The organism is Oceanobacillus bengalensis (genome assembly GCF_003628445.1).
Lineage (GTDB): Bacteria > Bacillota > Bacilli > Bacillales > Amphibacillaceae > Oceanobacillus > Oceanobacillus bengalensis.
The window spans coordinates 1-57,671 of sequence record NZ_RBZO01000007.1; the positions used below are offsets into that span (position 1 = coordinate 1).

Consider the following 57,671-nt stretch of genomic DNA (forward strand, 5'->3'; position numbering starts at 1 on the left):
TCCCATCACTTCGAGTGAGTAAGATCCCTCAGAGACGATGAGGTTGATAGGTTCGAGATGGAAGCGTGGTGACACGTGGAGTTGACGGATACTAATCGATCGAGGACTTAACTAAATTCTTATATGTATGTCGTACAGTTACTCTTATTTAGTTTTCAGGGTTCAATCCCTAGAAAATTACATATGTCTGGTAGTGATGGCGGAGAGGCCACACCTGTTCCCATACCGAACACAGAAGTTAAGCTCTCCAGCGCCGATGGTAGTTGGGGGTTCCCCTGCAAGAGTAGGACACCGCCAGGCAATATGAAGACAGGATACAATTTGTTTTGTATCCTGTCTTTTTTTGTATTGATTTTGTAAATAGAGGGAGAATAGAATGTCGATTCACATCTAACTACAAATAAAGCACCTAATATAGGTGCTTTATTTGCAATATAACTATTCATTTTCTATTGTTTCCTGATGTTTATCCTTATCCTTCTCGAATAGTACAATCAAACCTGGTAATAGCACTCCTCTAACTAAGAATGTATCGATAACAATTCCAATTGCAACGATAAAGCCAAATACGAATAATAATTGAACTGGCTGTGTCATAAGTACTGCAAATGTGGAAGCAAGTATAATCCCTGCTGATGAAATTACTCCACCTGTATGAGCAACAGCAATTTCAACAGCCTTCTTAACAGAATGTTGTTTCCTCTCCTCTTGGAACCTGGAAACAAGAATAATGTTGTAATCAATACCTAGTGCAACTAGAAAGATAAAGGCATATACTGGAACACGATTACTTATCGTTTCTATGTCAAAGAATAGATTTGTTAAAAATGTACCGAGTCCTAAAGCTGCGATAAAGGAAATCAAAATCGTTCCCATCATATAAATCGGCATCTTAAATGATTTTGTCAAAAACATTAACATAACTAGAATTAAAATCGTTTCTAAAAGAACAATAATCAATAAATCACGATTATTATAGGTACGGTCGTCAACTGATGTGGCTGTTTCGCCGGCAAAGAAAAGTTCCCCATCAAGATTGCTATCTTCAAGAATGATATTCTTTTCATTGCGGATCTCTTCTAATGCATCCAGGGTTTCCTGGTCATAGGGGTTTTTATCAAAAGTCATACTATAAGAAATTACTTTCTGGTCTTCCGTTATTCCGTCAATCCGTACATTATTAACGAGAGGTTGTTCAGAAAGTGTATTTAATAACGTTATTCGACTTTCTTCACTCACTTCAGTGTTAGATTCAAACAATACTGTCGTCGCAGCTAAATCTCCAGCATGAAACCCTTCCTCTAAGATTTCATAACCAACCCTTGAAGGCATATCCTCTGGAAATGATTTTAGCATATCGAATTCATATTCCACATTAAACACGTTTAATGCAGAGACCAATAGGAATAATCCTATGATGGTAACGGAAACGATTGGCTTTTTAGAAACGAAACGGCCAATTTTACTCCAAATGGAATTGGTTTTAACTTGCTCATCCCCGACACGAGGAATAATTGGCCAAAATGATTTTCTTCCAAACAATGTAAATAACGCAGGAACAAGTGTTATAGACGAAAGCATAATAACAACTAATGTTACTCCAAATATTGGTGCAAAGTTTTTGTAATCGCCTAATTGAGCAAAGATTAGAATAAGCATCGCAGCTAGAACCGTTCCACCTGAATAGAAAACTGGAAGTCCAGTACCTCTCATCGCTAATTTCATTGCTGTATACTTATCTTCATGATGTTTTAACTCTTCTCTATAGCGAGAGAAAACAAATAACGAGTAATCGATTACGGCGGCAAATAAGAGAATGGTCATAATAGAAACCGATTGCGTACTCATAAGAAGCCCTGATTGACCAAAGATACCTAATATTTGCATGACAATTTGATAGACAAATACGGCTGCTAACAAAGGAATTAAGGCAATTAAAGGTGATTTGTATATGACAACTAATAAAACAAGGATAATCCCAACCGTTGATAAAATGAGTACAAGGTCTGCTCTTAAAAATAAGTCCGTCGTATCAACAGCAATTCCTGCTGGACCAGTTACATGTACGGATAGATTCGTATTATTATCAATCAACTTATCAATTTGGTTGAGTGAGTCTTTTATATCTTCGGTTTCTAGATCAGGATTAAAGCTGAGTGGTAGTAAGGCAGTTGAACTGTCCTCTGAGAAAAAACCCTCTGCAGCTTGTGGTGGTAGTTGGTCTAATGGAATTACTTCATCTAGACCCTTAATATCCTCATCTTTAATTAGTGTGACGACATCTACAAGCTCTGATCGTGTGACTTCCTCATTTTCTGATTCGAATACCAAGATTGCTGGTAAACTTGAGGATGATTCAAAATATGTCTGGACCTTTTCCGAAGCAATGATGGATTCGGCATCCTCTGGAAGTGTTTCAATACTTGAAACCTGATAATCACGTGCACTAGGTGCGGCAAAAGTTAAAATTAGTAGTATGACTATCCAAATTCCTAAGGTGACCCACATACCTTGTTTTGTAGATACATAATTAGTTACTTTTTGCAATACGTTTTTCATTCACATATTCCTTTCTATTTGAGTAAGTGACAATAGTGTTACTTTAATTACAAAAGTACTCTGTTACTATTGCTATTATGATAAATAGTGACACATGTGTCAATTATGACCTTCAGGTAATTCCATTTCTTAAAATAGTTTTTATTGACCTTATCCATTTAGACTCAGGAACCTGATAATGATTCGGAATAGCAACCGTTTGAAAGATAAACCCCAGAATGAGACTATCAGGTAGATTGGGATTAAGGATGCCTTCCTTTCTTCCTTGTTGAATAAAGGACTGTAATTGAGAATACATATCCAAATGTAGTTTACCTAGCTGCTTCGTATTATTCTTTACTTTTTGATTTTGGCTTTCAGGAATATGTAGAGCAATTTCACGAATTTGAAGGGTTTCACTGTCCTTAAAAATAATATCAACCAGATAGTCAAATTGCTCATTAAAAGATGTACGCTCTTCAATCTTGCGTAGTTCTATGAGAAATCGATTCATTTCATATATCAGATATTCACTAATAAGCTCTTCTTTATTTTCGAAGTATTTATAAATGGCACCTCTTGATACCTTAATACGATTTGCTAGTAGGCTAAAGGTAAACCCCTCATAACCATGATTTAACAATAATTGCTTTGTTACTTGGAAAAGTTCTTCGCTTGAAAATTTACGTTCACGTGCCATGTGCTCACCTCATCCTCCATTATAAAGAAACGCAAACAAAAAACAAATGAACAAAGATAGCTGTTTTATTACGAATAATATTTTAGGACAAACGTTTGTTTTAAAAAAATACAAAAAGACTTCCTAGTTTGAGTGGGAATTTTTACTCATTGCTGGAAACCTTTTTTAAAGCGTTTAGAAAAATACTTTTAAATTTTTCCCTATCCTCATCAGTAAAAGGCTTAGGGCCTTTCGTTCGTTTTCCACCTTTTCTAGCCATTGCACTTAAGTAACGAGTTTGCAATAACTGATCAATATTTTCATTTGAATAGGCGAATCCTTTATGATGAAGGACATTACAACCCTTTGGTAACCCTAATGAGGCTAGACCATAATCTTGCGTAATGATAATATCTCCTTTTTCCGCAAGTTTCATAATACGATAATCTGCAGCATCTGCTCCTGTGTCAACATAAATTGTCTCCACACCTTCTGGTTGCTTTTCATTGGAATAATGAGAAAAGCTGGTGACGAGAATAACTGGAAGGCCTGCTTTTACTCCTTCTTTGACCACAATATCTTTAACTGGACAAGCATCTGCATCTACATATATTTTCATAACTCATTCTCCCTATATTTAACTTCAGGTTGCTAGTGATAATAATACTTGACTGCGCTTTTGTCAATTGTAATGCATTTTGTAGGGAACAATAATATAAAAATAATAACAATATGCACTTTACAATAGTGTGCGTCATACACTATAATGAAATCAGGAGTTGATTAGATGACTGATGCGAATGAACATCTAGATAAATTAATGCAGGAACTACGGCGGGGGACAATTACAATTGGTGTATTGAGTCAGCTGTCCGAACCTAGGTACGGGTACTCGCTTGTAACGATGCTTGGGGATAAAGGAATACATGTTGAACCAGGAACACTTTACCCTTTACTTCGAAGACTAGAAAAACAAGGCTTACTTGATAGCAAATGGGATACCAATGAATCGAGGCCACGTAAATATTATTTATTGAGTGAAACGGGGAAAGAAGTATTTGATCTTCTTGTAGTTGAGTGGAAAAACATCGTACAAAGTCTGAATCATGTGATTGAAGAGAAGGGGGATGAAAAGGATGGAAATGATTGAACGTTATATTTATGCAGTTACACAGAAATTACCCCAGTCGCAAAGGGAGGATATTGCGGTGGAACTTCGTGGGCTGATTGAGGATATGATAGAAGAACGTGTCCAAGATAAGGAAGCGATGGAGAAAGATGTAGAAGAGGTTTTAATGGAACTTGGTAATCCAAGAAATCTAGCGCAGAAATACCGAGGTACGAAAAAGTTTCTTATTGGACCCGAGTTATTTGATTCATATATTTTAGTATTAAAGATCGTACTAATTTCAGTTGCTTTTACAATGGCTATTAGTTTCCTAATACAAATAATTATTGAACCTATTTCTATTCTTGATCATTTTATTGATCTGATTGTATCAACTGTAACTGCAATACCTATGGCATTTGGCTGGACAACGTTTGGATTTGCGCTTGCAGAACGTTTTGGCGAAATTAATCAAGTAGATTTGCAAATGGATAAGGATTGGAAACCATCTGATTTAGCACCTATTCCTGACCCTAAAGGGAGAATTAAACGTGGGGATCCGATTGCAGGGATTATATTTTATGTTTTCTTTATCGTATTTTTTTCCTTTTCAACAAATTATTTTGGAATATGGATATTTAATGATGGATATAGAGGAACGATTCCATTTATAAACGAAGAAGTAAACAATATATATCTATTACTTATTATTCTTATTCTGTTGTTTGGTGTTTTAAAAGAAAGCTTAAAACTCATATATGGAAAATGGACTTCTCAACTTGTCCTTTTTTCAGCAATCGTTAACTTCATTTCATTTATAGCAGTAGTTCTATTAATTTCGGAACCCGGATTTTGGAATCCAGACCTTATGAATGGATTAGTTCAACAGGATGTTTTAATAGAAGGCAGCGAAGCATATGAAATAGTGACTACAATTTGGCAGGAAACGACAAAGTGGATGCCTATACTAGTAGCCATAGGATTAGTTTGGGATGTAATTGATGGTGTGATAAAGGTTAAGAGAAGTAAAGCGAAGTAAAGTGTTTTCAAAGATAGTGTTATCGATTATTATAAAATATAATCAATAGCACTTTTGTTTTAGGGGGAAGTTAAGATGAGATTGGTCGAACCAACGATGGAATGGAAAGAAGAACATGAGAATTATGTGAAAGAGTGGGGGAATACACGTCTGGTTCCAAGTAGTTTTAATCTAGAGGGGTTTGAAACATATGAATCCTTTTTAGAAGCATTACGAGTGCGTCAAAGCGGGCAAGGAAAATGGGTACCTGGTTCAGACTACTTTTTGGTGAATGATGATAATAGAATTGTTGGGATGGTTAACATCCGTCATGAGTTAAATGAGTTTTTGAGGCAAGTAGGTGGTCACATTGGATATGGAGTAAGACCATCAGAAAGAAGAAAAGGGTATGCAACCCTTATTCTTAAAGAAGCATTAGCTAAATGTAAGGAATTGAACATAAACCCTGTTTTGGTAACTTGTGATGAGGATAATATCGGTTCAGCGAAAGTAATTATAAAAAACGGTGGCATTGAGGATGAAAGTTTTCTTGATGAAGATGGCAGCATTAAACGTAGATTTTGGATTGAAAATTAGAGGTAATAGATACAGTTATTTATATGGGAGTTGGCACTTGCACATTTGCAAGTGCTTTCTATTTAGACTCTATTCAAACTGTTTGTTGTATAATAACGAAGCAAGTGCACGTTGATTTCCGCTGTGGGTAGTACGTTAGTCAAAAAAGGCCAGCAGTTTTGCTGTCCTTTTTACACTTTCATCAATCAATCTAAAAACCTAATCTACCAACATATTCTTCCGATTCCCAGTCTTGCTTGATTGTTTTCTTAAGGTTTTCTTGGAGCTCTTTAACAATTTTTTCTACATTTACTTGTTTTTCATAATGCCACTCGAGCGCGACTGACATATGGAGTTCGTTTAGTTGCGCGATAGATAATCCTTTCGTTTGAACAGCAAGATTGTCTAACGTTTCATCCGTTATAAATTGAAGCAGCCCTTTCTTAAATAGATATTCCTTTCTTAATCTTTCGTCTGGTTGTTTTATTTCATAAGCACGATCAAAACGGCCAGCACGGTTAATTAAGGCAGGATCGATTTTCGCAGGGTAATTGGTTGTACCAATTAAGAAGATTCCTTCTTTCGTTGTTGCACCATCCAGTGTATTAAGAAAGATGGACCTTGATTCTTCTGGCATCGAGTCAATATCCTCAATAATGAGGATCATTGGTGCCATCTTCGTAACGGTTGAGAAAACCTCCTTGATAGAGTAGCTATTTGTATATTCGGTGATTTGCCAATATACAACAGGTGCAGTAACGCTACCAGCGATTGATTTTACCAGCGTTGTTTTCCCATTTCCTGGACTTCCATAAAGAAGGATTCCACGTTTATAAGGAATGGCGTATTCCTTGTAAAAAGATCCTCCTTCTGAGAAGAACTCATCAATCGAGCGGAAGATATTCACCTTTACATCCTCATCCAATAGAACGTCTTCTCTATGGACTTGATGTGTTACTTGTTCTCTTGACCGTTCTAGGCCTTCCTCTGTATCTGTAAGCACGGTAATTCCATCCAGCATAAAACTGCGTTGTTTTTCAATGCAATAATTTAAGAAATCTAGTAGTAATCCGTCGTCATTGTTAAAAATAAAATCTTGTATGTAATCGGAATGACTTTGATAGATTGGTACACGAACAATTGCTACCTTGTACGCAGGAAAGTAAAAGATGTTATTGGTAAGGGAAGGTGTGACTTTGTACTTTTCATCATCTGTTTGATTGATTGTTGTCGTTCCAACTGTATCATATATATGAGCCAACACTTCTATATCTGGATCATTTCTTTCGAGAAGCTGTTCAATTGTTACGAATACTTCCTCTATCCCTACGTCAGTCGTGCAGAGTTTCAAGCCATTTCCAAGCCTTTGTATTAATAGCTCTTTTATCTTATTTAGTGCTACAGCATAATCATAATAATGCGAGATTGTATTACTATCTGTATCATGAAATTTAATTAGTGTTGGATTCTTTTTCATACTCCATTCCTCTCATTGTTTTTAGAGATATAGAATTTCTAATAATCAAAATCGTTATACCTATTTTAACCTTTTATCGAATAGATGTATAGCTAGTTCTATTTATTCGAAAGGGGTAAGTGAAACTGATAAAATGAGAGAAAATACACAAAAAGGAGTGGATAACATGGAACAGAAGGTTATTATTGATGATGTTGAGATAGATGCACTTACATTTAGCAATGAAGTGAGCACAGTCGAAGGAAAAAATCTCCATAAAATTACTTTTACTTTTAAAGTTACAAGTGAGGAGTACCATGATATTACATCCTTACTCTATAAAAATGATTTTTCTGTAAGTGTCCCTAAGGAAAACCTGGTATTTAACGGAACAATTCAAAACTATACAACGTCTGTAACGAACCTTTACGAGGAAAACAAAGTAGGAGATTTTCAGTTAACTTTAATAGAAAAAAGTTAATCTTCTCTGTTACATTAAAGTTCTTTAGTATATAATATAATGAAAATTATTAATATATACATAGAGACAGTGAAAATAGAAGGGAAGGTATGGCGATGACAACTACAAATCATATTAAACCAAGAAAGGCATTAGAGAAAATTAAACCTTATTCACCTGGAAAGCCAATATGGGAATTACAAAAGGAATTAAATTTGGACAAAGTTATTAAACTCGCATCAAATGAAAATCCACTTGGGCCATCACCAAAGGGTGTAGAAGCTATTTCTTCTGGTTTAGCAGAACTGCATCGTTATCCAGATGCTGATACGGTTTCTTTAAAAGAGGCGATTGCAACGAAACTAGATGTAACGAAAGAACAGGTAATCGTAACAAATGGTGCTGATGAATTAATTACCTTATTATCCGAGGCTTTTTTGGACGAAGGTGACGAGATCATTGTTCCCTCCCCATCTTTTAGTGAATACGATTTTGGAGCGGATTTAATGGGTGCTACGGTTGTTCCTGTAGCATTTGACGATGGGTTTGAATTTAATGTTGACCAAATAATTGATGCGATTACTGATTGTACAAAATTACTTTATATTTGTTCTCCAAATAATCCAACAGGTACGTATTTGGAAAGGAATGAATTTGAAAGACTGCTGGGAGCAGTTCCAGAACGGGTTTTAGTTGTTTTTGACGGTGCATATAGTCATTATGCAACGGCTCGAGATTATACAGATGGAATTGAATTTGTTAGAGCAGGGTACAATGTATTAGTCTTACAAACCTTTTCAAAAGTATATGGGCTTGCTGGCTTACGTGTAGGATTTGGCGTTGCACCAGCATCTATAATACAAACGATCTTAAAGGTGAAGGAACCGTTTAATGTCAATAGTTTGGCACAGGCAGCGGCGACAGCAGCGATTACAGATGATGAGCATGTTAAGGCTTCTAAAGAAAGTAATGCTGCAGGTTGTAGGGATCTATACAAGGCCTTTTCAGAACTTGGATTAAACTATGTAGAAACGATGAGCAACTTTATTCTTGTAGAGCTTGGACCAGATGCAGAAGAATTGTATAATGCCCTTCTTTCTCAAGGTGTAATTGTACGTTATGGGAAAATTTGGGGTCTCCCTGAGTATGTTCGTATTACGGTTGGTACAAAAGAGGAAAATGACTTTTTAATCGAAGCATTACGTACGGTTTTAGGGAAGTAGTTTAAATACTTCAGCACAAAAAATGTGCTGGGGTATTTTTGTATTGAACTTAATCGGTATAATCTGTTTTTTTACTTTCATAATTCTTCATGCGATAATAAGGAAAAAACGACGAGGATGAAAACATGAAAACTGTTGAATTAAAAGTAGCCCCTAAATTTCTTAAACAATATAAAGGCAAGTACCCACTAATCTACAAGGATGCAATAATGAATGTAAATATGTTAAAAGAGGAAGGTACACTCGTTCATTTGGTTGATGAGTCTAATCAATTTATTGCAAAAGGTTATTATGGAAAGCAAAATAAAGGATTAGGTTGGGTGTTAAGTTACAATCAAGGTGAGAAGATTGATAAAATCTTTTTTAAAAATAAAATATCAAACGCCATAGGTAAGCGTAAGGCTTTTTACCAGAACCAAGATACCAATGCATTCCGTATTTTCAATGGTGAAGGAGACGGAATTGGCGGACTTTCGATTGATTATTTTGATGGATATTATCTAATTCAGTGGTATAGTGAAGGCATTTATTCCTTTAAAAATCAAGTATTGAGTGCCCTAGACGAAATAGGAGGATATAAAGCCATCTATGAAAAGAAACGTTTTGATACAAAAGGAAAATATATTGATGATGACGACTTTGTAAAAGGTGAGCGTGGGGAATTCCCAATCATTGTGAAGGAAAATGGGATGAACTATGCCGTTTACCTAAATGACGGTGCGATGGTTGGTATTTTCCTTGACCAACGTGATGTCCGTCTTGCCATTCGTGAAAAATATGCAAAAGGGAAGAATGTACTGAATACATTTTCATATACTGGTGCATTTTCCGTAGCGGCTGCAATTGGTGGAGCTAAGAAAACAACAAGTGTCGACCTTGCTAAACGCAGTAAAAGCAAAACAATTGAACAATTTAGTGTGAATGGCATTGATGCTGAGCAACAAGATATTATTGTAATGGATGTTTTTGACTACTTTAAATATGCGAAGCGGAAGGATTTGAAATTTGATCTAGTTGTTCTTGACCCGCCAAGCTTTGCTCGCTCGAAGAAAAGAACCTTTAGTACAGCAAAGGATTATCCAGCTCTAATGATGGATGCAATCGAGATAACAGAAAAAGGTGGCATTATTGTTGCATCAACAAATAATGCATCGTTTAGTATGAAAAAATTCAAAGGATTTATTGATAAAGGTTTTGTAGAGATGAATACAAAATATACAATACTTGAGGAGTTTAGCTTACCAGCAGATTTCCAGGCAAATAAACATTATCTACCAAGCAACTATTTGAAGGTACTTGTTATCAAGAAAGTTAATTAAGAAGGACATGCGCTTTGATATAATAATCAGGGCGCATGTTTTTTTGGTGATGCTGTTTTCATGTTGCTTTTTACTTTTCTCAGTTGAGTAAACTCTGAAGTATATGCATGTGCAAAGACTATCTAGTTAATAATATATCTCCTTGGCTTTTGAAGGTAACTTGATAAGAATAAGCACTCTCAAGATGGAAAATGAGTGAAATCCCCTTGAAATGAACTTGATAATAAGCTCTCTCGAGACTGCCCGATTCTTTCGGTGAATCCCCTAAAGTACATCTACTCCGTACCGTATATTAATAATGTAATTAACAATAGTCTCATAGAAAACAGCCTTATGTTAATTCATTTATATTAGAAATTATTATTGTATAATTATTCTATATAGTGCATAATAATTCATAAGTGAATATGTAAAGGGGAGAACTTATATGATAGTGGGGGAAAAGCCAGTCAATCTTTATAATAAAGAATTACAAGGGCGTGATTTTTTAACGCTTATTGATTATACACAAGATGAGTTAAGCTATTTGTTAGACTTAGCTGATTACATAAAAAAACAAAAGAAAAAGGGAGTAGCATTTGAACCGCTTAAAGGAAAAACGTTAGGGATGATTTTTGAGAAATCATCTACTAGGACGCGTGTTTCTTTTGAAGCTGGAATATATCAGCTTGGTGGGTTGGGTATTTTTCTCAGTTCAAAAGATATCCAGATTGGTAGAGGGGAATCGATCTCTGATACAGCTCAAGTACTATCAGGCTATTTGGACGGGATCATGATTCGAACGTTTTCTCAAGAATCAGTGGAGGAACTCGCAAAATATGCTAGTGTTCCGGTGATTAATGGTTTAACAGATATGTATCATCCGTGCCAAGTACTAGCTGATCTTCAAACAATAAAGGAAAACAAAGGCGTACTTAAGGGTGTAAAGGTTGTTTATATTGGAGATGGAAACAATATGGCCCATTCTTTGATGCTTGGGGCAGCTATTATGGGGATGGAATTAACGGTTGCTTCACCAAAAGGCTACCAACCAGATGTAGCTGTTGTGGAAAAAGCTAAGACATTAGCGGCTAAACACGGAGCAAAGATTAATGTTTTAGATAATCCTGAAGAAGCTGTACAAGACGCAGATGTAATTTATACGGACGTTTGGGCAAGTATGGGGCAAGAGGCTGAACAGGCGAAAAGAGAAGTAGCATTTAAAGGCTGGCAGGTAGGTTCGAAGTTGCTATCACAATCAAAGTCAGATGTAAGCTTCATGCATTGTTTACCAGCCCATCGCGGGGAGGAAGTGGCTACAGAAGTAATTGACGGTAAGCACTCCGTAGTCTTCCAGCAAGCAGAGAACCGTCTGCACGCACAAAAAGCATTAATGACAGCCTTAATGGGATAGAAAGTTCCATAGACAGTGCCTGTCACTTTTCGCTTTTCGACAAAATTCGAGGAGTGACAGGCACCATATTAAGGCACCGCATTAACCGAATACTTGACCGCCGTTGACGTGGAGTGTCTGTCCGGTAACGAATCTGGAATCATCGGAGGCAAGGTATACAAAAGTCGGGGCAACTTCGAAGGGTTGGCCTTGGCGATCCATTGGGTTACCAGCGAGTGGTATTTGATCAGCCGAGAAGCTTGCTGGTATTAATGGTGTCCATATTCGTCCAGGAGCAACCGCATTTACCCGAATACCTTTCTGTACTAGGCTATTGGCTAATGCGCGTGTAAAACCAATGTTTGCACCTTTTGTAGCGGTATAATCGATTAATTGATCATTTCCATCAAAGGTAACCACAGAAGATGTATTTATAATTGAACTACCAGATTTTAAGTAAGGTAAAGCAGCACGTGTTGTATAAAAATGAGAGTAGATATTCACTTTAAATGTATCATCAAACTGCTCATCGGTAATATCAATTAAACTTAATTGTTGAAATTGAATACCGACATGGTTACAAAGGATATCAAGCTTTTCAAACGCTTCAACGGTTTTCTCAACTATACCTGAGCATTGCTGTTTTTTCCTCAAATCTCCTGGAAGTAATAAACAACGCTGTCCTAGTTCCTCAATTCGGGCCTTCGTTCGATTTGCATCATCATGTTCATCTAGGTAAGAGATTGCTACATTAGCACCTTCTTTGGCAAACGCTATAGCTGCAGCAGCACCTATTCCGCTATCTCCACCAGTTATTAGTGCGACTTTCCCTTTTAGTTTGCCACTTCCTTTGTAATTTGGGTTTTCTATAATTGGCTTTGGAACCATTAAACTTTCCACTCCTGGCTGGCGGAGCTGACGCTGTTCAGGTACGGTAAGTGCAACATCCTCATATTGTGTTATTTTTCCGTAATTCGGATATAACGGATAGTCGCTTCTATTCCCATTTTCAGACATGGTAATCCTCCCTATAATTGACTCTTTAGTTACTGTATGAGAAATAGGCAATTGTGGTGCATGGAAAATCTGTATTATCTGAAGGCAGGGACGTGCTCATCACGTCTACATTTGAATAGTCTAAAGGTAAGCACATAGGAGGTTATCGTATGAACTATTATTACAACCCTGAAGTAAGGTTGCTGTTGATTAATCATTCGAATGAAACAGTGGAGATGCTATACAATGCCAATCCATCCACATGGACAATGCCTAAGATAGGGCCAAGACCCCCTTATTATACTAATCCAAGGTATGAAGCCTATTATCCTATTATTTAAGATGAAAAAAGTGACGAGATAATTAATCACGTCACTTTACTTTTACATATTGGCTGACTAATAGGCAATCTATTCTACCGTCATACCTGTTGGATCAATCGCTAATGCCTTTACTTGATAATATGGAAGTACTTCTTGCATTTTACTTGCAATAGCTTGTCCTTCTCCTGATGGTACAATCGATAACATTGTGGGGCCAGCTCCGCTAATGATTGTTCCGTAGGCAGAAAGTTCCTTTGCCTGTTTCCGTATCTTTTCATAGTTTGGAATTAATGCTGCACGGTATGGTTCATGGAAAAGGTCATGTTCCATCATTTTACCTGCTCGTTTATAATCACCTTTTAAAAGAGATGCAACTACAACATTGCTTACTGCGCTTGCAGCAGCAGCGAGGCTTCTAGGATAAGAGCTTGGTAAAATCTTTCTAGAAGCTTCCGTCTTTAATTCAACTTCAGGTATGTAAACGACAATATCTATATCTAACGCATGTAATTCGATTCGCTCAATTACATCCTCAATAGTAGCAGAAATAACCAATCCTCCAAATAAAGCTGGTGCGATATTATCAGGATGGCCCTCTATTTCAGTACCATAACGTAGCTTATCCTCAGAGCTTAACCCTAACCTACATGCTTGATTCGCAATTTCAATTCCGGCTAAAATTGCTGAAGCACTACTCCCTAATCCGCGAGCTAAAGGAATATTGCTTTTCTCAACAACTCTACAAGCAGGTAGCTCTTTATGATGTCGATCAGCAACTTGTTTAGAAATTTTATAGATAAAGTGATCCTCGTAATAGATGGTAGGTACGGTTGAATCTAGCTGCTCAAATACCCATTCATCTGATTCTGTTACCTCTAACGTTAGGTGAAGACCTAAAGCCAGGCCCATTGAGTCAAAACCAGGGCCAAAGTTTGCAGAGCTTGCAGGTACATTTATCCAGAATGGTTTCATACCCGCACCATTTTATCGATGTATTCCATGACAGCAGCTTCATCATTTGGTAGGGTTACAGGATTAATTTCCATTTGGTCAATTGCGGTTTGAGGATCTTTTAATCCATTACCTGTCAGTATTGCTACAACCTTGCTCCCTTTTTCAATCAACCCTTTTTCGCATTGTCTGAGAATACCAGCAATAGAAGCACAAGAACCAGGTTCAGCAAAAACGCCTTCCGTGCGTGCAATTAATTTAAATGCATCTATAATCTCCTCATCGGTGACGGATTCAATTTTTCCATCGGATTCATCCCTAGCGTTCACTGCAAGGCTCCAACTTGCAGGATTTCCAATGCGGATGGCAGTAGCAAGTGTTTCTGGGTTTTCAATAACCTCGTTTTTCACAATGGCTGCGGCACCTTCTGCTTCAAATCCAAACATTCTTGGAAGGCCAGTTTGTTTATGCTCGTTGTATTCTTTAAATCCTTTCCAGTAGGCACTAATGTTACCAGCGTTACCGACAGGAATTGCAAGAATATCAGGGGCACTCCCAAGTGTGTCACAGATTTCAAATGCAGCAGTTTTTTGTCCTTCTAAGCGATATGGGTTAACAGAATTCACGAGTGTGACAGGGGCTTTCTCACTTATTTCCCGCACCATTTTCAATGCCTCATCGAAGTTTCCATCAATCTCTACAATCTCTGCTCCATACATAACAGCTTGTGCAAGTTTCCCAAGAGAAACCTTGCCCTTAGGGATAACAATAATTGCTCTGATGCCAGCACGGGCAGCATAAGCAGCTGCTGAAGCGGAAGTATTCCCAGTTGAGGCGCATATGATTGACTTACTTCCTTCTTCAATTGCTTTTGCAACCGCAACGACCATTCCTCTATCTTTAAAAGAACCAGTTGGATTGAGTCCCTCGTATTTCCCATACAGTTCAATACCGAGCTTCTTTGATAAATTCGCGAAATGGAAAAGTGATGTATTTCCTTCATGTAGTGTTAAATCTGGCGTCATCTCTGTTACAGGTAAAAATTCCTTATATTCTTTTAGCAACCCTTGCCAGCTCATTCTGCTGCATCTCCTTCAACTTTATAATGGCTCTTGATTTCATACACTACCTCTAATTCATGGAGCTGATTCATTGCGTTATGAAAGCTCTCCAGTGAAGTTTGATGCGTTACTACAACTATCTCTGCTTTTTTATTTTCTTTCATTGGATTTTGTAAAATTCGTTTGAAACTAATATTTGATTCGTTAAATAGGGTAGAGATTTTGGAAAGTACTCCAGCCTCATCTTTAACATGGAGTCTTACATAATACTGAGCAAATTTCTCAGCTGATCCCTTTAATTTTTTTGTGAAATGAGGTTCTAAATATTGATTACCAGTTACCCCAAGTTGCATATTTTTAATCACAGTAACTACATCAGATAAAATTGCTGTAGCGGTAGGGAGACTTCCAGCACCTGGACCATAGAACATAGTCTCTCCAACAGCTTCACCATATACGTAAACTGCATTGTATTCATTGTTTACACTTGCTAATGGATGGCTGTCGGATAGAAATGTTGGCTTGACATTGACGTCCAATTTGCGGTTACTAAAATCAGCATAGCCAATCAACTTCATCGTAAGGCCAAGCTGTTTACCGTAATTTAAATCTTCTAAACTGATATTCGATATTCCTTTAACTTCCACATCATTCAACTCAACATCCATTGAAAAGGCGAGACGACACAAAATCGCCATTTTTCGTGCAGCATCTAATCCTTCTACATCAGATGTAGGATCAGCCTCAGCAAAACCAAGTTCTTGGGCCTGCTTTAATGCCGTTTCATAACTGATTCCTTCATTATTCATCTTTGTTAAAATATAGTTCGTTGTTCCGTTAACGATCCCCATTATTTTCCTAATGTGATCAGAAGACAGTCCATCTGTTATTCCCCTAAGAATTGGGATTCCTCCAGCAACGCTTGCTTCGTAATAGAAATCACAATTGTTTCTACTGGCGGCTTCTTGGAGCTCTGGTCCATGGAGTGCAACAAGGTCTTTATTCGCGGACACAACATGTTTCTTTGCGGCAAATGCTTTTAGAATATATTCACGTGCTTCCTCTACTCCGCCCATTACTTCTACAATAATATCAATCTCTGGATTATGAAGCACATCTTCAGGATTAGTTGTGAGAAACGTCGGGTCTACATCAATTCCACGGTTCTTTTCTAAATTACGTACCAAAATTCCTTTCACATCAACATCAAGCCCGAGCTGATGTGTTAACTTCTCTTGATGGTCTTCAATCAGCTTAACTACACCTGAACCAACTACCCCTAAACCAAGTAGACCAACAGATACATTGTTTCCCATTTAATCACCTCATGTTTTTTAGTAGAAAATTTTATTTAATACATTGTAACCATGAATGGGGGATTATAGCAATAGCGAATTTTTGAATTATTCCTTGCATTTTAAAATCAGAACCATTTTTGCCTAGAAGAATAAACTATTAATAGTAGGTAGCTATGGAGGTGGAATGATGAATGATGCACTGTTAGGGATTTTGTTTCTCGCTTGCTTAGTGCTTGGTATGGTATGTGGAATGGTATTCCAATCTATAGAAATTGGTGGAGCAGTCGGTTTAGGGGTTGGATTAATCATACTTATCTTATTCAGAAGAAAAGACAATAGGAGATTATAGAAAAATTAAATCAAATACAATTTTGTTCTTCTAAAAATATGTATAAAGCTTTATCCTGCGATTTGTTAAATGAAGGTAGAATAATAAAGTGTTACATTTCGTATAATTAATACTAAATTAAATATTGATTCGAATGTAGACACGCCAGAGCTTTGGGTGTGTCTATTCTTTTCTAAAAGGGAGTAAGTGCTATTGGAATAGGTCACTATTTTACGAATTTGTGAACATTTATGGTAATATACAGGAGTTCAGCGAATTTGATAATTCAAATAAAGGGGGATTAATAAATGAATAGAGAGAAAAACAAATTAATGCTCTATATGGCGGGAGGAGTTGTACTACTAGCTATTATAGTTAATGTATTAGGAAGAGTATATCATCTATTTAATTTTTCACATGGTGGGGGAAGCATCGTTACATCCTTTGAGATTGAACAACAGTATGGCCTTATTCTACATATAATATTGCTGATACCTATTCTGTTATTTATTTGGAGTCTTCTATTGTACCAGAAGAATAAAAATCACATGTACATACCTTATCTACTGACACTTACTCTTACGTTTGCAAGTATAGCATTAATTTCTGGCGGAAATGGAAGAGTAGAGTTTCATTTTAGTATTTTTATGGTAGTTGCTGCTTTAGGGTTTTATCAAGAAATTAAGTTAATTATGATGATGACGTGTATCTTTGCCATACAGCATATTCTAGGGCTACTGTTCTACCCTGAAATCGTTTTTGGTGTGAATCATTATATGTTTTCAATGTTTATATGGCATGCAATTTTCTTGGTATTAACTTCACTTGCGGTTAGCTGGCAGGTTTTTAGTGGTAAAAGGATTGAAGCTTATTATCAATTTAATCAGGAGAAAGAGAGACAAGATATTATAGATAATATTGTCGGGCGTCTATCATTAACCTCAAATCAAATTTTAAATGTTTCTCAAACTATTTCGGATAATGCAAATCAATCATTTGAATTTAGTGGTCAGTTATCTGCCTCTATGGAAGATGTCGCAAGTAATACAGAAAAACAATTAGATATTATTCAAGAAAGTAGAAATATCATTTCATATATTAATGAAGGAATACAATCTATTAATCAAACGGCGCAGACTGCTAAACATCAAACAAATGATTCGGCGATAGAAGCACAAGAAAGTAGTAAAGAAATTAAAACATTAGTGGAAGAAATGGAAGAAATACATAAGGATGTTAATCGTACATATATCACAATTAATGAATTAAATGAGCGTTCGAAAGCAATTGAGAACATCACAGAAATCATTTCAGGAATTGCCGACCAAACCAATTTATTAGCACTAAATGCAGCAATCGAATCAGCTCGAGCTGGAGAGTTGGGTAAAGGTTTTACAGTTGTTGCCAATGAAGTGAAAAAGTTAGCTGAGCAATCTCAAGTGTCTTCTAAGCATATTTCTGAAATTATTAAGCAAATGTTAGAGCAATCTGAACCATCTGTTGTAGCAATTGCAAATGTTAAAGGTTCTATTAATAGAGGGCTAGAAATTGCAAAAAATTCTATGGTGTACTTCATCATATATCTCAAACATCAAGTGAAGTAGCAAGTCAAATCCAAGATATCTCTACATTAACGAATGATTTAACTTCTTCTTCAAATAAAATAAATAATTCAATGGAAAATATATCCAATTCTGTTAAGCAAGCAGTTTTAGGAACAAAGGATAATATGCTTGCTACGAATGAGCAGTTTCAAAATATAGAAACTACAGTATCTGTCGCTAATAAATTGAATGATTTAACATTAGAATTAGATGGAGTTATGACAAAATTAAAAAATAATGATTAGGCGATGTTATTTAGATAGTGGTAAATAAAGGATAAGCAGAGGCTTTGTAGGTTACTACAAGCCTTTATTATTAAAAATAGGAGTTGGAAAAATGAATGTTCTATGGAATAAACAGGATGGTGCAGATTATTATTTAGATGATGATTGAAATTCTTTCAGGTGGTATTTATAAAGTTAAAGGAGGATTTGACGATGCGTGTGAAAGTGAAATTGGGTGACATAATTGAAGATATGGCATTTCAATCAGTTGAACATACTTCTTTTCTCAATGTTAAAACAGGAGAAGTAGTATTCGTGTCTCATGACAATATAAGAAAAGCAGATGATGGTGATTTTGATGACTTAGAAGGTTTGGATGATGAAGAAAAGGTTGCCATAGATGTCGTTGAAAATTGGGAAAACTATACGGAACTTCCGACATCCTTTGATATTAATGAATATCAGATGATAGAAGATTTTTGTTATCGGGTGAAAGATGGGAAAAAGAGAAATATACTTTTTCGAGCAATAAAAGGTAAAGGTGCATTTAGACGATTTAAAGATAATGCCTTTGATTTAGGTTTGATAGAAGATTGGTATACATATCGTGATGAATGTTATAAACAGATTGCAATAGATTTTTGTGAGGGATTAGGACTGGATTATGTTGAATAATTGTTGAAGGAAGGGTGATATCATTGCCGAAAAAGAAAATGGAACAATCCATTTATCGATATGCTACAGAGTTAATCAAGGAAAAGGGATACGTTAGCCCTGTAGATCTTTTTGTTAAAATGGAACGGCTCACACAAAAACAAGCAGAAGATTGGAGATTTAAAAGGATCCCTTATTTGGAGCGTGTCGTAATTGGAAATCTATCAAAGCTAAATAACATCCTAAAAATATTAGAGAAATATGCAAGGGAGAAAAACTTAAAACCTTCGATTACTGTATACAAATCTTGGGGAAAAGGCCCAAAAAAGCTACTACGTTTTTCAAAAACTGCAAATCCCCATCTGGAGGAATTATATTCTACCCACTATGTACTAGTAAAAGATAAAAAGGAGTCCATTGACTAAGTTGGACTATATACAATGAGAAGATTTATAAAGAAATATTAAACAAAGGAGTTCCGAGGATATGACAAAGGTTACAAAACTAAAAATTCCTGAATTAAAGAAGTGGTTAAAAGAGAATGACCAAAAAGAACTGATTAGTATAATAACGGAGTTGTATAAATTAAATGATGAAGTACAACAGTATTTGTCTGTAAAATATATCGGTGAAAGTACAGTGAATGATTTGTTTGATAAAGCAAAAAAGGAGATAAAGGATGAGTTCTTTCCAGAAAAAGGCTTTGGAAAAATGCGTTTACTCGAAGCAAAAAAGTCTATTAATCTTTTTAAGAAACTAACAAATGATTCGGCAAGAACAGTAGAGTTAATGTTGTTTTATGTTGAAATAGGAACGTTATTTACAAGTACTTATGGGGATATCGATTCAAAGTTTTACAATAGTATGCTCTCTATGTATAACAAAGTAGTTGTTGAGTGTGAAAAGGATGAGAAGTTATTTACTAAACTAGATGATCGATTATATACCATTGTTGTTAAGTCAGATGGTATTGGTTGGGGATATCACGATGGATTAGAGGAACTATATTTTTCAATTAGTTGGTTGGAAGACGAAGAACTTTAATAGAAGTTTTAAAACAAACGTTTGAACTATTTTTAATCGACAAATACTAACAAAATCCGACAAGTGACAGGCACCTCAAAAATAAAGGATTATTCTCCTCTATGTCGAATATGTATTTATAATACTAAATAAGGTATGTGGGGGAGGAAGTAGGGTGAAGGTAGGTCGAAATGATTCCTGCCCTTGTGGGAGTGGGAGAAAATTCAAGAAATGTTGTCTGCTTAACAATGGGAATATCGAAGTAAATAAGGAGAAACCTTCTATAGAAAAGTGGAGCACCACACGTGTAGAAAAACTAGAGACAGAGCAAATTATTGAAAGGCTTGCTTCCTACAATATTCCAATAAATATTGAAAGTACGGTTACTGATATAAAAAATGTTTCTTCTGCAAGTGATTTAGTTAGAAAGTGGTTGGAAAAGGCATCTTTTGATAATGAGGATAGGATAGTTGATTTTCTTTTACCAGCTATAAAAGTATTAGCAAAAAGATTAGTACCAAACCACTTTTTTCTAGAAACATTGGAAGATTGGCTCCAAATTGGTTATGAATTGGAACGGTATGATAAGAGTCATACTGTTATGATATGGTGGAAGGCTTGGAAAGCGTTAGACAAATGGGTTGCTACTACTGAAATTTCCTCTATTCAGGACTTAGATAATAGAAACAATGGTTTGATGAAACTAGTTCTTGCAAATTGGATAGAAGACTTTGACCATGTTTTATATGATGAAGGTTTAAAAGATAAACTTTCTGTAACGATAAGAAAATTCGTTGCTGAGGATTTCCTTGTTCGATTTCCTAATTCCGACAAAACCCTACTAGACCGTATGATAGTAGCTAAAGGTGAATCCTCCTTTTTATTAGGTGAGCACAACCAAACGGATCAGACATTTCAAGATTATGCAAATGAACACCCAAACAATGCTTGGATTTATATACATTGGGGAGATTTGTATAATCCTGAAATGAATTCAATAGCACGGGAAAAAGATAAGGCGATTTATCTTTATAAAAAGGCGATAAAAAAAACAAAGGTAGGCTCAATTTTTGAACTTGCAGAGGACAGGCTTAAAGAGTTAGGTGTAGGAATGAAGAGTGTTTAATAAGAATATTAACTAATAGGGAAACCCGCTTCAAATCACATGAAGCGGGTTTCCCTATTTATATTTAAACAAATGTTTGTTCATAAAATATTTGACAATAACCGACAAAATTCGAGGAGTGACAGGCACCTAATCTTCTGTTTCTTCTAGTTGATATGCTCCAGCATCATCGCCATAGTACCTGTTATATCTTTTCTTGAATTTCCCAAAGAGATACGTAACTAGTACTTTTAGTATAGCGTATCCAGGAATTCCGAGTATCACACCAATAATGCCAAATAAATTTCCGGCAACTAAGAGTACGATAATTATCGTTAGCGGATGAACCTTCATCGTTCTCCCCATAATATTAGGTGAGATTAAGTTTCCTTCTAATAATTGAACTGCTGCCCACACAATTGCTAATTTTATTAGCATAAATGGTGAATCAACTAATGCAATAATTGCTGCAGGGATAATTGCTATAGTTGGCCCCAAATAAGGGATTACACTAGTAACGGCAGCAACGATTGCCAATGTAATAGCATAAGGTAGGCCGATGATTAAGTATCCAATGAACAATAAAATTCCGATACAAGACGCAACAATAATCTGCCCTTGAATATACGAACCAACTTGGGTATCCATGTTGGTCAGGATTTGATTTGTATCACCTCTAAATTTTGGAGGTAATAGCTTTAAACAAAACGCTTTAAATCTCTTACCGTCTTTAAGAAGGAAGAATAAGATAAAAGGAAATGTAATAATAGCAATTGCCACATTGGTTAGTGCATTTGCAACATTCCTCACACCCTGAAATGCATCTACTAAATAGGATCCAATCATAGCAGGTAAATCACTAAAATTTGATATAAGCCAATTGTACCCTTCATCATAGTAAGGACCGAGGAAAGAATTCTGTAGCCATACAGTGATTCCTTCTCCCATTTGTGTCATATATTTAGGGAAATTGTTCACTAATTCGGTAATTTGCGTTTCAATAGCTGGGGCAACTAATAGAATGATTCCAGTTAATAAGCCACTTATTCCCAAGATTAAAATGAGAATACCCCAAATTCGTTTAATCCGGAATCGTTCTAAGAAATCTACTATAGGGTTCAGTAGATAGTATGCAACGAAAGCGAGAATAATTGGTGGAGTTACGGTTGATAAAAGAACGACCAATGGATAAAACACAAATGACACTTGATTGTAAACGAAGATCATCATTCCGACTAGAATTAATAGACCGAGTAGGTAGTACAAATTTTTACCGCCTAAAAATTTCATGAACTTACTTGATTCCCACATTTGCGTGCTCCTTTTTTTGACTTTGCTCTAATTATAGTAGAAAAAGGATGAATATTCCAATTTAGAAAGCAAACAGTGCCTGCCACTGCTCGTTTTTGACATCATTTGACAAAAACCGACAAGTGACAGGCACCTCAGGTTAGCTTGTTGCTCTAAGTTTACTTTCTTTCATAGAGATTAATATGGTACCAAAGGATACGATGGCGAGAATTCCACCGATAGTTGCATTAAGTTCTACTGATGCTTGTTCAATTACAAATCCACCTATCGTTGATCCGAATGCAATCCCTAAATGTAAGGAAGAGTTGTTTAAGCTAATTTGAATATTTGATGAAGCTGGAGCAGAATCCATTAAGTAACTTTGCATTGGTGGTGTAATCGTCCAACTCATCATTCCCCAAATGACCATTACAACTAAAAATAGCGGCAATGAAAAAGTCGTATATGGTATGGCGAAGATAGCACAAGCAAATAAAATAATAATTCCATAAATAGACGGTTTCGTACCAATACGGTCTGCTAAATTCCCACCAACTGCTCCACCACTAACTGCGGCAATTCCAAATATAAGGTAGATGATACTTACCCATGTTCCATCTAGCCCCATTGTCGTTTTTACAAAGGGTGTTAAATAAGTATATAAGGTAGCATGCCCTGCAATAAGAATGAATGTCGTTAAGTGTGCAAATAATATTTTTCGTTCCTTAAGTGTAGCGAATTGCTCTGAAAGGGATAGTTGCTTTGTTGGTGCAACTCTTCCCATAAAGAAGTAAATCCCAGTAATGGAGAATAGTGTTAAAATCGAAATAAAAATAAATGGCGCTCTCCATCCAAATGCATTTCCTAACATGAGTCCAATTGGAACTCCAAGTACCAATGAACCGCTAACACCCATGTTTACTATTCCAATTGCTCTACCACGATATCGAGGTTCAACGATGTTTGCCGCCATGACAACACATAATACGATGAGTAAAGAACTGCTCGCAGCAGAAATAATACGGCCAATAAATAATACGGTATAGTTTGGACTGAAAACAGCTACAATATTTCCAAGTAAAAATACAAGTAATGTAATAATTGTTAAACGTTTTCTCTCAAACCTTGCAGTAATTACAGATAGAATTGGGGCAGATATAGCAAAGGTCAAAGAAAAAATAGTTATTAATAGTCCTGCTAGTCCAACACTAACTCCTAAATCGGTGGCTACTAAGTCAATAATCCCACCAATAATCAATTCAACCATCCCAACAACAAAGGAAACGATTGTTAGTAAATAAACTCTTTTATCCATTAAATAACGCCTTTCTATGTTGAAGATTCCTATTATATAGTATGTCTAATTATAAAATTATACAAGCTGTTAAAAATTACTGAAAATAATCTGCTTGAAAAGGGTTTATATTTAATAAAAGTGGGTATAAAAAAGGTAGAAATAGTTTACAAAGAAGAAATTAATTGGGATGTTTGTTATACTTGAGTTACCTCTTGGAAGGAGAAAGACCGATGAGTAAAGAAAAAAAGCTACAAAAAGATGCAATGCGTGTACTTAAAGAGACAAGCAGAACATTTTTTATTCCAATTAATTTATTAAATCCAACGCTAAAAATGACAGTAGGATCAGCATATTTATGCATGCGTGCAATTGATGAAATTGAAGATCATGAAATGCTTGACCCCGATACAAAGCAATATTTATTGCGCTCTACAAGGGAGCTCCTAAATGAAAGTGACTTCAATGAAGTTGCTTACCAGAAGCTAGTTAAACCTTATGAAGCCCAGTTACCAGAGGTTACACTCAGACTTGGTGATTGGATTAATGTCTGTCCAATAGAGATACTTGACAAAGTAAAAGAGTCTACTGGTATAATGGCAGATGGCATGGCTAAATGGGTTCAAAGAAATTGGGTAGTAAAGACAAAAGAAGATTTAGATGAATATACATACTATGTAGCGGGCTTGGTAGGCGTTATGCTTTCAGACATATGGGAATGGTACAATAATACCCAAACAGATCGTGAGTTAGCAATTGGCTATGGTAGAGGATTACAGGCTGTCAATATGTTGAGAAATCAATATGAAGACGCTGATCGAGGGGTAAACTTCTTACCAGAAGATTGGTCACGAGAAGATATGTTTCAATATGCAAAAGCCAATTTACAATTAGCAGATGAGTACATAAAGTCAATCGAAACGAAAACAATTTTGCACTTTTGTAAAATTCCACTAGCCTTGGCGAAGAGAACGTTAAAGGCGTTAGATAGTGGTGAAGAAAAAATGTCTCGTAAAGATGTTGAGACAACCGTTAAAGAAATCATAGGCGAATAATAAAAAATAAAATAGCACGATTAGAAAAAACTAATCGTGCTATTTTGTGCGAAATTATAGTATTTTTAATATTCCGAATAAAATTAAGGAGGTGTTGGATTCCAGATGATTCTTGGAAAAGTCCCTTAGCGAAGAAAAATTAATATCCAAAGAAAAGTTGGGAAATTTTCGGTTTAATGAATGTAAAGCTTAAATTCATTTTTCTGGGGAATAAATAATTGATAATAAGAAAAAACTGGAGATATCTTTAGAAAATAGAGCAAGTAAATGGTTGCCATTGATTATAATAATGATTGTATTTATAAATTAATCTCTATTCAGGTGGTCTATAATGGGCAGAAATCTCTATCCTACCCGCACTTGTTCCTAATAAAATTAGGAGGAAAAACGTGAATTCAAAAAAGAAAGCAAAATTAGATTGGCCCGTATTTCTGATAAGTGGTGGTTTCTTAATTCTATTTATCATATTGTCGTTTATTAGTAATGATATGGTTGGAAATACTATTTCAACATTATTTGACTTATCAGCAGATTTATTTGGAGCCTATTGGCAAGTGCTATTATTGTTAAACTTTTTAATCGGATTAGGATTAGCTTTTTCTAAATATGGAAGGGTTCGATTGGGAAATCAGGATAAACCAAAGTATAGTTTCTTTGGCTGGGTTTCCATGATATTAGTTACCCTACTTGCAAGTGGTGGTGTGTTTTGGGCGGCTTCTGAGCCAATGGAACACTTTATGAGTACCCCACCATTATTTGGAGGAGGCGAGTTTAACAATATTCCAGCTGCATTTGCCCAATCATTCATGCATTGGGGATTTACTGCATGGGCAATACTTGGAACGTTAGCTACCATTGTAATGATGTATGTCCATTACAATAAAAAATTACCATTACGTCCAAGAGGGCTATTATATCCAATATTTGGTGAGAAAATTTACCACAAAAGTGTTATTGGTTCTGCAGCAGATATCTTTTCAATAATAGCTACAGTTGCTGGTACGCTGGGGCCACTTGGATTCCTAGGCTTACAAATTTCTTATGGTCTTAACCATTTATTCGATGTTCCTAATACGTTAACGGTTAGTATTATCGTCGTTTTAGTATTAGTTACGATCGCAGCAATTTCAGCGGCGACAGGGGTAGACCGTGGGATATACATTTTAAGTAATTACAATGTATATTTTACAATCTTCCTAGCAGCCGTGATTTTAATTATTGGTCCAACAATGTTTATAATTGATGCTTTTGTTGGGGGGACAGGTTTCCATCTTCAGCACTTCTTTGAAATGAGTTTATATCGTGGTGATGAAAGTTGGCTAGGATGGTGGACAATCTTCTTCTGGGGATGGTTTATCGGATATGCCCCGATGCTTATCGTATTTATTAGTAGAATATCACGAGGCAGAACGATAAGAGAGTTAATTATCGCTGTGTCGGTTGTAGCACCACTGGTAAATAATTTTTGGTTTTCAGTTGTTGGTGGAACAGGCGTGTTTTATGAAACGCAAAACCCTGGCTCTGTTTCAGGCGCGCTTAGTGAAGGTGGCATGCCAGCTGCGGTAATGGCAATTACGGATCAACTGCCTGCTGGAACGTTAATGGGCTTAGGTTTCTTGCTTGTTTCAATCATTTTTGTTGCAACAACAACAGATACAATGGCGTATACAGTAGCAGCAACATTAACAGGTAATGACCATCCAAAGAAATGGTTACGCGTATTTTGGGCATTTATCTTTGGGTTGACAACCGTAATGATATTAACAATTGGAGAAGATAGTATTTCATCTATTCAAAATTCAATTGTAATAACTGCAGTTCCAGTATCGTTACTATTACTGCCGCCACTATGGAATGCACCGAGAATTGCTAAAAAGATGGCGATAGAACAAGGACTCATGTGGCAAAGAGAAATGCGGAAGAAAGTTGATAAATAACATACGAAGAGCCTTCATTATCCTGTAAGGGATTGATGAAGGCTCTTTGCTTAGCAAATTTCCATATAAGTTAGTGATACCTTAAGATTAGCATTTTTTTCACGAATTCGATCTAACATCTCTTTGTCCTTTGTATCGTGTTTGCAGCGTACTGCATACGTGTATAAAATCATTGTACCTAAGTTTGTTGTTTCAACCTGGCGAAGAGAACTGCTTATCGTAAAGGCCTCAAATACATCATCTAAGAGATTTTCGTGGTTTAGATTTTCTGGGACGGTTACTTTTAATATTTGCGTATCTTTCCCTATACCATATTTAAATTTGTAAAGTAAATAAAATAATAAACTTGCAAATATCGTTAATAATATTGCTAGCTGAAATTGATAGAGTCCACAGGTCATCCCTACGCATAATCCGAAAAAGATGTATGCAATATCTTTAGCATCAGTCACTGCACTTCGAAAGCGAATTAATGAAAATACAGCAAATAATCCAAAGGCAACTCCAGCATTATCACTTACTACTGTCATTACGACGGAAACAATTACACTCATCATAATGATCGTGTGGACGAAATTCTGGGAGTATCTTTCTCCTGTGAACGTTAATTGGTAGACAAAAGTAATAATAAAACTAAGAATTGTCACTACGGCCATCGCTAATATACTCATCATAATTGTTGGTTCTAACTCATTATTTACAAAAAGACTATTGATGAAATCCATTTTACATTGCTCCTAACTCTATATTTTCTGTAGTAATTTGATTCGGAAGTTTATTCTGTTTCAATAATTCTAAACTCGTGCAAAATTTGGATGCACTTCTTTGTTTGCAATTGATTTGTTGTAAAATACGTGTTAGCCATAAAGGGACACTATCGTTTACTTTTACTTCTAATACGATAAGATTTTTATCAATAAAGTTTATACCGTGAGGCCCTTTTTCCACTTGCAGGTCGTCATTTCTACAACGAAGGTTATGGTCAAAAGTTATTCTTAAATCAGGGTCGTAGATACAATGAAGTGCATGACGGTCATAACTTACAACCATCGCAGGCTCTAATCGGTATAGTGAGCGAAAATAATCAATTTCACGTAATACTTGTAGATTTGAAGTTTCATAGCTATCTAATGAGCAGTTCTCTAACCTTTCTAGATAACGGTATGCTTCCTTTAATGGAAGAAGCATTCGCCGTTTATTTACTACATCCTTGTGTTTCTGTTTTACCTCAAAAAAAGCTGTACTATTGATATCCGTGTCATTGTAAATTCTTAAGCGAAGTTTCTGCCTGTACCTTAGTTTGTTTTTAGTTTCAAAGTAAATTTTGTAGTCTGAGCTTTCAAAATATAGACTTGTGACTGTGTACATACCATCTACGCCAAATTTATCTGGGCGCATATATGGTAACAACTGATAGACAAGCTCAGAGTATTGATCAGTTGTTATAAGATACTTCTGTTCTCTTCTTCTAAAAATCTCAATCGTCATCATTCCTCCTCCTCCCTAATATGTACTTTAATGCATCTATGTAAGATTCCAATGTGAAACAGATGAGGGTTTGATGATAAATAAATGTGAATTTATTAATTTATTGTAAAGGTTCCCTTATTAGCAAAAAAATGAATACAAACGTTTGTTTTAAATTTGTGGAAAAAAATTAAGAGACCACTAGTTGTGGTCTCTTATAGTCGGTTGAGGTTAGTTAAAATATTTCTTTAGTAATGCTCTTACTCCGAGGTAGATTAATACTAACGCAAAGACGATTACTGCAATAACTCCGATAGTCATTAATATCGTTTCAATAGTAATTAAGAAGGCAAGGCCTATTGCGGTAGCAAAGTATCCAACAAGTATCAACGCAAACCCTGAAAGCATTGCCGCTAAATATAACAATACGCATGGCATAGCAATTCCCTCCTTCCACTATATACAATATGAGGAAGTAAAGGGAATGCTTGTATGGTTGTCTAGCATTCTGCTAAATTCGTTAAATTAGAAGCACTGAAACGAATTAATTTGATTTAAGTCTATGCCGAAATAAACCCATCTCCAACCATTCCATCTCCAACCAGCAATGGAGTTTCTTCCAACAAAAGTAGGATAGTACCAGAAGGAATCTCTTCTTAACCAAACATAAGTGAAACGGCGTAAACATCCACGGATTCCACCTGGGTCAACTGCGAAAGTTTGGAATTGTGATTGCTCTGGAGTGAAATTTGGTGGTGCAGATGCTGGTGGTCCATCTTGGCCGCCTCCTGTTCCAGGTCCGCCGCCAGGAAAACCTCCAGGTCCTCCACCTGGGAACCCGCCAGGTCCTCCGCCAGGAAAACCTCCAGGCCCTCCACCTGGGAACCCGCCAGGCCCTCCACCTGGGAACCCGCCAGGCCCACTACCAGGACCTCCTCCTGGTCCAAACATTTGATTTAATATATACCATGGAAGGTTAAATTGTCTGTTTTCCTCATTATCTTGATATGGTGGTTGATAATGTTGCGGATAATAATTATTCATGAAATATTTCCCCCTTTAAAATCGTTCTCTTCAATATATGGGGAAATGGTCTAGATGGGGAGTGATTTTCTAAAGAATAGGCATTTGCATAGGATTTATGAATAAAATGAGTGAATAGAAAAACCAACAAATAGGTTAGACGCCCATTTCCGTTGTTATATTTTTATTATTGTTTCTGTTTTCATTCGAGATACAAGAAGCCAACCAATGATTGACCCAGTTAGACTGCTTACGAGAAACGGTGGAATAAATGCGAATGCACCCACTGCATTGCCCATTAAAAGATAAGCAAATGGTATAGCAACGAATGCCCCAATAATTCCACTGCCTAAACCTTCACCAATTGCAGCCAAGGGCTTTTTGTTAGATTTCTTATAAAAGTATCCTGCTAAGAAGGCTCCAACCATGCTACCAGGAAATGCTAGTAATGTACCTAGTCCAAGCATATTCCGTAAGAGACTAATCATAAAGGCGATGATTACAGCAGGTCCAGGACCGAGTAAGACCCCAGCTGCGACATTTATGGCATGTTGCATTGGATATGCTCTAACAACGCCTGCGGGAAACCAGATTAATTGGGCAGTAATCGTTCCAATTGCAATGAACACGGCCATTGTAGTGATGAGTCGGGTTTTATTCATAATTTCCTCCTTTCCCTATTAAGAACAGCAAAAAAGCCAGATCCAATGATGATTGGACCTGGCTCATTAATTCTTGAGAATAATAGGTTGACAGTTTCGTCCCACTACTTCCCTCCGCTGGTATTAACCAGATCAGGTCCATAAGGGTCGGAAACCTATCCTCTCAGCCCATCATTTTGGGCACCCCTAGTAGTTAGATAATTTTTTTAATTTGTAGACAACAATAGGATAACAAATATTTTAAAAAATAACAATTCATAATTAAAAATAGTTAGCCTCCCTAAACAATACATGATATAAATAGATTAATTAAAACAAGGAGATTTTCAGAATGATAGTTAGATTAAGTCACAATGATAAGGAAACGGCTAAGCGAATTTTAGAAATTCAAATTCCAGCATACAGGGTGGAAGCAGAAATGATCGGGTTCCATGATATACCGCAGCTTAACGATACGGTGAAATCAATCATGGGGAGCGGGGAGACCTTTCTCGGTTATATGGATGGACCAAATTTACTTGGAGTACTGTCGTTTGTTGATAGGAATAATGATATTGAAATCTGTCGTCTAGTCGTTCATCCAACTTTTTTTAGAAAGGGAATTGCAAGAAAGTTATTGGCATACATTTTGTCCAAAAGTGAAACAGAAAAAAGAATAACTGTAAGTACAGGGGATAGGAATGAACCAGCGATGAATCTCTACCAATGTTCTGGTTTCAGTAAATTTGCTGAAACAGAAATTAATGACGGGGTTTATTTGGCTCACTTAGAAAGAAAGGGAAATGAAGGGGGAGGAGGAAGGCTGGCATGACATTCTTTAAAGTAGAAAACCTAGAAAAGCATGATAAAGATTCAATTTTGTTTCCAACTTTTAATTTAGAAATGGCTGAAAAGGAGATCGTAGCTATTTATTCCACATTAAATGTCAGGCATACGATATTGGGCATGATTACAGGCGAAATACCAATTTCATCAGGTAATATAATGATTAGTGGTAGTAGTCTCCGGAAAGATCGAATGACATATTTTAGAGAGATAGGTATATGTTTTTTTGAAGAAGGTTTATATGAACGATTAACGATAAAAGACTATTTAAGGTTCTTTGGTGATTTATATAATTTCAAACAAACGTTTGATCAAATTTTTCAACTAGTACAGTTACATACAAAGAAAAATGTAAAGATTAAGCACCTATCTGGTTCAGAAAAAAGAAGAGTTCAATTTGCTAGATTACTAATACAAAATCCAAAGCTATACATTTTGGAGGAAGCCGATTTACATGTAGATATGGAAACAAAACGGGTACTTATTAATATGATCCATCACATTAAGGAAGGAGGAAAAAGTGTCTTAATCCTAACAGGAAGTATGGAAAGTGCAATTACATTAGCAGATCAAGTCTTTCGTTTAGACGAGGATGGTTTACGTAAAATAGAAACCGAAACGGAAGAAGTGACTGGAAAGGCAGAGGAAGTTGCGCAAATTGAGAAGGAATCTGAAATTATCCCCATCGGGTTCAATAAGATTCCTACAAAAGTAAATGATAAAATTGTCCTATTTGACCCGCCTGAAATTGATTACATAGAAAGTTACGATGGCGGGTCAAAAATTTATATTAGAGGTGATATCTTTCCGAGTACCCTTACACTAAATCATTTAGAAGAAAAATTGCGGGCCTATGGATTTTTTAGATGTCATCGTTCTTATATAGTTAATTTGCAAAAAGTTCGTGAAGTTATTACCTGGACAAGAAATAGTTATAGTTTAGTGCTTGATGATAAGAAAAAGACTTCTATTCCATTATCTAAGAGTAAAATGGTGTTGTTAAAGGAACTGTTGGGACTAAAATAAGCTCCATTCATTCTAACAATTACTCCTTTCATGGAAAATATAGTGTTTTTCACTCCTTTTTTGATTAATCTATAGGTGTAAGCAAAACGAATTTGCAAAGGGGAATGAATGTTGGAGAACGTAATTGAAGTGAAACATTTAGCAAAAGTATTTGGAAATCAAACAGCATTGGAAGATGTAAATTTCAGTGTACAAAAAGGGGAAACTTTTGGGTTCTTAGGTCCGAGTGGATCTGGAAAAACAACAACTATAAAAATCCTGACAGGTCAATTATCACCAACCTCAGGAGAGATTAAGGTATTAGATCTTCCATTCCTATCTTTAAAGAAATCAGATTATCGAAAAAGAATTGGTGTTTTAACAGACAATAGTGGACTATATCAAAGACTATCCATCTATGAAAATTTGAAATTATATTGTCAGCTATATGATGTACCGATAAAACGAATAGACGAAGTATTGGAGACTGTTAACCTAGCTAGCGAAGCAAAAAAGGTAGTTTCAAAATTATCAAAAGGAATGCTACAACGTGTAACGTTAGCAAGAGCTTTCCTACATGAACCTGATTTATTGTTTTTAGACGAACCGACATCTGCTCTTGATCCAGTAAACTCAAAACATATACATAAGGGATTAAAAAAGTTAAATGATAAAGGTACAACCATCTTTTTAACCACACATGATATGAGTGAGGCAGAACAGCTATGTGATAGAGTGGCATTTTTAAATAAAGGCCAAATTAGATTATTAGATGCGCCAAAGATGTTACGCCTGAAGTATGCTGATGAATCAATTCAGGTACAGTTAACCAATGGCAAAGAAATTCTAATTCCTAAGGGTCCTGAGGGGGCAGATGAACTGCATAACTATATGTCTAAGGGCCAAGTAGTATCTATTCATTCAAATGAACCAACATTAGGAGATATTTTCGTAGAGATTACTGGGAGGGAATTAATATGACATTTCGCGTGAAACGAATGTATGCAATTTTTCAAAAGGACCTGAAGGATTTATCCAAGAATATGTATATAGGATCAACGGTGTTCATGGCAGTTTTGCTTGCTGCACTTTATGGAAGAATGGATGGCATCACATTAGAGTTACATTTTATGGTGATTAATATGACTTTTGCAATCGTAACGGGCTTTATTCAATGTGCAATTATTGCCGAAGAAAAGGAAAAAAATACGTTGCGTGGTCTTATGTTATCTCCGGCTACGATATCCGAAATTATGGCTGGCAAAAGTTTAGTAAGCTTTATTACTACCATTGTCACTCTAATAATTTGTATGTGGCTAACTGGATATACACCAGCAAGTATACTACCTATTGCAATTGCAATCATTTTATCTATCTTTTTCTATATTGCTATGGGAACTCTTTTGGGATTATTAAGTAAATCAGTAATGGAGGCTTCCGTTATCGTTTTACCAGTATTATTTATTTTTGGATTTGGCTCTTTTCTAGTAGGTTTTATAGATGAATATCCAGTTCTAAAGGTTATTGAGTATTTCCCAAATGTACAAATCATTGATTTAGCATATAAGGTTGAAGAAGGATTAGGTTTTGGAGATATTTGGTCCCATTTAGGTGTAATTATGGCTTGGGTGGTTGTGACAGCTCTGATTACTATAGTAGTATTTAAGAAAAGGGAAATGGACGAATAAATTGTCGATATTTCCTGGGAAATGCTGTCGAACTTTTTGAAAAAATGTTGGGTTTTTTCTTACTAATCTATAGGGAATGATAAAGATGAGCTTGGATAGTCGTGTAATGAATTGGGTAATTAATAATGTGGATGCAACCGCTAAAGCTCATTCTGCCTACCGCCTAAAAGGAAGCACTTCTTCTACACTACATTTAGTGAAGTTAGTCGTGAACCAAAAGGAGAAAGAGGTAGTGCTTCGACAGTTTGATAATAAGGAATGGCTCAAGCAGGAACCTGATCTTGTTATTCATGAGGCAGAAAGTTTACGTATAGGAACCCGTGTAAGTATACCTACACCAGAAATCATTGCCTATGATGAGACAGGCATAGTGAATGGTATTCCAATGGTATTAATGTCGAAAGTGGAAGGTAAGGTTAAACTTGATATTACTGATAGACAAGCTTGGTTAAAGGGACTTGCGGACGCACTTGTTAGGGTTCATGAAGTTGATGACGTAGAGAATTTACCTTGGAGGTATTTCCCTTATAATCAGCAAGTAGGGGGTCATATTCCTTCTTGGACCAAAGTACCGGAAGTATGGGATAAGGCTGTGTCTATAATCAAAAGGCCATTTCCAGCTTATAAAAAATGTTTTATTCACCGAGATTATCATCCTACAAATGTGCTATGGCAAGGGAACAGAGTAAGTGGGATTGTTGATTGGGTAAATGCTTGTCTTGGACCTAGGGGAGTTGATGTTGGGCATTGCCGGGTGAACTTAGCTATGTTGTATGGTGTTGATGTAGCGGATGAATTTTTAAAAGCTTATACGAATGCAGCAGGAGTATCCTTTGTATATAACCCATATTGGGATTTCATCTCTTTAAATGATATTCTTGATAATGACAGGCCATCCGTTTATCCAGGTTGGGTGGTATTTGGTGTAAAGGGTTTAACTGAAGATCTTATGGTAGAGCGATTAGATAAATACATAAGTAGTTTATTAGAAAAAATGTAACCATAAAAAAAGGGGGTCGTTGGTGCACAAAAACCAATTACCCCTTTTTTATCGATGGAGCATAGAAGGCCTGAATCCCTGACCTTTTGCATGCCATGTAAGTACTTTCTAGGCTTGAGCTAATGCCCGATGTTCAAACAAATGAAGATATTATTTACAACTGCTTTATCGATACTATATAGTGTTACTATATGATAAATATGTTGTTTTGTAGATTTTGTAGAGGGGGAATCTTTGTTGGAAAAACCTCAGAGTGATAAAATGGATTATCGATTTAAAATAGCAAATCGGGAAGCGTTAATTGGTGTTGGATTAGCGATTTTTAATTTTATTTGGTGGTTTGGCTTTGCTTATGGATTAGGAAGTAAGGATCCATCAGAGTATACATATGTTTTTGGATTACCAGCATGGTTTTTCTATAGTTGTGTTCTTAGCTTTATTATAATTTCTATATTAGTAATTATTGTAGTTAAATTATTTTTCGTAGAAGTACCATTTGAGGATGATGAGGAGTTCAAGGAATGAATTGGCAAGCGACAATAGCGTTATTTGGATGTTTAGCAATCATTTTTTCAATTGGAATGTTTGCTAGTAGGAGTCTTAAATCCTCGGACTCGTTCTTACAGGATTATTTCTTAGGTGGGCGTAGCTTAGGTGGTTTTGTTCTAGCTATGACAATGACAGCTACGTATGGTAGTGCAAGTAGTTTTATAGGAGGTCCTGGGGTTGCTTATAATGAAGGACTTGGTTGGGTATTACTATCTGTGACACAGATTGCAACAGGGTACTTTACATTAACTATATTAGGGAAAAGATTTGCAATCGTCTCAAGGCAGTATAAAGCTGTAACAATTGTTGACTTTTTAAAAGAACGGTATCAGTCTAAATGGGTCGTTCTACTGTCTTCCGTTAGTATCATTATCTTTTTATTCTCTGCAATGGCTGCGCAATGGATTGGTGGTGGGCGTTTAATTCAGTCGCTAACTGGATTATCATACACGACTGCATTGTTTATCTTCGTAATAACCGTTCTTTTATATGTAACCTTTGGGGGGTTTCGTGCAGTAACGTTAACGGATGCAGTTCAGGGGAGCATTATGTTTGTCGGTACTTTGATATTACTCATTGCAGTAATTATAGCAGGAGGAGGAATTCCTGCAATTATGTCTGACTTATTTAATGAAAATCCCAATTTAATCACTCCTTTTGGTGCGGATGGAACATTGACTCCAGCATATGTTTCTTCCTACTGGGTACTTGTAGGTGTTGGGGTGGTTGCCTTGCCGCAAATTGCAGTAAGGGCCATGTCATATAAGGATTCAAGATCATTACATAGAGCACTTATAATTGGAACGATTGTTGTAGGTCTTATTATGTTAAACATGCATCTAATCGGCGTGTTTGCAAGGCCAATATTACCTGGAATTGAAGTTGGTGATACTGTTATGCCATTAATTGCTTTGGAAGTTCTTCCGCAATGGTTGGCTGGAATCGTGCTAGCGGCTCCACTTGCGGCGATTATGTCTACAGTTGATTCTCTTCTACTATTAGTAAGTTCAACAATAGTAAAAGATGTTTACTTGAATTATATTAAGCCCGAAGCACAACCGCGGAAAATTCAGCGCTTAAGTATGGGCATTACAGCTATCCTAGGTATTATCGTATTCTTATTGGCACTAAATCCACCTGACTTGATTATTTGGTTGAATCTATTTTCAATAGGTGGACTTGAAGCAGCCTTTATTTGGCCTATTATAATGGGCATTTATTGGAAAAAGGGTAATAAATACGGTGCTGTTACATCGATGGTTGTCGGCATTGTTTCGTACATTATATTCCACATGCTCGGCATAGAACCATTTGGTATGCATCAAGTAGTGACATCGATTGCTTTATCGTTTATTGCATATGTAGCAGTAAGTATTGGCACGGATAAGAGAGTATTGAAAGAAGTAACTTGATGGGAAGGAGCCTTGTATAAGGTTCCTTTTTTTACGGAGAAAAACGCTCCATCTAGAGACCGAGGGAAAATCCATCGCCTGGCTGGTTACGTTTTATAAAAAGTAAGGTAGAATAAAGATAGAATCAGGGGGATGGGGTGTATAAGAATGAAAATAGTAACGTTTTCAAACAGTGCCAAACAAAGACTAACGCAAAAAGAGTCATTTCAGGTTGAAGCAATCAAGAAATTAGATATTACTACTTCACACGCAGATGTTGAAGTATATATTCACGAAGAGTCAGTTATAAATATCTTACTAGAAACTTATGAAGACGGGCCTGTATTAATTGCAAACATCGAAAATGATCATTTACACATTACTGCTAAAAATCCAGAAAAGAGTATGAGGCTCTTTTCCGTTAATCTACCACAATGTCGTCTGCAAATAACGTTACCAAAAAACCACATAGAAAATTGGGGAATAAAAACGGGCTCAGGAGATGTTTATACGCAAGCTTTGAGTGCAGAGATGGTTTTGATTAGGACTGGTTCAGGGGATGTGAATGCACTCGGCTTAACAGTGGAAAAGGCAAATATAGCAGCTTCTTCTGGAGATTTAAAGATTCATGACTTAGAGGTGAATGATCTTGAATTCGAAACATCATCTGGCAATGTAAAATTAAAAACGGTTCATGGAAAAAATATCAAAGGCACAGCAGGATCTGGAAATATTGTTATTAAAAATATAAATGGTGAAAGATTGGAGTTAGATACATCTTCAGGAAATATAAAGCTAGAAAATATATCAGTCGATTATGCATCGTTTAGGGCATCATCTGGAGATATTAAAGCGGAATATTTGAAAGCAGATGAAACGATAATGAAGACTTCATCAGGTGGAGTAAAAGTAAAAAACTTCTCTGGAAACGTAAAAGGAACATCTAGTTCGGGTAATGTAAAGCTTTTATGCGTAGACGATGGTTCTTTTGATATTAAAACAGGAAGCGGTAATATAACGGTTGGATATGGACATGAACAAATAAATACAGATATCGAAGTGAAAACAGGTTCTGGTAAGATAAAATCCAATCTTCCTATAAATACAATTAGTAAGGCTGGTAATAAATGGGCCGGTAATGTTGGAACAGCTGAAAATCACGTTCACTTACGAACAGGCTCTGGAGATGTAAAGATTAACGTCATGAAAGAAGAGGTGTAGTTAAAAGTTTTTTCACTATTGGAATTTAATTAGTAGTTGAAATAAAATGCGAACTACATCTACTATAGAGAAGTCACTAAAGAGATTTAGATATACTTGCTCCAGAAAGACCCTATCAAGATGCAAATTCTGATTTTATGCTCAGTACTCATCTAGAGGGTGCTTATCAAGATACAAATTCTAGTTTTGTGTTCAATTTTTATCTAGAGAAAACAAGCCAAGGTACTTTTTCAATGTGGTGTTATTTCGCATTTTATCAATTAAAACGAATAAAATATTTGAAAAGATGTAATTAAAAGGCAAAGTTCAACATCAAGAGAACTTTGCCTTCCCATCTTTAACTATGAATTTCCTCTGCAAATTGAACAAAATAGTCCAAGGCACGAACATTACTTAATGATCCTTTATTGACCACTTTATCAACGGTTTGACCCATTAGTATCTTTTTAATGGGTACTTCTAATTTCTTGCCATTTAATGTTTTGGGTAATTCGGTTACCTCGTGGATGCTTGTAGGTACATGCCTTGGTGAACATTGTGTGCGAATTTCATGCTTAATTGCTTGTTTTACTTGATCCGTTAATGTCCCACCTTGTTTCATGACAACAAAAAGTGGTGTAGAAGAATCACCATTTCCTGTAGGTACATCCACAATCAGACTGTCAGCAACTTCTTTTACCCTGTCAACTGCACGATATATTTCACTTGTTCCTATCCGAATACCGCCTCGATTAATGGTTGCATCAGAGCGGCCATAAATAACACAAGTACCTCGTTCCGTTATTTTTAAATAGTCTCCATGGCGCCAAATTCCAGGGAATAAATCGAAATAACTCTCGTTTAAACGGGATCCATCTTTATCGTTCCAGAAGTAGATAGGCATGGATGGAAATGGCTCTGTTAAGACCAATTCACCTATTTCTTCAACCCGTGTTTCACCTTCTTCATTAAAGCTTTCTACTTTAGCTCCTAGTCCTCTACATTGTAATTCCCCAGCATGAACAGGTAATGTAGGTGAGCCTAATATAAAGGCCGTACATACATCGGTCCCACCACTTACTGATGCAATCCAAAGGTCTTCTTTTACATGATCATAACACCACTTAAAACCCTCAGGTGGTAGAGGGGATCCAGTTGAACTAATGCATTTCAGATGTGACAGATCAAACTCCTTGCCAGGGTTCATGCCATCCTTCATACATGCTGTAATATAGCTTGCACTTGTTCCAAAAACAGTCATCTTGGTGTCTTCTACTAGCTTCCACAAGCTTCTTTTATCAGGATAGGATGGGTTACCGTCGTATAAGATAATTGCGCTACCAGTAAGAAGCCCACCGATTAGGAAATTCCACATCATCCAACCTGTTGTTGTATACCAAAAGAAACGATCATTTTTATCTAAATCCACATGAAATGTTAATGCTTTTAAATGTTCAATTAATATGCCACCCTGGCTTTGAACAATCGGCTTTGGTGCGCCAGTCGTTCCAGATGAAAATAGAATCCATAGTGGATCATTGAAAGAGACATATTCATACGCTAAGCTCGTATCTTGGTTCATTCCAATAACGTCATTCCATAAGGTGATATTTTTTAAGTGGTTAAAATTAGCGTTTGAATCCAAGTATGGAATGGCAATTGTAGATTCTAGCGTAGTTAATTCTGATTGTATCTTCTTCACTACTGGTAATCGATCATAATTTTTACCACCATATGGATAACCATCTATTGTAATCATTACCTTAGGTTCAATTTGTTTAAAACGGTCAATCACACTTTGCGTACCAAAGTCTGGAGATGCACTTGACCAGATTGCTCCTAAGCTCGCGGTTGCAAGAAAGGCTACGACCGTTTCATATATATTTGGTAGGTAGGCAACGACACGGTCTCCTTTTTGTACACCCAATCGAATTAACGTTTGTTGGATGGATGCTGTATCACGGTACAATTGTTTCCAAGTCACTTCTGATTTAGGACGATTTTCTGATGTATGAATGATTGCTGTTTGACCAGCTTCTCTATTTCTAAAAATATGTTCTGTATAGTTAAGGCTTGCCTCTGGAAACCATTTTGCACCAGGCATGTCATGTGAGGATAGGATTGTTTGATAGGACTGTTTCGATTGGATATTGAAATATTTCCAAATTGTTTCCCAAAAAAGTTCTATGTTATTTACAGACCATTTCCATAGAGAATGATAATCATTAAAGGATAAATCATGCTCTCTGTTAAGCCAATTCATAAATTGATAGAGGTTGGTTTGTTGTCTTTGTTTTTCACTCGGTTCCCATAACAAGGTACCTTCTGTAATCGAAGTCATCCTATACCTCCTAAATATTTAGATTATTAATTTTATTATATGGAAACGCTTTCTGTGTGTAAAGTTGAATGAAATTGCAAGTTTCATTCAAAAATTGATTAATCCCTTTTTGTTGCTTGTGTCATTTGATGCCAAACAGAACCCTTTGCTTCTTCGCCACCCTTAATTCGCTCAAGGGCCATTTTTATTTGCATACGAACTTCAAATTCGGGGTCATTTGCAGCAGACTCAAGTGCAGGAAGACATGTTTCATCACCAACCTCATATAAAAACATAGCAGCCCTCCAACGAACTAATCGACTAGGATCTTCAAGCGATTGTATCATTTCTGGAATAGCCTCTTTAAAACCTAAATCAGAAATGCAATCTCCAGCAGTCCTTCTTACGCTAACTGCTTTATCATGTAACGCTTTATAAAGATAAGGTAGTACCTCAGGTTCCTCAATCATTCCTAAGTAAGCTGTAGCAAGTCTTCGTATGGAAGCTTTTTCATCATCTAGTGCCTTCTCAAGTACTGGTAAATCCTGTATGGTAGCTTCCAGTCGATCAAGTGCTGCATATCGTACTTTCCAATCAAGGTTATCTAGTGTTTCAAGAGAAATCGAAGTTTTTTGGCTAGTCTCAACCGTCTTATCTTCATTGTTGATGGCTAACTGGACTAGTTTATTAATTCTCTCTGGATCATAGCTTGCTTTAATTTCTTCCACGATTTCGCCTGCAATCTCATCCATCAACCCGTACCTTACATGTTGTTCTATCCATTTTCTTTCCATAATAAAATTAGGTGAAGCAACAGACGCTTTCATTACTGAATCCATGAACACATCAGGAAGTGCGAACCGTTTTTCTTCTTTGCCATCATCTAATTTAACTTGAATCGGAATATTACGGAACATTTGTATAAACACCTTCACCTCACCGAAGGAATCGTCAACTGCTTTAGGTACGTGTAACTGAATTTGTTCATCTACTTCTTCTGTTCCTAACACTTTCCGAACTTTTGGAAGAATAGACTCCCAAGGTGTTTTTGGATCTCTCGCTAAAGCAATAAAATCAACAACACGATAAATATTTTTTACACCTTCGATTTGAAACAACTGCTTTATGTAATTAGGAGCATCCTTTAGGTCATCTCCTTGTTTATAATTGAAATTCACTCCTGCATCCAATTCCTCATTCACATTAATTTTCATAGAATGCGGACTGGGTGTAGGCTCCATAGAAGTTATTTTCACTGAACGTTTACCTCCCCACAGCTTTCATAATAATATTTATTTAAGTGTAACAGAGAGTATATTTATTTTCGATTTTAATGCAAAAAAACATCACTCGGGGTTGATGAGTGATGTTAAAGAAATATCCTATTTTCTATGGTATTCTGCAAATTTTATAAATTTATGTTCATCTTCAACTAGTCCGCAGTAAGCACACTGGATTCTTTGTTTTGGTCCTTTATAGAGATTATGAAATACTTCTATATCTTTATTCGAATATTCGTTAATGATTTCACCAGTATTAGAATCCAGTTTTACGGGTTTAGCTATTTGCTCAATAATATTAAATCGAGAACTGTTTGTTTTGCAATTTGGACATCGATAGGGTTGGCTCACGACAAAACACCTCCTGATATTATTGTTCCGAAACGGAGGGGATTTATGCATGAACATGTTATTTGAACCATTGTTTCACTTTTTCCAAAAATGAAGATGGTTGGTTATCTGACATTTCCTGAGGTTTCGGGTTATCTTCTTTTAGAAAAATTTCCTCTTTATCAATGGCATAATCATAGGTTAATACTGCACCGATATCGGTATCGGTTTGCTCGTTCGCAATGACTGTATAGGGAATATTGTATTTTGTTGCAAGGGATTTCTCCTCCTTCATAAACCTGGCGGAGACATGCCCGTTAATAAGTAATGTAGAGCCTTTATTTTCTTTCATTGCTTCTTCTAATTTTGCTATCCCCTTATCAGACATTACTTGACCGATTGTTAGTGCAAGTATAATCCGCTCTCTTAGTGTGCCTAAATATTTTCTACGTTCATCTTCCTTAGGTAAACGGGTCCCGTACATTCCTTCAGTTAGATAATCATTTACGTCTTTACTCATTCGTTGATCAGCCCTTTAAGTATAATATCTATTTCTACTTTACTAAATGGTAACCAATATGTACAGAAAGCGATTCACATCATGTGAATCGCTTTCTTGTTTAATTAGGAACTGCTAAAAAGGAGATTAATGATTTTTTTTTACCCTTAACCCTCTTATCAGCAGCTTTACTTCTAGCTTGAGCTTCTTTATCTTCTGCATCTGCAAATTCCTCAGAAAACTCGATGTCAATCCCATCAGATAACTGATTCTTTGGAGTTAGTGCTAACACGTTTTTACTATTACCTTTGTGATCATCTCTACCACCCATGTCATCCACCCCTTAATAGGATTTACAAGGATAGTATGTGCAAGTAGTGAGGACTCTACAACAAATAAAAATCAGTATTTTTTACTAATCTACCCAATTCTTATCTTCTATCACCGCCCAATAAATCAAACAATCCGCTAGTAATACTTCCTTCACCTTTTGAATCAGAGCCTGCGCGTTGTGGTGCTGAGGCAAACACTCTACTTGCTAACCTGCTAAATGGCAAGGATTGTACCCAAACAGTTCCTGGACCTCTTAAGGTTGCAAAGAACAGCCCCTCTCCACCAAATAGAGCTGTTTTTACACCACCAACAAATTCAATGTTGTAATCAACATTTCCTGTCATCGCAACGAGACAACCTGTATCTACGCGTAATGTTTCTCCTGGAGCTAGCTCCTTTTTATGAATGGTTCCACCCGCATGTACAAAAGCCAAGCCGTCTCCTTCAAGCTTTTGCATGATGAACCCTTCGCCACCAAAGAATCCCGCACCAATTTTGCGCTGGAATTCAATTCCAACAGATACCCCTTTGGCTGCAGCTAAAAAGGAATCCTTTTGGCAAATTAATTTTCCGTTGATTTCACTTAAATCCATTGGGATAATTTTACCAGGATATGGAGATGCAAAGGAAACATGACTCTTTCCTATCCCTTCATTCGTAAAGGCCGTCATAAACAAGCTTTCCCCTGTTAAGACACGTTTACCAGCCCCTAGTAATTTGCCCATGAGCCCACTACCTTGTTTGGATGAACCATCTCCGAAAATCGTTTCCATTTTAATATGATCTTCCATCATCATGAGACTTCCTGCTTCAGCGATTACTGTTTCTTGTGGATCAAGTTCGACCTCTACAAATTGCATGTCATCTCCATGGAGCTTGTAATCAATTTCATGGTTATTCAATTGTTACCATCCCTTTCGTTATCAACTAATAATTAATACGTTATAACCCATGAAAAGATTCAGACAATGTAAAAAACGTACGCTCATTTTTAAAGAGCGTACGTGTCAGGCTTATCGTCCAGCTACAGCGCCCAGAGACTAGCGTAACTTCCCTCACCTCGTGCGATAACAGTTCGACATGTCGAACTTCCTTTAACTAGTTACAAAGGAAGGCTGACTAAGAACGGGCTATGCCCAACATCGGCATACCCCATAAAGGGGCATGTTTCCTTTATCTCCTACGGTAGGAATGTTCGATTAAAATCGAACCACCCACAAACTACGTGGGCGCAGTTCGTACGTCTCTAAACGGGCGCTTGCGCTTTTGTCTTTAGTGTGGAGGCATGGTACTTTGTACTGGAGCATAACTGTTTAAATAATTCTGCATGTCCTCTTGTTTTAACTGTGGCACTTGATAGTATTGATTTCTATTTTGATATAAAAATACTTCATAAGCCATTTCAATAATATTTGGGATGCTATCTGCAAATACTCTTCTTAAGACAGGATTTGTTGCCTCAAGTGCTGCCATTGTAAAAGCAGAAGCATTTGACTTCAAACAGCCCATCATAAATCCAGTAATACATTCGTCGTTTATTTCATTTACCGATTGTGCTGGAGTTTTTGGCTGTGACGGCTGCATTCCATATATGGTATTATTAGAAGTCTGGGAAAAATTGTACGTTTGTGGTTTAACAGTTGGCTCTAGGCCTGTTTTTAATGCTTCCACAGTTGAATTGTACACTTGTGTTAAATACGTTTTTTGTTTCGTTAACATTGTTTTAAGCTCTGGATCTTGAATATGTTGCTCATATAGTAGGTATTGCTCCATTCCGCCTACTAATCCGCCTATAGCTTCATGCGCATCAAAGAGTTCATGTCCACCATGGCTCATTTGTGCAGGCATTTGGGAAGAGCCTTGTAAGTTTTGACCTTGTTGTTGAAATTGCAAATTAACTACCTCCTTAGATGTAATCATAAATAGCATTTGCAGGGAATGATGTACCTATGCAGGCTTAAATATGTTAATCAATGTAATAATTGGTCTATACTTTTTACGTTTTGAATGAATGAAAAATGGAGTGATTTATATGTCAAATAAAAATGGAGAAAAAATAAATGGAAATGCTAATAATATTGAAGTATGGGAAGACATTGTAAGTGTGAAAGACCTACTTTTTAGTATTATTATATGTTTGGTTTCAACAATGTTAGCCTATTCCATTGCTCCTGATGATTCATCTAGTGGCATGCTTTATGGAATTATTGGAGCTGTAGTCGGCTTTGTTATTTGTAGTATTATTTTCAAACCAAAAAGAAAACTAACGATTATTGATGAGGAGAAGTAAGGAATGGATATATCCCTAATTTTTGAAATGATTGCAGCGTCTGCGATAGCGACTGTATTATATACGATTATTGGAATTGCTCCAGGAACAGATGAAACGGCGGTTATCGCACCAGTTACGATGATTTTAGTACTTGCAGGAATGGAGCCGATTGTCTTACTTTCCTTTTTCATCTCTGCAATCGTTGCACATAAGTTAACAGACTCCATTCCCGTTGCAATTGCGGGGATACCAGGTGGAGTAATGTCAGCACCAATGGTTGATCATGCAATGGTACTTAAGAAACATGGTCTTCCAGATATAACGATTAGAAAGATGGCTTCTGGTTCTGTTATAGGAACGATCATTTCTGTGCCTTTAAGTATTATTTTTGCAAGCATGATTGTACCTTGGGGTGACCAGATAGCTAGTTACTCCAATCAAATCTTTTTTGCCGGAGCAATCTTTTTAGCCTTAACGATGAAAAATCGCTGGCTTGCATTAGCTTCCATTGTTCCCTTCGCTTTACTTATCCAAGGTTTAAGACATCTTTATTGGGGAATTGGGGCTGTGCCTGAAGATACAACCGTTTTTACGTCCTTCTTTTTAGGAATAACGATTGGACCACTTATTTTACGCTTGTTTGAATTATTGAATAAAGACATACGGAGTAAATTACCGAATAAAACAGTTAATGAAATTACTATTAAAACGCAGAAAAAAATAAAAGGTTTTCCTAGTCCATTTAAAATTCTTAATAAAAGTGAATCGTTAACGTCTCTTATTACTTCCATAACGGGTGTATTCACTTTCTTTATGAGTCCAGCGGGTATGACGGTATTGGTAGGAGAAACGATTACGAGCAGAATAAAGAATCCTGTAAAGAGAGCTTCACGTGCAATTGCAGGAATGGAATCCTTTGCAAATTCAGCGTATATTGCAGGTATACTAGTACCTTTAATTGCAATCGGTATTCCACTTTCACCAACAGCATTAGGTCCGGGTATGGCTTTATTTAATGCGCCACCTGTATTCACGGAAGAGAATAACTTGCATCATCTATTATCAATGAATGAATTTGTGATTGCATCTGTTATAGGAGCTGTGATCGCAATTGCTTTTACATACTACATAACAATCAAATATTCAGAGCAAATTTGTACATTTGTATTTAAATATGTCCCACATGAAGCATTGCTAGGCTTATTACTTTCAATTGTGCTATTGCTTGCATATATGGATGCGGGACTAATTAATATTGGCGGTATACTATTGTTTGGACTGGTCTCTGGTATGATGCACCGTTGGGGTGTCAGTTATGGTGTTCAGTTTATGACAATGTATGCAGCACCATGGATTGTGTCGTTGCTTATTTAGTGCTTCATTGAAATGTGACTCCCGAAGTTGGATGTGTGAAATCTGACTTTGGGGGTTTTTTACGTGGGAAGGGAAAAGTTGGTATGAAGGGAGCGCTATTCCTGTGAAGCTTTTACGCTTTTGTCCAATATAAATTATGTTAATAAACAATTAAGAAATGGGACAGTGAACTTTGTTATTTTATAAGGAAATCAATCGTCTCACATTCTATCTCCGAACTATCAAACATGGATACTGGCTATGATTATGATCCGATATATGAACAGGTGTATCAAATGTGAAACAATCCTTAATTGTATCCAATAAACGTAACGAAAGGGAACCGTTGGTTTTGATAAATACCTTGCCCCAAACTTGATATCGCGTGTATTCGTATGGTTATGACAGTATTGCTGCCAAATACGAAACCAAAGGAATGTACGGACTGTCCATTGGCGAATGAAGGCATTTGTCAAAAGGTTTATAAGGTAATAATAACCCAAGACCTATTAAGGTATACCGCACCAGCCCGTAGATCAAAAACTTGGAAAACCATTTTCAATTGTTGTACTGTAGTTGAACGGGTTAATACGTATCTTAAAGCTATTCTTTCAACTGAACAATGTTCGTTATCGAACAGGGAAACATGCCAAAAATTATTTTGAAATGGTAACATTTTTCATAATGTTTCAAAGGTGGATTCAGATTGAATTTATGCACAGTTAATCTAGCAAAAAGCTGCGTAAGGTATTTTTTAAAACGGTATTTATAAAGTTCCGTTGGTCTTTGTATTTTTAATAGAATAGTTATGAAATTAATTCAGAAGAAAACAAAAAACCTTAATAAGGTTTTTTTGTTTTCTTCATTCTCTTTTTGTTGGTTATCAAGTTTATTTAGGAAAGTATATTACTTCTTCAAATGGATTAGGGCTTACAGGAAGTTTAGATGATCTATATTTATCCGTATAAGTATATGTTCTTTGTTTCTGAGCAGCAGGGATAGTAGTTCCTTTCCAGTTTTTTCCCCATTCATGAGAAGTAAACCACAAGTTTTCTTGATTATAAGACCAAACTCCCTCTGCAATAGCAGTTATCGCAATTGCTCCGGTGCTTCCAATTTTAAAATATTTAGACAGAGCTGCAGTAACAACTGCGATTATTCCAGATATCGTTAAGTTGGCAACTACATTTGAATATTTATTTATATGTGCCAATAAATAACCAGACAGTCATTTCGTTATCTGGTATGACAATACCTTGAGGTTGTATTGTTTCACTACCAGAATTAATAGATACGGTTTTTATCTACAATTGACTGAGTATTAATTGTAGCTTTTCCCTTATTATTTATTTTCTTTATTTCTATCTTATTTTTCTCAGGGTTAATAGTGGTTATTTGTCTAGAGTCCTTTTGATAGTCTCCGTTTTTGTCTTTAATATAGTACTCACTAATTATTATACTCTCTTTATCATTTGGTTTTTCTACAGTTTCTACAACTTTAAAAGAGATTCCATCCTCATCATAGGTATATTCAGCTCCATCTTCATCCATTGCTATAATGGTAAGATTTTGGCGTTGAAGTGTTTGTTCATTATTTCTGGTTTGACCAAAAATTGAAGATGGAATAATGAAAAAATATGTAAAAAGCATATACTAAGAATTATAAGCCTTTTCAAATCCTTTCCTCCTCTTTTGGATATAAAACTAATTTCCCCTTACTCTCCTCCTTATGCTTAAATTTCTAAGAATATAGTACAATTAAATTCTATCATATGGAGTATCTTCCCTGTATTGGGAAAATTCCAACTTTTAAGTCTAACTATTTCTCTATATACAAGGGGATCTACAGGAATTTTCCTAATTAATTTGCCCTGATATAAAAAATGCGAAAGAGGGGAATAATTTCATATCCCATGTTCTCCTAATAATGGTTGATTTTGTGCTAACTAGATTGGATTTACTTTTATCATATACCCTATGTAGAATAGCCATTGAAAAAATCAATTAGCTTAAACAGTACGTAATATATAAAGAACCCTATACCCTTGACTTCAATAAATTCTATGAATTACCACTATCTTGAATAGTAATTACTAAAAAAAGGAAACAATAATGATAAAGGTAGAGTAAATATAAATGATATCAAGCAACTTAATATAAGGTTCACTGAGAAAACGAAATAAGATATATAGATTGTTACGGCAACAGTTAAACATACTAACAGTAACTGTATAAAATTAGAAGTATTCGTTAGATAATGCTCCGTTTTGCAATTTGTACAATAGACTGGTTCGTTTGAATCTTTCCATTTAGGTAATAAGTAAAGTTCGGACCATTTAAATTGTCTATGGCATTTTTTACATTTTTGCATAAACCTTCCCCCTTCTATTTATCTATTACCCTATCCTATTTTAGGCTAGGAAAAAAGCGAAAACCAATTTTTCCTTCTTGTTATTTTAGTAATACTATCTTACTTTTCCGCAATATATCAATTATTTTTATATTAATTTCGATAATGATACTCTTTTAAGGGATAGTATTATTACATACGTGTTCCGATCTAAACGAATTTTCTATAAATTGTAATAACAGAATTTGTGGAAGAGGAACAAAAATAGTTATTATGTTAATATAAAATCAAGTGATTCATGAAAGGGGAGGGGCGAATGATGAAGGATAAAGATCCAATACAACTGGACGATCGTATTTATTTGATTGATGGTTTTGATATGGATTTACCTAATCGTACAGGTACATATGTAATTAATGAGAAAGCGTTAACATTGTTAGAAACAGGGCCGAGTCCGTCAATTAAGTATGTGAAAAAAGGTTTAGAAAAATTGGGGCTTGAATTAGAACAGGTTAAATATATTATTGTCACGCACATCCATTTAGATCACGCAGGTGGTGCTGGCCTATTACTCCGAGAATGCCCCAATGCTACTATTGTCGTACATCCGAGAGGGAAGCGACATTTAATGGAACCGAGGAAATTGGCTGCTGGTGCGAGAGCAATCTATGGAGATAGTTTTGCCGAGTTCTTTGACCCAATCGTTCCTGTACCAGAAGAACGCATAGTAGTAAAAACAGAAGGGGATACACTTCAAATTGGTGCTGATTGTACATTGAAATTTTACGATACACCAGGCCATGCGAAACATCACTTCAGTATTTATGATCCGATAAGTAATGGAATGTTTACTGGTGACACGGTTGGTGTGCAATATCAACAATTATTAACGGAAGGGGTAGAACTCTATTTACCTTCTACTTCACCAAATCACTTTGATCCGAATGCCATGCAACAATCGATTAATCGGATAAAAGAGATGAAACTTGATCGAATTTACTATGGGCATTTTGGTATGTCGCAAAATACGGAAGTCGCTCTTAAGCAAGCATCTGACTGGTTGGGCATTTTTGTAGAGGAAGGCGAGCGAGTTATCTCTAATAAACGAGGATACGATGTACTTGCGCAGCGTATGTTAGGTAGGGTGAAAGAGCACCTTAGAAAAGAGGGAATCCCTGATGACCACGAAGCTTACATTATTATTAATCTAGACATGCAAGTGAGTGCACTCGGTATTATTGATTATTTTCAAAAGTTAAAGCAGTAAGCAAAGAGCACCCTTGTTATGAGAAGTCGTTAGGAGGTAATTATTAATGCTACCAAGATTACTCTTTATAATACCAATCATTGTTGGTGCTGGTATTATAATGTTAGGTTTAATGTTAATTATTACACTTACACTAAATCAGCCACCAGCATTAACATATACACTTGTTGGTATCCATACGTTTATTATAACTGTATTATTCGGAAAGTTAGCCAAAAAAATATATCTAAGTTTTTAATAATACTTTTACGAAAATGAAGAGAGAATCAAATAAAATTGATTCTCTCTTCTATATTAACTGTGGTGAAAAGTAACAAAGCTTAAAAAGCTTTTTATATTATATCACTTCATCTCCAACATAATCGGGCAATGGTCACTTCCCATTACTTTTGTATGCGCCACTGAATCAACTAAAGAGTCGATTAATTTTTCTGATGTGATGAAATAGTCAATCCGCCATCCGACATTTCTTTCACGAATCGTTTTCATGTAAGACCACCATGTGTAGATATCATCTTCATCTGGGTGAAAGAAACGTAGTGTGTCGATAAAACCTGAATCAAGTAAGCGGCTCATTTTTCCTCGTTCTTCCTTGGTGAAACCTGAATTACCATGGTTTGTTTTATCATTCTTTAAATCAATCTCTTGATGGGCCACATTAAGGTCACCACAATAGATAATTGGTTTTTGCCCTTCAAGCTCTAGTAAATACGCATATAATTCGTTTTCCCATTCTAATCGGTAATCAAGTCTAGTTAAGTCCCTTTTTGAATTTGGAGTATACACATTCACTAAGTAGAAATCCTCGAATTCTAAAGTAATAATTCTACCCTCATCTTGCGTATCATTATCTCCAACACCATATTTAACGGCTAAAGGTTTTTTCTTTGTGAAAACGGCTGTTCCAGAATATCCTTTTCTTTCTGCATAATTCCAATATTGATAGTAGCCATCAAGTTCAAGGTTGATTTGGCCTTCTTGTAGTTTTGTTTCTTGTACACAGAATATGTCTGCATTCACTTCATTAAAATAATCTAAAAACCCTTTACGGACACATGCTCGCAGTCCATTAACATTCCAAGATACTAGTTTCATAGAATTAAATTCCCTTCTACTAAATTAATCTATTACCTATTTTAACATAGTAAGATTATCATTCGCTTTTACAAAATGTGGATTGCCGTTTGTTTTTATCGTAAAAAATCTATAAACATGTTGACATGTAGAGTGTATTAGTCATATAATACACAAAGAGCGTATTAAAAGCTTAATACAGTAAAGTGCTGTTCGAAGTGTATTATGCGTATAATACATACATTGTTTTACCTTGTGTGTATTAATGTATTAATACATACAAGAAATAAGCTGAAGTATAAGGAGTTGGGTTATTTTGGCCGTAACGTTTAATAAGCGGGATCCGGTTTATGTTCAAGTGATTCGTCATTTCAAAGAACAAATTGCTACAGGGAACTTAGAAGCCGGACAGGAGATTCCATCACGAAGAGAACTAGCAAATAAATTAAAGATTAATCCGAATACCGCGCAACGAGCTTATAAAGAAATGGAGGAAGAGGGCTTGATTTTTACAGAGGGGAATAATCCAAGTAAAATCACGAAGGATGAAAAAGTGATCGGTAATGTTCGAGATGAGTTGATTTTAGAAGCTGTTAATTCTTTTGTAGATGCAATTCGACCAATTAATGTTCCACTGGATGAAGTGGTTGGGTTAATTAAGGAAAAGTACACAGATAAGGACGGAAAATAAGGGGGGTACTGACATGATAGAAGTAAAGGAAATTACGAAGAAGTTTGGGTTAAAACAGGTGCTTAAAGGTGTTTCATTTACTGCTAATAAGGGTGAGATAACCTGTTTAATCGGAATTAATGGGGTAGGGAAAACGACGATTATGAATGCGATTATGAATCTAACCCCGATTAATAGTGGGGAAATCCTAATTGATGGAGAAAAGCTACGAAAAGAATCCTACGAAAAAATTACATTCATACCAGATGCAATTACAATGCTTCCGCAAATGACCATCGGTGATGCGATGCAATTTATGAAGGATTTTTACAAAAGTTGGAATCAGAAGCGTGCAGCTGAATTACTAAGCTTTTTTAAACTAAAAGAAGATGAGAGAATTTCTAATTTATCAAAAGGGAACACCGCTAAAGTTAACTTGTTATTAGGTCTTGGATTGGATGTAGATTATCTACTAATGGATGAGCCGTTTTCGGGGATCGATATTTTTAGTAGGGAACAAATTGCTGATGTCTTTACAAGTCATTTAGTTGAGGACCGTGGCGTTATTATTACGACACATGAAATTAATGATATTGAACATTTAATTGATAAAGTTGTCATTTTAGATAATGGGGTTGTTGTTAAATCTTTCAATGCAGAAGGGGTTCGTGAAAATGAAGGGAAATCCGTTGTCGATGTCATGCGGGAGGTGTATAAGCAATGAAAAATTATATCAAACTATTCAACTTTGAATTAGGTCGATTTTTGAAGTTTTACCTCATTTTAATTGCCATTACAATTGTTTCGCAAATTACTGGGGTTATTGTTAGTTCAAGAAGCTATTTAAGTGATGCGAATGAATTTATCTATGTAAATCAAGGATCCATGGAGTCATTTCTTGAACAATATGGCCAGATGTCCATGCATAACATAACCAGGACATTATGGTTTTTGGGACCAATTGCACTTTGTGTTGTAACGTTGTTAATCTATATATTCTTCATTTGGTACCGTGACTGGTTTGGTAAGAATACGTTTATCTATCGTTTGTTAATGCTGCCGACAGCAAGAATGAATGTTTATTTAGCCAAAGCATCCACGATATTTCTCATGGTACTAGGATTAATCTCGCTTCAGCTAGTATTAATCCCTATCGAAGGAACCATTTTACAATCGATGGTACCAGTGGACTTTAGATTGGATATGTCGATTCAAGAAGTCATTGGGTCATTTGACTATTTTGGAATACTTGTCCCATATAGCTTTACACAATTTATCATCCATTATGGAATTGGATTTATGGCAGTATTTATTGTATTCACAGCAATATTATTTGAAAGAAGTTTCCGTTTAAAGGGAATCGTACTAGGAATAGTTTACATTGCTATTTCTGTCGTAATTTTTATATCACCATTACTAGTAGATGCATTCCTCGTGCCAAACTATTTTTATGCAATTGAATTATTTGTAATGGAAATCGTTGTAGGTCTCCTAGTAATTGCTGGCTCGATTTGGATGAGTAATTATTTATTAAATAGGAAAATAAGGATTTGATGGGAGGATGAATATGAAACGTTACCTAAAATTAATATCTATGATTATTGTTGTCGTTCTTGTTATTGGAGCGTTCTATATACAGTCAGGCTTGGCTGGAAGTAATTTGCCCGAATTTAGCATTGAAACAACGAGTGGAAATGCAGATGAAGTTGAGTCACTAACTATTCACGCGGATTATAGGGACGATGTACAAGGGGATAGCTTGCAAATTTCAGCAGCTGGTTCAACGTACAATAGTAACATTTCCTTTCTAAAACAGCTTGGCAATTATTATATGCAAAATGATTTAAAGGAATTACAAGAGCAGTATAAGGGTTTTATGCGTGGAAAATGGAGCTCACCACAGGAATACTTTGTAGATGATGAAATGGTTGCATATGCAGAAGTGACGTCTAGCAGGTATGGGGATATTCATCTAGGTGACTTCTCATTTAAAATTGATGTATTAGATAAGCAATCAAACGATTCCATTGAGCTAGAAATGGACGTACCTGAACAGGAGAAATTCGACAATGTCAATGTGGAAGATGTTCAAGTAATTGACGGAATGCTTAAAGTTGTAACTCGGAATGATTTATATGAGAACGAGATTCAGGGAACGGATTTTCGCGTATATACCTTTGACCTACAAAAGCAGGAACTGATTAATGAGGAAGTAATTGTAGAGCATCAAAATGACCAACAAAACGAAGAAAAATGGACGGATATCAGTATATTAAATAATTATAATGCCATTCAATCTGAAAAGTACCTCTTATTCAAAATTGAGATAAGTGAACTCAATGATTCTGCGGGAGACTATGAATATGTTTCAACTATTTTAGAGCGCAATTTTTTAGTATATAACGTAGAAACTGGAGAGAAGGAAGAATTTATCTTACCTGAGGAAATAAATGATATCTTTGATTTTAATATAAATTCCTTTCATGAGACTGTTTCTATCGAAGGTTCTACTGTCTATTTTACGAACGTAACTGAAAATGGAATTGACGTATATCCGTATGATATCGAGAAACAGGAATTAGAAGCTGAACAAACGTTTGAACTATTTTCGTCCGAATCCACACCAGGCATGTATTCACCTGCTCTTAAATTGAAAGATGGAAAAATCTATTTCGTAAATAGTTTTAAAGATAAGCAAACAGATGCCAATATTTATGTAGGAGATTTAGAAACTGGAGATATCTTATTTGAAGGTTCAATTGAATTAAAAAATCCAAGTGCAGAAAAGAAAGGCTACCAATTGCATATTTACGATGTAAGGTTGTAATAGGGGGATCCATTTGATACAGGTAAAACATTTAAATCATCATTTTGAATTGGGGAAAAAAGAGAAGAAAACAAGGTTAACTGTTTTAGAAAATATTAATTTATGTGTTGAAAAAGGTGAGATTGTTACAATTGTTGGGAAGAGTGGTTCTGGGAAATCTACCTTATTAAATTTAATAAGTGGTTTTATTCGTCCAGTAGAGGGTGAAATTTGGATAGATGGAAAGGAAGTTTCGCATTTTACAGAAGCGGAATTTGCTGATTTTCGCTTGAAGCATATGGGATTTGTCTTTCAAAACTTTCAGCTCATACCCAGCATGACTGCCTATCAAAATATTGAACTCCCATTAATATTAAAAGGGTTAACTGAAAAGGATCGAAAACAAATTACCGATGAAATGCTTGAAACGGTTGGGTTAACAGATTTCAGGAGTCATTACCCAAGTGAACTATCAGGTGGGCAGCAACAAAGGGTCAGTATAGCAAGGGCGTTGGTTCTTAAGCCAGCCCTTATCCTAGCGGACGAGCCTACAGGAAGCTTAGACAGTGAAACAGAAGCAGAATTATTAACGTTTATTAAGCAATTAAATAAAGATTATGGTATAACGTTTCTCATTATTACACATGATGAAGAAGTTGCTAGCATCGGTCATAGGACGATTACCATTAGTGATGGTCAGTTATTAGAAGGTGGTGCTAGCCTATGAAATTTAAAGATAAAATAAGGTTCATTCGACAAAATATAAAGAAAAATAAAGTGCGAACATTTATGACGATACTCGCTACAGCAATGGGATGTGCATTTCTAATTGTATTAGCTTCTATCGGTTACGGGCTACAAAAGTCGGTTGTTGAAGACACGTTGGAACAACAGATTGTTACGCAAATTGATGTTCATGGTCAAGAAGACGATAATGGGAATTACCGATCGTTGACAATGGAAGATGTTAAATATTTCGAGGAGATGGAAAATGTTAAAGCTGTTACAAGACGAAATCAAATACGTCAAATGCCAACATTTACATTAGAGGATTATCAAACAAGCGTAGCGGCGGTTACAGCACACTTTCCATCTGAAAAAGATTCGGGTCTAGAGCTTGCGGAAGGTAGATTTCCAGAAAGCGCAAATGAAGTGATCGTTGGTGACCATTTTTCAGAATATCTTGCATTAATTACGGAAGAGGATATTTACGATGAAAAAACAGGGATGATTAAGGAATCTTTTCTTTATCAAGAAAGTTTATTAAACAAAACCGTAGAGATGACAGTTACCGATAATGATGAGGTGGAGCATGTCATTCCATTAAAAATTGTAGGAATAATGGAAGAACCTACGAAAGAGTGGTTGCAAGATCGGAATGTATATGTTTCCAATGAAATTTATACTGAAGTTGAGATATTTACAGGCACTCCAGGCGGCGAGTTAGGGATTGAACCTGAGATGTACGATGCTACCGAAGAGGCGGAAGCGATTGATAATGTTAAGGTGTATGCAGACAATCTTGAAGTCGTTCAATCAATTAGTGATAAACTAGAAGATGAGAATTATGCTATCTATTCTGTGGTAAGTGAAATGAACCAAATTAATATGTTGTTTACCGTGGCAAAGGCAGGACTAATTCTGGTTGGTACCATTGCAATTATTATTGCATCCATTGGTATCTATAATACGATGACAATGGCGGTAACTGAAAGGGCACCTGATATTGGTATTATGAAAGCTATAGGTGCAAATCCCAAAACGATTAAGCAAATCTTTTTATTGGAGAGTAGTTATATTGGAATAATTGGTGCTTTCATTGGTGTGATTGTAGCCTACGCAACTAGTTTTCTTGTGAATCTTGGGCTTCCAATGATTCTAGAAATGACCTTTGGTGAGGAACTACCAGAAGGATTACAATTTTCATCCATTCCAATAAGTCTTGTATTGATTTCTATTGGTATCTGTTTACTTGTAACAATTGTCTCTGGTTTACGACCTGCAAAACGTGCAACAGAATTAGATGTCCTTAAGGCAATGCGGAGGGAATTTTAAAAAATGCTTATCACACTTTTGTGATAAGCATTTTTTATATCTAATCATCGATTTATCAAACGCTTAATTTTATTATCAAATAAAAAGTCCCGAATCAAGTAATAAGTACATTTATATCGCGACATTTGTCTTAGTTCTTTGTTATTAATTTTCTAAAAAGTTAAAATTAAAGTTGACTTTGAAAATCGAAGTTATTAGGATTTATTAAGGAAGGTCATTATAATACCGTTTTTTAACCTTCAAATAAAAATTTGTTACAAGGGAGATGAGTGTATGGCAGGACAAATCCGTATGTCACCTGATCAACTACAAGCGAGAGCAAAAAAATATGGTGAAAGCTCACAACGAATTGATGAAATACTTAGGGACTTATCCAACCTACAAGAGGATCTAAGAGGAGAATGGGAAGGTCGCGCGTTCGAACGTTTCGATGATCAATTCCGTCAATTGTCTCCGAAAGTAAAAGACTTTTCTCAATTAATGCTTGAGATTGAATTGCAGTTAACGAAAACTGCAGAAGCAGTCGCTCAACAAGATGAAGCTTTATCACAAAACTTTGGACTTAGATAAAGCAAAAAATCAATTCTTCAATAAGAATGGGCTACATGACCTGTGTTATGTAGCTCATAAAATTTTAAAAAGTTTAGATACCCTCTGTCATACGCCATACTAAAGTTAGATGACCTCTTTCATTATAAGTACGAAAAAAATGTCTCATTTGTAGCAGGAGTTGAAATATAGTTCATGAAAATTATAGACAAACGATGGTTAGTATTTATTGTATTAATCATTATTTTAGCATCTGGATTATCTTTCCTAGCATTGAATCAGGAAAGCCATTCTACGCAAGTGGATAATAGTTTAAGTGATACGACCAGAATGAATATTGCTTTGGTTAACGAAGACCGTGGAGCTGTTTTTAATAATGGTGAATTAGCATTTGGTGATGCATTTGTAAAAAGCCTTGATAAAAATGATAACCACGAATGGTATGTCGTTAGTCGTGGTATTGCAGAAAGTGGTTTAGAAAATAATCAATACGATATGATGATTGTTATTCCAAATGATTTCTCTGAAAAGGCATTATCAATAGAATCTGAAGCACCCGAGCAAGTTGTCTTAAATTATAAAATTAATACTTCTAACAATGAAAAAGTAAAGACAGAAGCGGAAAAAACGGCAAGTACAATTTTGAACGATTTTAATCGTCAAATTATCGATGTTTATTTTGCTAGTATTATAGGTAATTTGCAAGTAGCACAAGATAATATTGCTAACATTGTAGATAAACAAAGGATGTATACAAATACATATAATAATGAAATATATAGTCCATTAGATAGCTACACAAGTCAGTTTA

At 35.9% G+C, this 57,671-nt stretch carries 62 protein-coding genes, 2 rRNA genes, 1 pseudogene and 1 riboswitch (1 of these 66 running past the window's edge); of the genes and pseudogenes, 39 read left to right on the forward strand and 26 right to left on the reverse strand.

Annotated elements, in window-relative coordinates; genetic code table 11:
- A 23S ribosomal RNA gene (locus D8M05_RS05865) occupies positions 1-115 on the forward strand; the annotation flags it as partial.
- A 71-nt stretch (positions 116-186) separates the two neighbouring features.
- Positions 187-300: ribosomal RNA gene (gene rrf, locus D8M05_RS05870) — 5S ribosomal RNA — on the forward strand.
- A gap of 138 nt (positions 301-438) precedes the next feature.
- Here the strand turns inward: rrf and D8M05_RS05875 are convergent.
- The 3 genes from D8M05_RS05875 to D8M05_RS05885 form a co-directional block, all read right to left on the reverse strand.
- Entirely contained in the window at positions 439-2,559 is a 2,121-nt protein-coding gene (locus tag D8M05_RS05875) for an MMPL family transporter (RefSeq protein WP_121129607.1), read from the reverse strand.
- Between the two features lie 112 nt (positions 2,560-2,671).
- Positions 2,672-3,238, reverse strand: coding sequence for a TetR/AcrR family transcriptional regulator (locus tag D8M05_RS05880; protein WP_121129609.1), 567 nt, complete (start codon positions 3,236-3,238; stop codon positions 2,672-2,674).
- Positions 3,239-3,380: 142 nt separating this feature from the next.
- Complete coding sequence (locus D8M05_RS05885; protein WP_121129611.1) at positions 3,381-3,836, reverse strand: YaiI/YqxD family protein; 456 nt, start codon at positions 3,834-3,836, stop codon at positions 3,381-3,383.
- A gap of 168 nt (positions 3,837-4,004) precedes the next feature.
- Between D8M05_RS05885 and D8M05_RS05890 the strand changes: the two genes are divergently transcribed.
- The 3 genes from D8M05_RS05890 to D8M05_RS05900 all read left to right on the forward strand — a co-directional run bounded on the left by D8M05_RS05890 (position 4,005) and on the right by D8M05_RS05900 (position 5,940).
- Entirely contained in the window at positions 4,005-4,367 is a 363-nt protein-coding gene (locus D8M05_RS05890; protein ID WP_121129613.1) for a PadR family transcriptional regulator, read from the forward strand.
- Positions 4,354-5,364, forward strand: a complete 1,011-nt coding sequence (locus D8M05_RS05895; protein ID WP_121129615.1) for an HAAS signaling domain-containing protein — start codon at positions 4,354-4,356, stop codon at positions 5,362-5,364. Before D8M05_RS05890 ends, D8M05_RS05895 begins: the two co-directional genes overlap by 14 nt.
- Positions 5,365-5,439: 75 nt before the next feature.
- The gene (locus tag D8M05_RS05900; protein ID WP_121129617.1) at positions 5,440-5,940 is read left to right on the forward strand and encodes a GNAT family N-acetyltransferase; all 501 of its coding nucleotides are present in this window, start codon (positions 5,440-5,442) and stop codon (positions 5,938-5,940) included.
- A gap of 190 nt (positions 5,941-6,130) precedes the next feature.
- On the opposite strand, the gene D8M05_RS05905 is transcribed toward D8M05_RS05900, so the two are convergent.
- On the reverse strand, positions 6,131-7,396 hold the full coding sequence (locus D8M05_RS05905; protein ID WP_121129619.1) for an AAA family ATPase: 1,266 nt from the start codon (positions 7,394-7,396) through the stop codon (positions 6,131-6,133).
- A gap of 166 nt (positions 7,397-7,562) precedes the next feature.
- On the opposite strand from D8M05_RS05905, the gene D8M05_RS05910 reads away from it, so the two are divergent.
- The 4 genes from D8M05_RS05910 (at position 7,563) to argF (ending at position 11,770) form a co-directional block, all read left to right on the forward strand.
- Positions 7,563-7,856 carry a DUF3219 family protein gene (locus D8M05_RS05910; protein WP_121129621.1) on the forward strand — a complete coding sequence of 98 codons (294 nt, stop codon included), beginning with the start codon at positions 7,563-7,565 and terminating at the stop codon, positions 7,854-7,856.
- Between the two features lie 95 nt (positions 7,857-7,951).
- A complete protein-coding gene (gene hisC, locus D8M05_RS05915; RefSeq protein ID WP_121129869.1) occupies positions 7,952-9,058 on the forward strand; it encodes a histidinol-phosphate transaminase in 1,107 nt (368 codons plus the stop codon).
- A gap of 125 nt (positions 9,059-9,183) precedes the next feature.
- Positions 9,184-10,377: a class I SAM-dependent rRNA methyltransferase gene (locus D8M05_RS05920; RefSeq protein WP_121129623.1), complete on the forward strand. Its 1,194-nt coding sequence runs from the start codon at positions 9,184-9,186 to the stop codon at positions 10,375-10,377.
- A 427-nt stretch (positions 10,378-10,804) separates the two neighbouring features.
- Entirely contained in the window at positions 10,805-11,770 is a 966-nt protein-coding gene (gene argF / locus D8M05_RS05925; protein WP_121129625.1) for an ornithine carbamoyltransferase, read from the forward strand.
- Positions 11,771-11,851: 81 nt separating this feature from the next.
- Here argF and D8M05_RS05930 read toward each other — a convergent pair whose 3' ends face one another.
- A complete protein-coding gene (locus D8M05_RS05930; protein ID WP_121129627.1) occupies positions 11,852-12,766 on the reverse strand; it encodes an SDR family oxidoreductase in 915 nt (304 codons plus the stop codon).
- A gap of 149 nt (positions 12,767-12,915) precedes the next feature.
- Between D8M05_RS05930 and D8M05_RS20130 the strand changes: the two genes are divergently transcribed.
- A complete protein-coding gene (locus D8M05_RS20130; RefSeq protein WP_183072716.1) occupies positions 12,916-13,086 on the forward strand; it encodes a hypothetical protein in 171 nt (56 codons plus the stop codon).
- A gap of 69 nt (positions 13,087-13,155) precedes the next feature.
- Here the strand turns inward: D8M05_RS20130 and thrB are convergent, their stop codons facing one another.
- Genes thrB through D8M05_RS05945 form a run of 3 tightly spaced genes read right to left on the reverse strand, consistent with a single transcriptional unit; the run spans position 13,156 to position 16,396 of the window.
- Positions 13,156-14,040: a homoserine kinase gene (gene thrB, locus D8M05_RS05935; protein ID WP_121129629.1), complete on the reverse strand. Its 885-nt coding sequence runs from the start codon at positions 14,038-14,040 to the stop codon at positions 13,156-13,158.
- Positions 14,037-15,098, reverse strand: coding sequence for a threonine synthase (gene thrC / locus D8M05_RS05940; RefSeq protein ID WP_121129631.1), 1,062 nt, complete (start codon positions 15,096-15,098; stop codon positions 14,037-14,039). The genes thrB and thrC overlap by 4 nt, the downstream gene beginning before the upstream one ends.
- Positions 15,095-16,396: a homoserine dehydrogenase gene (locus D8M05_RS05945; RefSeq protein ID WP_121129633.1), complete on the reverse strand. Its 1,302-nt coding sequence runs from the start codon at positions 16,394-16,396 to the stop codon at positions 15,095-15,097. Before D8M05_RS05945 ends, thrC begins: the two co-directional genes overlap by 4 nt.
- A gap of 169 nt (positions 16,397-16,565) precedes the next feature.
- Here D8M05_RS05945 and D8M05_RS20135 point away from each other — a divergent pair, with 169 nt between their 5' ends.
- From D8M05_RS20135 to D8M05_RS05975, 6 genes are all read left to right on the forward strand, one after another.
- Positions 16,566-16,727, forward strand: a complete 162-nt coding sequence (locus D8M05_RS20135; protein ID WP_183072717.1) for a hypothetical protein — start codon at positions 16,566-16,568, stop codon at positions 16,725-16,727.
- Positions 16,728-17,014: 287 nt separating this feature from the next.
- The gene (locus D8M05_RS20720) at positions 17,015-18,310 is read left to right on the forward strand and encodes a methyl-accepting chemotaxis protein (protein ID WP_121129635.1); all 1,296 of its coding nucleotides are present in this window, start codon (positions 17,015-17,017) and stop codon (positions 18,308-18,310) included.
- Positions 18,311-18,747: 437 nt separating this feature from the next.
- Positions 18,748-19,209 (forward strand): UPF0158 family protein, encoded by a 462-nt coding sequence (locus tag D8M05_RS05960; RefSeq protein ID WP_121129639.1) that lies wholly within the window; start codon positions 18,748-18,750, stop codon positions 19,207-19,209.
- 23 nt (positions 19,210-19,232) lie between these two features.
- Positions 19,233-19,613 (forward strand): hypothetical protein, encoded by a 381-nt coding sequence (locus D8M05_RS05965; RefSeq protein ID WP_121129641.1) that lies wholly within the window; start codon positions 19,233-19,235, stop codon positions 19,611-19,613.
- 61 nt (positions 19,614-19,674) lie between these two features.
- Entirely contained in the window at positions 19,675-20,232 is a 558-nt protein-coding gene (locus tag D8M05_RS05970; RefSeq protein ID WP_121129643.1) for a DUF6155 family protein, read from the forward strand.
- Between the two features lie 154 nt (positions 20,233-20,386).
- Complete coding sequence (locus tag D8M05_RS05975; protein ID WP_183072718.1) at positions 20,387-21,337, forward strand: SEC-C metal-binding domain-containing protein; 951 nt, start codon at positions 20,387-20,389, stop codon at positions 21,335-21,337.
- A gap of 129 nt (positions 21,338-21,466) precedes the next feature.
- On the opposite strand, the gene D8M05_RS05980 is transcribed toward D8M05_RS05975, so the two are convergent.
- Positions 21,467-22,627 carry an AI-2E family transporter gene (locus tag D8M05_RS05980; RefSeq protein ID WP_121129647.1) on the reverse strand — a complete coding sequence of 387 codons (1,161 nt, stop codon included), beginning with the start codon at positions 22,625-22,627 and terminating at the stop codon, positions 21,467-21,469.
- 139 nt (positions 22,628-22,766) lie between these two features.
- Positions 22,767-23,921, reverse strand: coding sequence for an MFS transporter (locus D8M05_RS05985; protein ID WP_121129649.1), 1,155 nt, complete (start codon positions 23,919-23,921; stop codon positions 22,767-22,769).
- A gap of 212 nt (positions 23,922-24,133) precedes the next feature.
- Here D8M05_RS05985 and D8M05_RS05990 point away from each other — a divergent pair, with 212 nt between their 5' ends.
- Both D8M05_RS05990 and D8M05_RS05995 read left to right on the forward strand, forming a co-directional pair.
- Positions 24,134-24,955 carry a squalene/phytoene synthase family protein gene (locus tag D8M05_RS05990; protein WP_121129651.1) on the forward strand — a complete coding sequence of 274 codons (822 nt, stop codon included), beginning with the start codon at positions 24,134-24,136 and terminating at the stop codon, positions 24,953-24,955.
- Between the two features lie 389 nt (positions 24,956-25,344).
- Entirely contained in the window at positions 25,345-26,892 is a 1,548-nt protein-coding gene (locus D8M05_RS05995; RefSeq protein ID WP_121129653.1) for a BCCT family transporter, read from the forward strand.
- Between the two features lie 50 nt (positions 26,893-26,942).
- Here D8M05_RS05995 and D8M05_RS06000 read toward each other — a convergent pair whose 3' ends face one another.
- The 5 genes from D8M05_RS06000 to thiW all read right to left on the reverse strand — a co-directional run bounded on the left by D8M05_RS06000 (position 26,943) and on the right by thiW (position 30,044).
- Entirely contained in the window at positions 26,943-27,617 is a 675-nt protein-coding gene (locus tag D8M05_RS06000; RefSeq protein ID WP_121129655.1) for a DUF4956 domain-containing protein, read from the reverse strand.
- 1 nt (position 27,618) lies between these two features.
- Positions 27,619-28,383 carry a polyphosphate polymerase domain-containing protein gene (locus D8M05_RS06005; RefSeq protein ID WP_245985218.1) on the reverse strand — a complete coding sequence of 255 codons (765 nt, stop codon included), beginning with the start codon at positions 28,381-28,383 and terminating at the stop codon, positions 27,619-27,621.
- Positions 28,384-28,590: 207 nt separating this feature from the next.
- Positions 28,591-28,797, reverse strand: coding sequence for a hypothetical protein (locus D8M05_RS06010; protein ID WP_121129659.1), 207 nt, complete (start codon positions 28,795-28,797; stop codon positions 28,591-28,593).
- 87 nt (positions 28,798-28,884) lie between these two features.
- The gene (locus tag D8M05_RS06015; RefSeq protein WP_121129661.1) at positions 28,885-29,403 is read right to left on the reverse strand and encodes a hypothetical protein; all 519 of its coding nucleotides are present in this window, start codon (positions 29,401-29,403) and stop codon (positions 28,885-28,887) included.
- 155 nt (positions 29,404-29,558) lie between these two features.
- Positions 29,559-30,044 (reverse strand): energy coupling factor transporter S component ThiW, encoded by a 486-nt coding sequence (gene thiW / locus D8M05_RS06020; RefSeq protein ID WP_121129663.1) that lies wholly within the window; start codon positions 30,042-30,044, stop codon positions 29,559-29,561.
- A gap of 92 nt (positions 30,045-30,136) precedes the next feature.
- Positions 30,137-30,242, reverse strand: a riboswitch (TPP riboswitch).
- Between the two features lie 133 nt (positions 30,243-30,375).
- Between thiW and D8M05_RS06025 the strand changes: the two genes are divergently transcribed.
- The 8 genes from D8M05_RS06025 to D8M05_RS06060 all read left to right on the forward strand — a co-directional run bounded on the left by D8M05_RS06025 (position 30,376) and on the right by D8M05_RS06060 (position 37,723).
- Positions 30,376-30,855 (forward strand): GNAT family N-acetyltransferase, encoded by a 480-nt coding sequence (locus D8M05_RS06025; RefSeq protein ID WP_121129665.1) that lies wholly within the window; start codon positions 30,376-30,378, stop codon positions 30,853-30,855.
- Positions 30,852-31,895 carry a LytTR family transcriptional regulator DNA-binding domain-containing protein gene (locus D8M05_RS06030; protein ID WP_121129667.1) on the forward strand — a complete coding sequence of 348 codons (1,044 nt, stop codon included), beginning with the start codon at positions 30,852-30,854 and terminating at the stop codon, positions 31,893-31,895. Before D8M05_RS06025 ends, D8M05_RS06030 begins: the two co-directional genes overlap by 4 nt.
- Positions 31,896-32,006: 111 nt before the next feature.
- Positions 32,007-32,855 carry an ABC transporter ATP-binding protein gene (locus tag D8M05_RS06035; protein ID WP_121129669.1) on the forward strand — a complete coding sequence of 283 codons (849 nt, stop codon included), beginning with the start codon at positions 32,007-32,009 and terminating at the stop codon, positions 32,853-32,855.
- Entirely contained in the window at positions 32,852-33,562 is a 711-nt protein-coding gene (locus tag D8M05_RS06040) for an ABC transporter permease (protein WP_121129671.1), read from the forward strand. The genes D8M05_RS06035 and D8M05_RS06040 overlap by 4 nt, the downstream gene beginning before the upstream one ends.
- An 85-nt stretch (positions 33,563-33,647) precedes the next feature.
- A complete protein-coding gene (locus tag D8M05_RS06045) occupies positions 33,648-34,562 on the forward strand; it encodes a phosphotransferase family protein (RefSeq protein WP_183072719.1) in 915 nt (304 codons plus the stop codon).
- A gap of 261 nt (positions 34,563-34,823) precedes the next feature.
- Positions 34,824-35,087, forward strand: coding sequence for a YhdT family protein (locus D8M05_RS06050; RefSeq protein WP_121129871.1), 264 nt, complete (start codon positions 34,824-34,826; stop codon positions 35,085-35,087).
- Positions 35,084-36,523: a sodium/pantothenate symporter gene (panF, locus tag D8M05_RS06055; protein WP_121129675.1), complete on the forward strand. Its 1,440-nt coding sequence runs from the start codon at positions 35,084-35,086 to the stop codon at positions 36,521-36,523. The genes D8M05_RS06050 and panF overlap by 4 nt, the downstream gene beginning before the upstream one ends.
- A gap of 147 nt (positions 36,524-36,670) precedes the next feature.
- Entirely contained in the window at positions 36,671-37,723 is a 1,053-nt protein-coding gene (locus tag D8M05_RS06060; RefSeq protein ID WP_183072720.1) for a DUF4097 family beta strand repeat-containing protein, read from the forward strand.
- A 337-nt stretch (positions 37,724-38,060) separates the two neighbouring features.
- Here the strand turns inward: D8M05_RS06060 and D8M05_RS06065 are convergent, their stop codons facing one another.
- The 7 genes from D8M05_RS06065 to D8M05_RS06095 form a co-directional block, all read right to left on the reverse strand.
- On the reverse strand, positions 38,061-40,043 hold the full coding sequence (locus tag D8M05_RS06065) for an acetoacetate--CoA ligase (protein ID WP_121129679.1): 1,983 nt from the start codon (positions 40,041-40,043) through the stop codon (positions 38,061-38,063).
- A 98-nt stretch (positions 40,044-40,141) separates the two neighbouring features.
- Entirely contained in the window at positions 40,142-41,278 is a 1,137-nt protein-coding gene (locus D8M05_RS06070) for a conserved virulence factor C family protein (protein ID WP_121129681.1), read from the reverse strand.
- 126 nt (positions 41,279-41,404) lie between these two features.
- The gene (locus tag D8M05_RS20515; RefSeq protein WP_121129682.1) at positions 41,405-41,653 is read right to left on the reverse strand and encodes a DNA alkylation repair protein; all 249 of its coding nucleotides are present in this window, start codon (positions 41,651-41,653) and stop codon (positions 41,405-41,407) included.
- Positions 41,654-41,711: 58 nt separating this feature from the next.
- Positions 41,712-42,152 carry a YueI family protein gene (locus tag D8M05_RS06080; protein WP_121129684.1) on the reverse strand — a complete coding sequence of 147 codons (441 nt, stop codon included), beginning with the start codon at positions 42,150-42,152 and terminating at the stop codon, positions 41,712-41,714.
- 100 nt (positions 42,153-42,252) lie between these two features.
- Positions 42,253-42,462, reverse strand: a complete 210-nt coding sequence (locus tag D8M05_RS06085; RefSeq protein WP_121129686.1) for a YfhD family protein — start codon at positions 42,460-42,462, stop codon at positions 42,253-42,255.
- A gap of 100 nt (positions 42,463-42,562) precedes the next feature.
- A complete protein-coding gene (locus D8M05_RS06090) occupies positions 42,563-43,366 on the reverse strand; it encodes a TIGR00266 family protein (RefSeq protein WP_121129688.1) in 804 nt (267 codons plus the stop codon).
- A 370-nt stretch (positions 43,367-43,736) separates the two neighbouring features.
- Positions 43,737-44,357 carry a spore coat protein gene (locus tag D8M05_RS06095; protein WP_121129690.1) on the reverse strand — a complete coding sequence of 207 codons (621 nt, stop codon included), beginning with the start codon at positions 44,355-44,357 and terminating at the stop codon, positions 43,737-43,739.
- 139 nt (positions 44,358-44,496) lie between these two features.
- Between D8M05_RS06095 and D8M05_RS06100 the strand changes: the two genes are divergently transcribed.
- From D8M05_RS06100 to D8M05_RS20520, 3 genes and pseudogenes are all read left to right on the forward strand, one after another.
- Positions 44,497-44,754, forward strand: coding sequence for a hypothetical protein (locus D8M05_RS06100; protein ID WP_121129692.1), 258 nt, complete (start codon positions 44,497-44,499; stop codon positions 44,752-44,754).
- 3 nt (positions 44,755-44,757) lie between these two features.
- The gene (locus D8M05_RS06105) at positions 44,758-46,110 is read left to right on the forward strand and encodes a tripartite tricarboxylate transporter permease (RefSeq protein WP_121129694.1); all 1,353 of its coding nucleotides are present in this window, start codon (positions 44,758-44,760) and stop codon (positions 46,108-46,110) included.
- 221 nt (positions 46,111-46,331) lie between these two features.
- Positions 46,332-46,764: pseudogene (locus D8M05_RS20520) on the forward strand (IS5/IS1182 family transposase); the annotation flags it as partial.
- Positions 46,765-46,978: 214 nt separating this feature from the next.
- Here the strand turns inward: D8M05_RS20520 and D8M05_RS06110 are convergent.
- The 3 genes from D8M05_RS06110 to D8M05_RS20885 form a co-directional block, all read right to left on the reverse strand.
- Positions 46,979-47,302, reverse strand: coding sequence for a hypothetical protein (locus D8M05_RS06110; RefSeq protein ID WP_121129696.1), 324 nt, complete (start codon positions 47,300-47,302; stop codon positions 46,979-46,981).
- A 71-nt stretch (positions 47,303-47,373) separates the two neighbouring features.
- Entirely contained in the window at positions 47,374-47,739 is a 366-nt protein-coding gene (locus D8M05_RS06115; protein ID WP_121129698.1) for a hypothetical protein, read from the reverse strand.
- A 424-nt stretch (positions 47,740-48,163) separates the two neighbouring features.
- Positions 48,164-48,460: a TIGR04104 family putative zinc finger protein gene (locus D8M05_RS20885; protein ID WP_121129700.1), complete on the reverse strand. Its 297-nt coding sequence runs from the start codon at positions 48,458-48,460 to the stop codon at positions 48,164-48,166.
- A 298-nt stretch (positions 48,461-48,758) separates the two neighbouring features.
- Between D8M05_RS20885 and D8M05_RS06125 the strand changes: the two genes are divergently transcribed.
- Both D8M05_RS06125 and D8M05_RS06130 read left to right on the forward strand, forming a co-directional pair.
- The gene (locus D8M05_RS06125; RefSeq protein ID WP_121129702.1) at positions 48,759-49,706 is read left to right on the forward strand and encodes an MBL fold metallo-hydrolase; all 948 of its coding nucleotides are present in this window, start codon (positions 48,759-48,761) and stop codon (positions 49,704-49,706) included.
- Between the two features lie 46 nt (positions 49,707-49,752).
- Positions 49,753-49,944: a hypothetical protein gene (locus tag D8M05_RS06130; protein ID WP_121129704.1), complete on the forward strand. Its 192-nt coding sequence runs from the start codon at positions 49,753-49,755 to the stop codon at positions 49,942-49,944.
- 104 nt (positions 49,945-50,048) lie between these two features.
- On the opposite strand, the gene D8M05_RS06135 is transcribed toward D8M05_RS06130, so the two are convergent.
- On the reverse strand, positions 50,049-50,801 hold the full coding sequence (locus D8M05_RS06135) for an exodeoxyribonuclease III (RefSeq protein WP_121129706.1): 753 nt from the start codon (positions 50,799-50,801) through the stop codon (positions 50,049-50,051).
- A gap of 295 nt (positions 50,802-51,096) precedes the next feature.
- Here D8M05_RS06135 and D8M05_RS06140 point away from each other — a divergent pair, with 295 nt between their 5' ends.
- From D8M05_RS06140 to esaA, 8 genes are all read left to right on the forward strand, one after another.
- Positions 51,097-51,471 carry a GntR family transcriptional regulator gene (locus tag D8M05_RS06140; protein ID WP_121129708.1) on the forward strand — a complete coding sequence of 125 codons (375 nt, stop codon included), beginning with the start codon at positions 51,097-51,099 and terminating at the stop codon, positions 51,469-51,471.
- A 13-nt stretch (positions 51,472-51,484) separates the two neighbouring features.
- Entirely contained in the window at positions 51,485-52,174 is a 690-nt protein-coding gene (locus D8M05_RS06145; RefSeq protein WP_121129710.1) for an ATP-binding cassette domain-containing protein, read from the forward strand.
- Positions 52,171-53,004, forward strand: coding sequence for a hypothetical protein (locus D8M05_RS06150; protein WP_121129712.1), 834 nt, complete (start codon positions 52,171-52,173; stop codon positions 53,002-53,004). The genes D8M05_RS06145 and D8M05_RS06150 overlap by 4 nt, the downstream gene beginning before the upstream one ends.
- A 13-nt stretch (positions 53,005-53,017) precedes the next feature.
- Positions 53,018-54,277: a hypothetical protein gene (locus D8M05_RS06155; protein WP_121129714.1), complete on the forward strand. Its 1,260-nt coding sequence runs from the start codon at positions 53,018-53,020 to the stop codon at positions 54,275-54,277.
- Between the two features lie 13 nt (positions 54,278-54,290).
- Entirely contained in the window at positions 54,291-54,983 is a 693-nt protein-coding gene (locus tag D8M05_RS06160) for an ABC transporter ATP-binding protein (protein ID WP_121129716.1), read from the forward strand.
- Entirely contained in the window at positions 54,980-56,311 is a 1,332-nt protein-coding gene (locus D8M05_RS06165) for an ABC transporter permease (RefSeq protein ID WP_121129719.1), read from the forward strand. Before D8M05_RS06160 ends, D8M05_RS06165 begins: the two co-directional genes overlap by 4 nt.
- Before the next feature lie 273 nt (positions 56,312-56,584).
- Complete coding sequence (locus tag D8M05_RS06170) at positions 56,585-56,881, forward strand: WXG100 family type VII secretion target (protein ID WP_121129721.1); 297 nt, start codon at positions 56,585-56,587, stop codon at positions 56,879-56,881.
- A gap of 174 nt (positions 56,882-57,055) precedes the next feature.
- A protein-coding gene (gene esaA, locus D8M05_RS06175) for a type VII secretion protein EsaA (RefSeq protein WP_121129722.1) crosses the window boundary here: on the forward strand, positions 57,056-57,671 show its 5' end (the start). The gene runs 3,059 nt beyond the window's last position; the window shows 616 of its 3,675 coding nt (coding positions 1-616); it begins with the start codon at positions 57,056-57,058; its stop codon lies beyond the right edge, outside the window.

What these genes read in the sequence shown, in the direction of transcription:
- thiW (WP_121129663.1), bottom strand. Translation starts at nt 30,044, where the DNA reads ATGAATAAAACCCGACTCATCACTACAATGGCCGTGTTCATTGCAATT.
- D8M05_RS06150 (WP_121129712.1), top strand. Translation starts at nt 52,171, where the DNA reads ATGAAAAATTATATCAAACTATTCAACTTTGAATTAGGTCGATTTTTG.
- D8M05_RS05930 (WP_121129627.1), bottom strand. Translation starts at nt 12,766, where the DNA reads ATGTCTGAAAATGGGAATAGAAGCGACTATCCGTTATATCCGAATTAC.
- D8M05_RS06045 (WP_183072719.1), top strand. Translation starts at nt 33,648, where the DNA reads ATGAGCTTGGATAGTCGTGTAATGAATTGGGTAATTAATAATGTGGAT.
- D8M05_RS05920 (WP_121129623.1), top strand. Translation starts at nt 9,184, where the DNA reads ATGAAAACTGTTGAATTAAAAGTAGCCCCTAAATTTCTTAAACAATAT.
- D8M05_RS06060 (WP_183072720.1), top strand. Translation starts at nt 36,671, where the DNA reads ATGAAAATAGTAACGTTTTCAAACAGTGCCAAACAAAGACTAACGCAA.
- D8M05_RS06130 (WP_121129704.1), top strand. Translation starts at nt 49,753, where the DNA reads ATGCTACCAAGATTACTCTTTATAATACCAATCATTGTTGGTGCTGGT.
- D8M05_RS05990 (WP_121129651.1), top strand. Translation starts at nt 24,134, where the DNA reads ATGAGTAAAGAAAAAAAGCTACAAAAAGATGCAATGCGTGTACTTAAA.
- D8M05_RS05900 (WP_121129617.1), top strand. Translation starts at nt 5,440, where the DNA reads ATGAGATTGGTCGAACCAACGATGGAATGGAAAGAAGAACATGAGAAT.
- D8M05_RS20135 (WP_183072717.1), top strand. Translation starts at nt 16,566, where the DNA reads ATGAATGATGCACTGTTAGGGATTTTGTTTCTCGCTTGCTTAGTGCTT.
- D8M05_RS05910 (WP_121129621.1), top strand. Translation starts at nt 7,563, where the DNA reads ATGGAACAGAAGGTTATTATTGATGATGTTGAGATAGATGCACTTACA.
- D8M05_RS05875 (WP_121129607.1), bottom strand. Translation starts at nt 2,559, where the DNA reads ATGAAAAACGTATTGCAAAAAGTAACTAATTATGTATCTACAAAACAA.
- thrC (WP_121129631.1), bottom strand. Translation starts at nt 15,098, where the DNA reads ATGAGCTGGCAAGGGTTGCTAAAAGAATATAAGGAATTTTTACCTGTA.
- D8M05_RS20885 (WP_121129700.1), bottom strand. Translation starts at nt 48,460, where the DNA reads ATGCAAAAATGTAAAAAATGCCATAGACAATTTAAATGGTCCGAACTT.
- D8M05_RS06000 (WP_121129655.1), bottom strand. Translation starts at nt 27,617, where the DNA reads ATGGATTTCATCAATAGTCTTTTTGTAAATAATGAGTTAGAACCAACA.
- thrB (WP_121129629.1), bottom strand. Translation starts at nt 14,040, where the DNA reads ATGAAACCATTCTGGATAAATGTACCTGCAAGCTCTGCAAACTTTGGC.
- D8M05_RS06030 (WP_121129667.1), top strand. Translation starts at nt 30,852, where the DNA reads ATGACATTCTTTAAAGTAGAAAACCTAGAAAAGCATGATAAAGATTCA.
- argF (WP_121129625.1), top strand. Translation starts at nt 10,805, where the DNA reads ATGATAGTGGGGGAAAAGCCAGTCAATCTTTATAATAAAGAATTACAA.
- D8M05_RS20130 (WP_183072716.1), top strand. Translation starts at nt 12,916, where the DNA reads ATGAACTATTATTACAACCCTGAAGTAAGGTTGCTGTTGATTAATCAT.
- D8M05_RS06085 (WP_121129686.1), bottom strand. Translation starts at nt 42,462, where the DNA reads ATGGGTGGTAGAGATGATCACAAAGGTAATAGTAAAAACGTGTTAGCA.
- D8M05_RS06010 (WP_121129659.1), bottom strand. Translation starts at nt 28,797, where the DNA reads ATGCCATGCGTATTGTTATATTTAGCGGCAATGCTTTCAGGGTTTGCG.
- D8M05_RS05905 (WP_121129619.1), bottom strand. Translation starts at nt 7,396, where the DNA reads ATGAAAAAGAATCCAACACTAATTAAATTTCATGATACAGATAGTAAT.
- D8M05_RS06015 (WP_121129661.1), bottom strand. Translation starts at nt 29,403, where the DNA reads ATGAATAATTATTATCCGCAACATTATCAACCACCATATCAAGATAAT.
- D8M05_RS06100 (WP_121129692.1), top strand. Translation starts at nt 44,497, where the DNA reads ATGTCAAATAAAAATGGAGAAAAAATAAATGGAAATGCTAATAATATT.
- D8M05_RS06005 (WP_245985218.1), bottom strand. Translation starts at nt 28,383, where the DNA reads ATGATGACGATTGAGATTTTTAGAAGAAGAGAACAGAAGTATCTTATA.
- D8M05_RS20720 (WP_121129635.1), top strand. Translation starts at nt 17,015, where the DNA reads ATGAATAGAGAGAAAAACAAATTAATGCTCTATATGGCGGGAGGAGTT.
- D8M05_RS06125 (WP_121129702.1), top strand. Translation starts at nt 48,759, where the DNA reads ATGAAGGATAAAGATCCAATACAACTGGACGATCGTATTTATTTGATT.
- D8M05_RS05980 (WP_121129647.1), bottom strand. Translation starts at nt 22,627, where the DNA reads ATGTGGGAATCAAGTAAGTTCATGAAATTTTTAGGCGGTAAAAATTTG.
- D8M05_RS06050 (WP_121129871.1), top strand. Translation starts at nt 34,824, where the DNA reads ATGGATTATCGATTTAAAATAGCAAATCGGGAAGCGTTAATTGGTGTT.
- D8M05_RS05970 (WP_121129643.1), top strand. Translation starts at nt 19,675, where the DNA reads ATGACAAAGGTTACAAAACTAAAAATTCCTGAATTAAAGAAGTGGTTA.
- D8M05_RS06145 (WP_121129710.1), top strand. Translation starts at nt 51,485, where the DNA reads ATGATAGAAGTAAAGGAAATTACGAAGAAGTTTGGGTTAAAACAGGTG.
- D8M05_RS06080 (WP_121129684.1), bottom strand. Translation starts at nt 42,152, where the DNA reads ATGAGTAAAGACGTAAATGATTATCTAACTGAAGGAATGTACGGGACC.
- D8M05_RS06115 (WP_121129698.1), bottom strand. Translation starts at nt 47,739, where the DNA reads ATGCTTTTTACATATTTTTTCATTATTCCATCTTCAATTTTTGGTCAA.
- D8M05_RS05985 (WP_121129649.1), bottom strand. Translation starts at nt 23,921, where the DNA reads ATGGATAAAAGAGTTTATTTACTAACAATCGTTTCCTTTGTTGTTGGG.
- D8M05_RS06040 (WP_121129671.1), top strand. Translation starts at nt 32,852, where the DNA reads ATGACATTTCGCGTGAAACGAATGTATGCAATTTTTCAAAAGGACCTG.
- D8M05_RS06135 (WP_121129706.1), bottom strand. Translation starts at nt 50,801, where the DNA reads ATGAAACTAGTATCTTGGAATGTTAATGGACTGCGAGCATGTGTCCGT.
- D8M05_RS05945 (WP_121129633.1), bottom strand. Translation starts at nt 16,396, where the DNA reads ATGGGAAACAATGTATCTGTTGGTCTACTTGGTTTAGGGGTAGTTGGT.
- D8M05_RS05960 (WP_121129639.1), top strand. Translation starts at nt 18,748, where the DNA reads ATGCGTGTGAAAGTGAAATTGGGTGACATAATTGAAGATATGGCATTT.
- D8M05_RS06170 (WP_121129721.1), top strand. Translation starts at nt 56,585, where the DNA reads ATGGCAGGACAAATCCGTATGTCACCTGATCAACTACAAGCGAGAGCA.
- panF (WP_121129675.1), top strand. Translation starts at nt 35,084, where the DNA reads ATGAATTGGCAAGCGACAATAGCGTTATTTGGATGTTTAGCAATCATT.
- D8M05_RS05885 (WP_121129611.1), bottom strand. Translation starts at nt 3,836, where the DNA reads ATGAAAATATATGTAGATGCAGATGCTTGTCCAGTTAAAGATATTGTG.
- D8M05_RS06105 (WP_121129694.1), top strand. Translation starts at nt 44,758, where the DNA reads ATGGATATATCCCTAATTTTTGAAATGATTGCAGCGTCTGCGATAGCG.
- hisC (WP_121129869.1), top strand. Translation starts at nt 7,952, where the DNA reads ATGACAACTACAAATCATATTAAACCAAGAAAGGCATTAGAGAAAATT.
- D8M05_RS06165 (WP_121129719.1), top strand. Translation starts at nt 54,980, where the DNA reads ATGAAATTTAAAGATAAAATAAGGTTCATTCGACAAAATATAAAGAAA.
- D8M05_RS05880 (WP_121129609.1), bottom strand. Translation starts at nt 3,238, where the DNA reads ATGGCACGTGAACGTAAATTTTCAAGCGAAGAACTTTTCCAAGTAACA.
- D8M05_RS05890 (WP_121129613.1), top strand. Translation starts at nt 4,005, where the DNA reads ATGACTGATGCGAATGAACATCTAGATAAATTAATGCAGGAACTACGG.
- D8M05_RS06025 (WP_121129665.1), top strand. Translation starts at nt 30,376, where the DNA reads ATGATAGTTAGATTAAGTCACAATGATAAGGAAACGGCTAAGCGAATT.
- D8M05_RS06065 (WP_121129679.1), bottom strand. Translation starts at nt 40,043, where the DNA reads ATGACTTCGATTACAGAAGGTACCTTGTTATGGGAACCGAGTGAAAAA.
- D8M05_RS05895 (WP_121129615.1), top strand. Translation starts at nt 4,354, where the DNA reads ATGGAAATGATTGAACGTTATATTTATGCAGTTACACAGAAATTACCC.
- D8M05_RS06155 (WP_121129714.1), top strand. Translation starts at nt 53,018, where the DNA reads ATGAAACGTTACCTAAAATTAATATCTATGATTATTGTTGTCGTTCTT.